The organism is Cupriavidus sp. F041 (assembly GCF_057814235.1).
Genome location: NZ_JBVASY010000001.1, coordinates 3,062,806 through 3,119,020 on the forward strand (window position 1 = coordinate 3,062,806; position 56,215 = coordinate 3,119,020).

Sequence of the window (56,215 nt, forward strand, 5' to 3'; positions counted from 1 at the left end):
CATCAGCGCCCCGAAAGACGACGCGAGGATCACCTTGCGCTCTTCCCTTGTCATGCCTTGCTTGCGCGCGGCGGCTCTGTCACTGGTCAGGCTGATTGTCATGGCCGTATTTCTCCTTGGGGGCGTCCCAGCTTGTGCGTGTGTGTGCTCCACACTGTCAGCATGCTGAGTAATTTCAATCAGTGTACTGAGCAGAATTTGGGAGTGTTATGGGGGTTAACCCTTTTGACTCCGGCTAGACATTCCACAACCTCGTTGCTATATTAAAAATGCTCAGCATACTGAGTAATTAAGCAGGCAAGCCTTCGCAAGGACAACGGCACGCGCCTTCCCGCCCCCGTCTCAAGGCCTGCATCGAAGCACGCCCCCACCACATCAGGAGTCGCCACAGCATGACGAGAATACGGAAGATTGCCCTGGAGGAACACTTCATGGCCCCCGGTTTCCAGGCCTATTCGAAGGGATATCTCCAGCATATCGATGCGGTGGTGATGGCCGATCTCGCGAAGCGCCTCGCCGATTTCGACGACATCCGCATCGGCGAGATGGACCGTGCCGGCATCGATTTCACCGTGCTGTCGCAGACCGGTCCCGGCGTGCAGGGCGAAACGGACCGCGCCGCCGCCATCGGCCGCGCCCGCGAGAACAACGATTTCCTGGCCGCGCAAGTGGCGCGCCATCCCACCCGCTTCGCTGGCTTTGCCGCGCTGCCGATGCACGATCCCGTGACGGCGGCGGATGAACTGGAGCGCGCGGTGAAGCAACTCGGCTTCAAGGGGGCGCTGGTCAACGGCCATACCCAGGGCAAGTACTACGACGACCCCGCATACGACGCGTTCTGGGAGCGCATGCAGGAGCTGGACGTGCCGATGTACCTGCATCCGACCGACGCCTATGCGATGCCGCATGTGTACGCCGGGCATCCCGAGATCAGCGGCGCGGCCTGGGGCTGGGGCGTGGAAACGGCCAGCCATGCGCTGCGCCTGCTGTTCAGCGGCGTGTTCGACCGCTTCCCCCGGCTCAAGATCATCCTTGGCCATATGGGCGAAGGGCTGCCGTTCCAGCGCTGGCGTTTCGACAGCCGTTTCGCTGTGTACTCGCACGGCATCAGGCTGGCGAAGAAGCCTTCCGAGTACATCGGCAGCAATATCGTGATCACTACCTCCGGCGTGTGCTCGCCCGCCGCGCTGAACGGCGCCATTGCCGAGATGGGCGCAGAGGCCGTGCTGTTCTCGGTCGACTATCCCTACGAATCCACCGCGATCGCCGCGGACTTTATCGAGCAGGCACCGATGGACGACGCGACCCGAAGCCTCGTCTGCCATGGCAACGCCGAACGCATTCTCAAGCTTTGAACCCCGAAATAACGGAGCGCCCCGTGCAAAAGACTTTCCGTATCGGCCAGATCGTGCCGAGCTCGAACACCACCATGGAAACCGAAATCCCCGCGATGCTGCTGGCGCGCCAGCAGGTGCGGCCCGAGCGGTTCACCTTCCACTCCAGCCGCATGCGCATGAAGAAGGTGGTCAAGGAGGAACTGGCGGCCATGGACGCCGAATCCGACCGCTGCGCGCTGGAACTCAGCGACGCCCGCGTCGACGTGCTGGGCTACGCCTGCCTGGTAGCGATCATGGCGATGGGCCACGGCTACCACCGCGTCTCAGAGAAGCGCCTGCAGGCCCACACCGCCGCGAACGGCGCGGATGCGCCGGTGATCACCAGCGCCGGTGCGCTGATCGACGCGCTGAAGGTGATCGGCGCCAGGCGCATCGCGGTGGTCGCGCCCTATATGAAGCCGCTGACGGAACTGGTGGTGGACTACATCCGCAACGAAGGCTACGAAGTGGTGGACTGGCGCGCGCTGGAAATCCCCGACAACCTCGAAGTGGGCCGTCATGATCCCGCCAGGCTGCCCGGCATCGTCGCGCAGATGAACACCAAAGACGTCGACGCCATCGTGCTGTCGGCCTGCGTGCAGATGCCTTCGTTGCCGGCCGTGGCCAAGGTGGAAGCGATGACCGGCAAGCCCGTGATCACCGCGGCCATCGCCACCACCTACGCCATCCTCAAGCAGCTCGACCTGGAGCCGGTCGTGCCCGGCGCCGGCGCGTTGCTGTCCGGCGCTTACTGAGTGCCCCCGGCCAAGGAGCGATGACATGAGTACCTTTGTTTGCGGCGGCAACGTCCACGCCAACGGCATCCGGCAGCACTACCTGCGCTATGGCGGCAACGCCGGTGCGCGTGCCACGCGCGATCCGGTGATCCTGGTGCCGGGCATCACCAGCCCCGCCATCACCTGGGGCTTCGTCGGCGAGTGCTTGGGCGAGCAGTTCGACACCTATGTGCTGGACGTGCGCGGGCGCGGCCTGTCCAGCGCGTCGGATACGCTGGACTACAGCCTGGATGCGCAGGCCGCCGATGTGCTGGCCTTCGCGCAGGCCCTGGGCCTGCAACGCTACAGCGTGGTCGGACATTCGATGGGCGCGCGCATCGGCATCCGTGCCGCGCGCAGCCGGCCGTCGGGGCTGGCGCGGCTGGTCATGGTCGATCCGCCGGTCTCCGGCCCGGGCCGCCGCGCCTACCCCGCGCAACTCGCCTGGTATGTGGATTCCATGGCGGTGGCGCGGCACGGCGTGGATATCGAGACCATGCGGCGCTTCTGTCCCACCTGGACCGACGAGCAACTGGCCCTGCGTGCCGAATGGCTGCACACCTGCGACGAACGCGCCGTGCTGGCCAGCTTCCAGGGCTTCCATACCGACGGCGTGCATGCCGATCTGCCGCATGTCGCGGTACCGGCCTTGCTGATGGTGGCTGGCCGCGGGGATGTGGTGCGTCCCGAGGATATCGATGAGATCCGTGGTCTGTTGCCGCAGACCGAAGTCAGCCACGTGCCGGGCGCCGGCCACATGATCCCCTGGGATGACGAGGCGGGCTTCTATCGCGCGCTGGGCGGCTTCCTCGGCGCTGACGTTGTCCCACGCCCACGGCAACAGGCCGCGGCCTGAGCCGCCGATCACCAGGAGAGAACATGCCAGTCAGCGATCACGCCCTGATCCAGGCCTGGAAACAGGTCCTCACGCTGTCCCGCCTCGCGCCCGGGCAGACCGTCACCATCCTTACCAGCGCCGCCACCCATCCGCAGACCCTGTCGTGCGCGCTGGTCGCCACGCAGGCGATGGGCGCCATCGTCAACCGCCTGGACCTGCCGCCCGTCAATGGCGACAAGGCGCTGAGCCGCGACCCGCTGGCTTATCTCGGTACCACGGCGCTCACCGGCAACCGCGCCGCCATCGCCGCGCTCAAGGAGAGCGACCTGGTGCTGGACCTGATGACCTTGCTGTTCTCGCCCGAACAGCACGACATCCTGAAAACCGGCACCAGGATCCTGCTGGCGGTGGAGCCGCCGGAAGTACTGGTGCGCATGGTGCCGACCGAGGCCGACCGCGAGCGCGTGACAAGCGCCAACGCGCGGCTGTCGCGGGCGAAGGAAATGCATGTGACATCCGATGCGGGCACCGACCTGCGTTGCCCGCTCGGCGAGTTTCCCGCCATCAGCGAATACGGTTTCGTCGACGAGCCCGGACGCTGGGACCACTGGCCCAGCGGCTTCGTCCTGACGTGGCCGGACGAAGGCGGCGCCAGCGGGCGCATCGTGCTGGACCGCGGCGATATCCTGCTGCCGCAGAAGGGCTACGTGGCGGACCGCGTCGAGCTGACGGTGGAACGCGGCTATGCCACGCGCATCGAAGGCGGGCTGGATGCCGAGCTGCTGAACGACTACATGGCCTCCTTCAACGACCCGGAAGCCTATGCCATCTCGCATATCGGCTGGGGCCTGCAGCCGCGCGCACGCTGGTCGACGCTGGGCCTGTACGACCGCGAAGCCTCCATCGGCATGGACGCGCGCGCCTACGAGGGCAATTTCCTGTTCTCGCTCGGCCCCAACAATGAAGCGGGTGGCAGCCGCACCACCGCCTGCCATATCGATATCCCGCTGCGCAACTGCACGGTGCGCCTGGATGGCGAGGACGTGGTCAGGCAAGGCAAGGTACTGGACGGCTGGAGCAGCAAATGACGAGACATAGCGAACTCCCCACCTACGAGCGCCAGGGCTTTGGCACGCCGCTGCCGCTGCAAGCCCCCGCGGGCCTGCTGATCGTCGATTTCGTCAACGGATTCGCCGATCCGGCGATGTTCGGCGGCGGCAATATCGCGCAGGCCATTGCCAACACCGTGCCGCTGCTGGCGGCAGCCCGCGAGCAAGGCTGGGCCGTGGCGCACAGCCGCATCGTGTTTGCCGACGACGACGGCGACCACAACATTTTCACGCTGAAGGTGCCCGGCATGCTGACGCTGAAGGAGCACGGACCGGCCAGCGCGATCGTGCCGCAGCTCGCGCCGCGCGAGGGCGAGCTGGTGGTGCGCAAGACCGTGCCGTCCGCCTTTTTCGGTACGTCGCTGGCGGCCTGGCTGACGCAGCGCGGCGTGCGCACGCTGGTGGTGGCCGGCGCGGTCACCAGCGGCTGCGTGCGCGCCAGCGTGGTCGATGCCATGTCGCACGGCTTCCGCCCGCTGGTGGTGTCGGACTGCGTGGGCGACCGCGCAATCCAGCCGCACGAGGCCAACCTGTTCGACATGGAGCAGAAATACGCCGCCGTGATGCCCCGCGAGCAGGCACTCGCGGCATTGAGGCGCCTCTGAGCGCGCTTGCGCGCCGCACCACGCACTGTATTGGCTAAAGCCCCAATTGACCGTTGCCGCCCGTTTCGCCAATCTGGCGATAAGGTCAGTGCACTGAATATGTGCGACGCGCAAGTGCACGGAAATGGCTTATCGATCAGCCGGTTGCCGAGATGACCGCGATCCACGAACCCCCAAAGCAGTCTCGGACGGCGGCTAACCCGGGCTGGAGAAATGTATGGACAAAGACCACATCGAGAAGGAAGGCGGGCAGGGCGTAGGCGCCCGCGTGGCGCGCAAGGAAGACGCGCGCCACCTGCATGGCAAGGGCCGCTTCGTGGCCGACATCGCCATGCCGGGCCTGCAGGAAGTTGCCTTCCTGCGCAGCCCCATGGCGCATGCGCGGCTGCTGGCGCTGCACAAACCTGAAGGGCTGGAGCACGCGGTGATCGGGCGCGGCGACATGCTTGGCGCGCTCGACATCGTGGCGGACTCGGCCTTTCCTTCTTACCAGCCCTCGGCGCAGCCGCCGCTGGCCAGCGGCAAGGTCCGCTTTGTCGGCGAGCCGATTGCCATGGCCTTCGCACCGACCCGCGCGGAAGCCGAGGACATTGCCGAGCGCGTCGTCGCGGACCTGGACGAACTGCCCGCGCTCACCGACGTGGACGGCGCCAGGCAGGCCAGCGGCACCACGCGTGTCCATGAGCACTGGAAGGATAACCACTTCCTCACGCTTACCGCCGACAAGAATTTCGACACACTCAGCAAGACCGCCGCGGTGGTGGTCACCCGCAAGATCGACCTGGCTCGCCAGTGCATGGTGCCGATGGAGGGCAAGGCCGTGCTGGCTTACTGGGATCACCAGTTCGACCAGCTGATCGTCTACAGCGCCACCCAGGTGCCGCACATGATCCGCACGGTGCTGAGCCACTGCCTGGGCCTGGAGCAGGAGAGGGTCCGCGTGATCTCGCCTGACGTGGGCGGCGCCTTCGGCTACAAGTGCGTGCTGCAGCAGGAGGAGCTGTGCATCGCGTGGCTGGCCATGACGTATCGCAAGCCGTTCCGCTTTATCGAGGACCGCCGCGAGCACCTGACGGCGGGTGCCAACTCGCGCGAGCACCATTACGAGGTCACGGCCTATGCCGACGCGCGCGGCCGGCTGCTGGCGCTCGACGCAAAGATCGCCATCGATGGCGGTGCCTATTCCGTGTGGCCCTTCACCATCGGCCTCGAGCCGGGCCAGGCAATCGGCAACCTGCCCGGGCCGTATGCCTTCGACGGCTACCGCTGCATCACGGAATGCGTCGCCACCAACAAGCCCGGCTTCGTGCCGTACCGTGGCGTGGCGCGCACCGGCGTGTGCTTCGCCATGGAACTGCTGATCGACGCGCTGGCGCGCGCTGTCAGGCGCGAGCCATGGGAGATCCGCTGCGAGAACCTGGTGCAACCCGGGGCCATGCCCTACGTCAACGTCACCAACAAGCATTTCGACGGCGGCGACTATCCCGCCAGCGTGCGCAAGGCAGCGGAGATGATCGGTCTGGCGCGCATCCGCGCGCGCCAGCGTGAACGGCACAGCGATGCCTCGGCGGGATCGCGCTACCTTGGCGTGGGCTTCGGCACTTACACGGAGCAATCGGCGCATGGCACCTCGGTGTTCGCCGCCTGGGGCACGCCGGTGATTCCCGGCTTCGATTCCGCCACCGTGCGCATCACGCCGGACGGCGGGCTTGAGGTGCGCGTGGGCGTGCATTCGCATGGCCAGGGCATGGAAACCACCTTTGCGCAGATCGCGCACGAGATCCTCGGCATCGACGTGGCGCGGGTCAAGGTGGTGCATGGCGACACCGGCGTGACGCCGTTCTCCACCGGCACCTACGCCTCGCGCTCGCTGGTGATGTCCGGCGGCGCGGTGTCGCGCGCCTGCAAGGCGCTGGTGCCGCGCCTGCTGAGGATCGGCGCGCATATGCTGCTGCGCCCGGAGGGCGAGGCCGCGCTGGACGGCGGGGCGGTGAAGGCGGGCGGCGCCGCCGTGCCCATCGCCGACATCGCCAACGCCTGGTATATCAACCCACAGAAGCTGCCTGCCGATGTGGATCCCGCCGGCCTGGAAACCACGATGGGCTACAAGCCCAATGTGGATACCGGCAGCTTCACGTACTCCACCCACGCCGCGCTGGTGGAAGTGGACACCGATTCCGGCCACGTCGAGATCCTCGATTACGTGGTGGTGGAAGACTGCGGCACCATGGTCAATCCCATGGTGGTGGAAGGGCAGACCTACGGCGGCGTCGCGCAGGGCATCGGCACCGCCATGTTCGAGGAAATGCGCTACGACGGCAACGGCCAGCCGCTGGCTTCCACGCTGGCCGACTACATGCTGCCCGGGCCCACCGAGATCCCCGCGATCCGCATCCACCATTTCGAGACGCCGTCCCCGCACACCGAGTTCGGCGCCAAGGGCATGGGCGAGGGTGGCGCCATCGCGCCCCCGGCCGCCATCTTCAACGCCGTCAACGATGCGCTGGGGCAGTTCGGCGTGGAGTTGCTCGAGACTCCCCTGACGCCGCGCAAGGTGCTCGAAGCACTGGCCCGCGCTGAACAAGCGCGAAGCGAGCCGCAGACCACGCAAACCAGAGAGGCGGCCTGAACCATCATGAAAGCAGCTGCATTCATCTATCGCGCCGCGCCCACGCTGGCCGCGACCTGCGCCGCGCTGGCGGACCGCACCGACAACGCCAAGGTCATGGGCGGTGGCCAGTCGCTGGGCCCCATGCTCAACCTGCGCCTGACGCGGCCCGATGCCGTCTACGATTTGTCGAAGCTGGCCGAGCTGCGCACGGTCAGCGTGGAGCAGGACCGCGTGCGCATCGGCGCCGCCGTCACCCACGCGCAGATCGAGGACGGCGAATTCCCGGCGTTGCGCGGCACCATGCTGCAGTCCGTGGCACACGGCATCGCCTACCGCGCCATCCGCAACCGCGGCACCATCGGCGGCAGCCTGGCGCATGCCGATCCCGCGGCGGACTGGGTAGTGGCGCTGACCGCCGTCGGCGCCGAGATCGAACTCGCGTCGAAGGCCGGCACGCGCCGGATACCCATGACGCAGTTCATGCTGGGCGCCTATACCACGGCGCTGACGGAGGGCGAAGTGATCGCGGCCGTCCATGTACCGCGTTACAACGAAGGCGTGCGCTGGGGTTACCACAAGCTCTGCCGCAAGACCGGAGAATTCGCCGAGGCAAGCTGCGCCGCCTACTTCGATCCGTCCGCGCGCTTCGCCCGCATCGTGCTGGGCGCGCTCGACGGCGCACCGGCGGTGCTGCACGGCCTGGCCAACGGCATTGCGGCGCGCGGCCCCGCCGCGCTCACCCCGCAGGCCGTCCTGGCAGCCGTGACGCAAGCCACGCCCGGCAAGGATGCGATTGACCGCAAGCTTTATTGCACCGCTGCGACGCGCTGCATCGAACAACTCTTTAACTGAGGGCCGCAGTGGAAACCATCGCACTGACGATCAATGGCCGTGCCGCTGCGGGTGCCTGCGCGCACCGCACGCACCTGGGAGACTTCCTGCGCGACGGGCAGGGTCTGACCGGTACCCACCTGGGTTGCGAACACGGGGTTTGCGGTGCCTGCACCGTGCTGGTCGACGACAAGCCCGTACGCTCCTGCATCACGTTCGCTAGCGCCTGCGCCGGCAGCAAGGTGGTGACCATCGAAGGCTATGACGACGATGCCGTGATGCGCGAGTTGCGCGCCGCGTTCAACAAGCACCACGCGCTGCAATGCGGCTATTGCACGCCCGGCATGCTCGCCACCGCGCGCGACATCGTGCTGCGGCTGCCGGATGCCGACGAAGCCACCATCCGCCACGAGCTTTCCGGCAACCTCTGCCGCTGCACCGGCTATATGGGCATCGTGGCTGCGATCCGCTCGGTGCTGGAGCAACGGCGGCCGCACGGCGGCGGCACCGCGCAGGCAACCACGCCGGCGCCGCGCGCGTTCGTTTGCTTCACGCCCGCAGCCGATAGCGCCGGCGAGGCGCAAGCCGTTGCCGCGGCCACGGAGGAGACCGAGCGCAGCGCCGACAAGAAAGGCTGGTCGCGCATCGATGGCGGCTTCAGTGTGCCGTTCCCGGTCGATGACGTCTGGCGCTTCATGGCCGACCTGCCCGCGGTGGCCAGTTGCCTGCCGGGTGCCGCGCTGACCGAGCAGGACGGCGACCGCGTCAAGGGCCACGTCGCGATCAAGTTCGGGCCGATGGCGGCGCGCTTCAACGGCGCGGCGCGGCTGGAACGGGACGACCAGAACCGGCGCGGCGTGCTCAAGGGCGCGGGCCAGGACTCGCTGAGCAACTCCAAGGCCGCGGGCGATATCACCTACGTGCTTCAGGCGGTATCGGCGGGCGAGACCGAAGTGCTGATCGACTTGCAGTATTCCCTGCAAGGCCCGCTGGCGCAGTTCTCCCGCTCCGGGCTGGTGCGCGATTTTGTCCGTCGCATGATGGCCGATTTCGGCAAGAACGTGACTCGCAAGATGGACCCGTCGCTGTCGGAGAGCGAGCGCAGCCAGGTCACGCAGATGAATCCGGTATCGATGATGCTGGGGGTGATGTGGGAGAGGGTGAAGCGGCTGTTTGGAGGCGGCCGGGATTAGGCCCCGGGCAGGAGAGAGGGGGCGGCCTCACCCCTTTCTCGCCCGGGGAATGCCTGCAGCCCGGCTACCCGGACCCGGTCGTGACCAGGCCGTGATGGCGGGTCTTGTCGCTCGTGCTGATGATTGTTGCTGGCACTTGCATGGCTCCTGCATTACTGGGTGACGACCACTTCCACGCGCCGGTTCGCGGCGCGTGCGGCGGCGCTGTTGTTGTCCGTCAGTGGTTCGGTGTCGCCCTTGCCGATGGCTTCGAGACGCCCTTTGGCGACGCCCTTGCCGGCCAGGTATTCACTGACCACGGCGGCGCGCTCCTCGGACAGGGCCTGGTTCGAAGCATAGCGGGCGCTCTTGATGGGCTGGTTGTCGCTGTGGCCGGTCACCTGCACCTTGCCCTGCACCTTGTTGAGCTCGGACGCCACCTTGTCCAGCGTCGGCAGCAGCGTTGCGCTGACCTTGGCCTTGCCGGCGCCGAACATAGCGTCGCCCCGGAATATCACGGTGCTGCGGCGGTCGTCGTCCTTGACCGCTACCACGCCGCGCGCAATCTCATCCTTCAGCAACTCGGCCAGGCACAGCGCCTTCGGTGGCGGCGGTGGCTTCATGTTGCCGATCGCGGCAATCTGCTGCACGAGGTCGCGTTCCCGAAGCGTCAGGTGGTACTTGTCCTTGCGTCCCTCGAAATTCTTCACCCGGACGTTGTGGCCTAGAGCGAGCAAGCTGCTCTGGTGGTCCGACGCCACCTGTACCTGTTGCTGGCCTTGGGTATCGTCGTAAAGCGTGTGGTTGCGGCCATTGCCGAACAGTTCCTTGCTCTGGTAGCCGGACAAGGCAAGCTGGTTCGGCAAGTCCCATGGCGGCAGGTTCAGCTGGTTGTTGACGCGCCCGACGATGATCGGCCGGTCCGGGTCGCCGCCCAGCTAGTCAACAATCACTTCCTGGCCGATGCGCGGGAGGTGCGTGCTGCCGAACCGGTCGCCCGAGGCGAAATCTGCGACGCGGACCCAGCAGGAACTGTTTTCGTCATTGTTCCCGTAGCGGTCCCACGGAAACTCGATTCTTATGCGGCCAAAGTTGTCGCACCAGATTTCCGTATTGGCTGGGCCGACAACCCTGGCGACGTGATAGCCGCCGATCCTGGGTTTCTCCACGAGCCCAGGCCGAAAGATCTCGCTGGTCGGCTGCGCTTCGAATTCCACTTCGCAGCGCCATTGCTGGCCGCTGCCGGCGAACTCACCTACGTCCTCGATCAGGAGGTACGTGGCGAAGATCAGGTACTCTCGGTTCGCCTTCGTACGCAGAAAGCGCTCGAGCGTGAAGGTGTGTCCTGGCGCCATCGCGCGCACGTTGCCCTTGCCGCGCACGCGGAAGGCTTGCTGCCGGATCGCTTCCATGCGGATGCGCGCCAGCATGTCGCCCCCTTGGCGGGCATCGCTGCCGGTCTTGGGCTCGGAGAAGTCTCCCGGCCAGGAATAGAGCTGCTGAGTCGAGTGGCTGGTGTCGCGCGGGTCGGCGGCCGAAACGTTCAGGTCCGCGCGTGGGTGGTTGAAGTCGTAGTCCCCGTGCGCCCATTCTCCTGGGATGAGGCGGTCGCGGACTTCGAATTCATAGAGGTGTTCTTCGTCCACGCGGTCCGAGGAGGGATACCAGCTGATCGTTTCGTAGGCGGGGCTGGGGATATTCTGAAAGGCGCCGTTGCCGTCGGTCAGCACCATGCGATGGTGGCCCTCCGAGAATTCCCAATGGAAGTTGATCCCCCATTCCGCGAGCAGGCGGCGCACGAACTGGTAGTCCGTTTCGCCGGCCTGTAGCTGATATTCGCGCTTTGGGTACTCGATGAGTGAAAGCCGGCGCTCGACTGGGAAGGCATATTTGCTCAACACCGCTTCCACGATTTCCAGCACCGTCATGTTCTGGTATCGCTTGAAGGTGCTGGTGAGCGTGGCGAGCCACAGCCACGGGCGCAGCGTCAGGCGGTAGCGGATGCGCTCGTTCTCATGGAAGGGACCGCGCACGTCGGTGACGATGCCGGTAATTTCACGCACGCCCTTGCCGAAGCCGCCCGCCATGCCAGTGCCGGAGCCGTCCAGCTCGATGCTGACGGTCAACTCCTGGCCCTGCATGGCTTCGAGGTCGAAGTCGCCCGCCGGGCCGTACAGCGCATTGCGGTCGTCGGGCGTCTTCAGGTCCAGTTCGTATTCGAACAGGGAATTGATGCCCTCGGTGCCGAACAGGTAACTTCTCAATAAGCCGGGGCAAGGCCAGGTGGTGGGGCGTGGCCGGTGACTGGAATGTCGGCGTGGAAATATCGGCGCGAGCTTGCCGCAAGCCGCAACGCGTTCCACTTGTAAACGCTGGGTGGGGATGTTAACTTTCGCCGTCGCCATTCACGCTGCCCGATCATGACCACTTGCCAAAAATTCACGCCGCCGGACATCGCGCGAGAAGGATTGACGCCAAAAGAACTTGAGGTGTTGGCATGGGTTGAGGGATTGGTCGACATGGCCAATGGCTTGCAGCAGGAGACGGAGCAACTGGAACAGGAACTCGCCGAGTTGAGAAGAGCGGAAAAGCGCGCGTAGCCTGACTGCGGCCGTGAAGAAGAAACTTGTTGCGCCGTTCATTGCCGAGGCCGAACGCACGCCGGCGGTGCTGAAGGTGCTGGCCTGGGGTGAAGGTCTGGTGGAGCTCATCCATCGTCTGGTGGAGAACGCGGGGCACATGAAGGACGAAGTCGCGGTGCTCAAGGGAGAGAAGAAGCGCCCTACGTTCAAACCAAGCCGTATGCATGAGGAGGCCGGCAAAACCAGCGAGTCCAATCGGCAGCAGCAGGGCAAACCAGCCAGACGACGCGGTTCGCCCGCCAGGAGCAAGACGGGGCAGCTGAAGATCGATTGCGAGCAAGTCATCCAGCCGGCCGAGTCGATCCCGTCTGGCTCGCGGTTCAAGGGCTACCGGGATTTCGTGGTCCAGGACCTCGTGATGGGGACACACAATACGCGCTACCGGCTCGCACGCTGGCAGACCCCGGACTGTCAAACGCTGACCGGGCAACTGCCCAAGGCCGTTGCCGGCAGCCACTTTGGCGCGACACTGGTCAGTTACGTGCTGTACCAATATCACCACTGCCACGTGACGCAGCCGCTGCTGTGCGAGCAGTTGCGGGAATGGGGTATCGAGATCTCGTCCGGGCAGATGAATGCGCTGCTGCAGGAGGACAAGGGGCGATTCCACGAGGAAAAGGAGGATCTGCTGTCGACGGGGCTGGCGCTCTCGGCGTATGTGACGGTCGACGACACCGGCACGCGGCATCAGGGCCGCAACGGCTACGTCACCCACATCGGTAACGAACATTTCGCCTGGTTCAAAAGCACAAGCACGAAGAGCCGCATCAATTTCCTCGAACTGCTCGCGGCGGGACATGGCTACCAGGTCAACGACGAGGCCCTCTCCTCCATGAAAAAGCGTGGGCTCCCACAGGCGTTCGTTGATGGGCTGCGTCAGCATGAGTGCGCGAGCTTTGCCGACCAGAGTGCGTGGCTGTCTCACCTGGACAGCCTGGGCATGGACGTTACCCGCCACCGGAACATCGCCACCGAAGGGGCGTTACTGGGCAGCCTGAGGCGACGTGGCGTCGCCCAGGATCTGGCCATCATTAGCGATGATGCGGGACAGTTCAATGTGTTGATTCACGGCTTATGCTGGGTCCACGCCGAGCGTCTCGTGCACAAGCTGCTGCCGCTCAATGACCTACATCGCGAGGATATTGCCCGTGTGCGCGGCGATATCTGGTCGCTCTATGCGGATCTGAAGGAATACAAGCAGAATCCGACGATCCAGCGCAAAGCCGAACTGCAAAAACGCTTTGACGCAGTCTTCATCCAAAAGACCCGTTACGCGACGCTGGACCGTTTGCTCAGACGCCTTCACAAGAACAAGTCCGAGCTGCTCTTGGTGCTCGAACGCCCCGAGATCCCACTGCATACCAACGGCAGTGAACGCGACATTCGCGACCACGTGAAAAAGCAGAAGATCAGTGGCGGCACGCGCAGCGAACTCGGTCGCCAATGCCGTGACACCTTCTCGAGCTTGAAGAAGACCTGTCGAAAGCTGGGAATCTCGTTCTGGGAATACCTGGCCGACCGCATCTCACACACCAATCACATTCCCCTCCTTCCCCACATCCTCGGACAGCGCATCGCTCTCTCCACCTGAGCCGCGTGCCGCCGTTTGCCCCGCTTTATTGAGAAGCTACCCGAACAGCCTGGAAAACACCAGCAGCGGCTGTCCCAACAGTTCCGGTAGGCCGGCACCGGAAACGGTGACGGTACGAGAGGAAAATGGCAATCGACTACCCATGCAATCACGCTCCGCGAAAATAGGATTGGTTGCTACCGTAGACAACCAATGAGTGGGTGTCTTGCGGGGCTATTGCTGCGCTACTTGCCAAAGGCGCAACGACCGAAGGGGGTAGTAAATTGGGTAACGTCGATAGGGGAATCGGACGGGTCCTAAGAATTCGCGGAAAATTCCGCATTAGAGTTCTTAAATTCAGATTGAGGGCGGATTGAAATTACGCTGAAATAGCCCGTCTGATAAGACGGGCATGACGAATGCGGGTTTATGGATTTTTTCGTTGCATTAACATTTATTTCACAATGCGTGGGTAACAAACAACGCTGCCGAAAGCTCGCGCAGCCAAGGCGCTGGCCCGATGGGAGGTGGAGGTTGACGGCGGCGCCCCGGCGAGCGGGGCAACTGGAGGGGAAGGAGGGAACGCGCGCGGGGGCGCGGCGGCGAGGCAGTCGCAAGTGCCGAGCTGAAGAAGGGGGCGTTCTAGTTCATCACCACGTATTCCGGGGGTGATGTGGGAGAGGGTGAGGCCGCTGTTCGGCGCGGGGCGGGATTAGGGTCGCACGAGAAGTGTCGCAAGACGCCTGCCCGAGGCTCATTCCAGATTTGCGGTCGAGGCCTCTGGATAGAGATTCGGTAGCAGAAGATTCAGCGCGTCGAGAGGAAACCCGATGCCCACCTGGCCGCGGTGAGTGGAGGATTCGCTGACCAGGAGCCCGTCCTTCAATAACTGGCTCAACAGCTTACGTCCCGTCCGCTCTCCCAGGCCTGTCATCTGGATGAAGTCCCCACGCGTGACCGGCCCGGCTACCAGGACATGATGAAGCGGCAATGCCGCTTCCTTGCGGTACTCGCGATGGGCCGCCAATTGACTGCGCACTAGCACGAGTCCTTGAATGCGTTCTCGAAGCCCGTCGATGTCAAGCATCGCGGTCATGAACGAAACCTGATCGTCGCACAGTTCAATGAAGAACCGGCACCATTCCCAGAGCATGCTCTCGCTCAGATTGCCTCGCCCATCGAGATCGCCGTGCCGCGGCATATCGGCGTTGGCGAGCAGGCCATAGTAGGTGTCGCGCTTGCGGGCGAGACCCCGGTTGACTGACCAGAGGCCACCGCTCATTCGATACAACGCGCTGTGCGTCTGCAGTCTTGCAGCGCGGCCATTCCCGTCGAGAAACGGATGGGTCCAGACGGTCCTATGGTGTCCTGCCGCGATGGTGTAGAGCAGGGCATCCAGTCCATGCAAACGGCCATACACCTGATCCATTCTGGCCAGGAACTTGGGTAGGGAGGTATGCGTGGGCGGCTGATGATGCCCGATTGTGACGTCTTCCGTCCGCATCTGACCGGGCTTGATGATGCGCCCTTCCGGGGTGGTCCGATCCTCGGCGGACAATCGGCTGTAAAGCGCCTTGTGGGCAAGGAGGAGAACGTCGCTCTTCAGGGCCGATGCCTCGTCCATCCCTGCCTGTTCCAGTTCCCGTTCAGCGTCGATGTGCGCTACGGCGATCCGCTGCCTTTTTGCGATATCGGGCTCGGCCGAGAAGTCCTTGTGCAATGCCTTCTCGATGTTCGACGGGTGAGTGCTTTGACCCTCGATCCGGTTTGAGTAGTAGGAGTTCATGGACCGGACTAGCTCGCGCAGGCGAACTCGGGCGGACGGGCTCAAGGCGCCCTGCAAGCGCTGCGCTTTTTCAACCACACCCCGGGTCTTGCTGACAAGTTGCTCAAGCTTTGCCTGGGGTAGAAGTGGTTCGAACTGGTGCGGCTTGTCGTAGACAGCCAGAACAGCTGGGGGTACGCTACTCATTATGCCGGTTTATTGTCCTGTTTCTGTCGAAAAAAACGTATTATATACAACAAGTTAGGATTATAAATAGATGTAAACATGTATTCATGTTGCCGGTTATTTTGCCGCGTCGTTTTCCGTCTCCCATGCAGCACTTTCGACACAGGCTTACAGCTTTGACGACGCCAGCCGCGCGGCGAGCCCAAGGAACACCACGCCCGCAAACCAGTTCAGCGCGCGCTGCGCGCGTGCCGAGCGCAGCAGCAGGGCGCCGAACATGGCCGAGAAGTAGGCGATGACGGAAAAGACAAGCAGGGTGGCGATGATGAACACCACGCCCAGCACCATGATCTGCAGCGCGATATGGCCACGGTCCGGCGCGACGAACTGCGGCAGGAACGCGAGGAAGAAGATCACCACCTTGGGGTTGGTCAGGTTCATCACCACGCCCCGCCGATACATCCGCCCCGCGCCGGCCTTGTCGCCGTTGCCCTGGCTCATCGCGCCCACCGGGGCGCGGAACGCCTGCCAGGCAAGATAGGCCAGGTACAGCGCGCCAGCGATCTTGAGCACCATGAACGCGACCTTGGACGCGGCGAACAGCGCGGCCAGGCCAAAGGCGACCGCGGCCGTATGCACCAGCAGCCCGGTGCACAGGCCAAGCACCACGACCATGCCGGCGCGGGGCCCCCGCATGGCGGATTGCAGCAGCACAAAGACATTGTCCGGGCCGGGCGTCAGTCCAAGCACCACGGCGATGCCGAAGAATGGCAACAGGGTCTCGATCGGTGGCATGCGCTTAACTCCTTTGCCGCGGATATCGCGTTGTCGGGTGGGATCCCATATCGGGAAAAAGCCGTGGCCGGGGCAGCAGGACGGCCCCCCGAATACTGCCACCCTGGCAACGTCTTGCGCCAGCGCGGTGAATCCGCTGCCAGGCTACGGATGCCACGTCGCCGGACTGCCCGAGGCCGCCGCCGGCGCAGGCCGATGGCTCCCGGCCATGGCATAGGATAGCTGGTTGGCCGCGTCCACCACCGTCTGTGCCAGGGCAATCAGCCGCTCCTCGCTGAGCCGCGAAGTCGGCCCGGAAATGCAGGCGGACCCTAGCAGCCGCCAATGCAGGCCGAACACCGGCGCGGAAACGCTGGAGACTTCGGGCTCGCGCTCGCCCATCGACAAGTGATAGCCCCGCCGCCGGATCGATTCATAAGGCTCGCCCGGCTCTCCTGAGAACGCCAGGATGACGCGCCCCGGCGCCCCGCTGTCCAGCGGCAGCGCCGAGCCGATGCGTACATGGTGCCGGATGGCCTGCGGGCCCTCCACGCGCACCAGGCACATGCGCTGATGGCCCTCGCGCACATAGAACGATGCGCTCTCCCCAGTCTTGATCGTCAGCTCCCGCAGCACCGGCTCAACCACTTCGTACACGTTGAAGGTGGCCTGGTAGCACGCACCCAGCCAGCCGGCAGCACGCCCGAGCCGCCAGCTGCCGTCTTCCTTCTGCACCAGGTAGTTGTCGGACGCCAGCGTGCGCGCCAGGCGCAGCACCGTGGTCTTGTGGATGCCCGTGCGCCGGCTGAGTTCCGCCAGTGTGAGCTGTGCGTCGCTTACGCCGAAGGCTTCCAGGACGCGCAGCGCCCGCCGTACTGCGATCACGCCGCCGCCTGCGTCGTCGGCCGCCTCACTGGCAATGGGGGAATTGGAGGGGACCATGGTGTGGAATGGGGTTCGTACAGTGAAACGGTATTGTACTGTGTGCAACGACCATCCAGAATCCGTTCCAACAAATAACGAGCTGGAGACAAGCAATGCACTTGCTGCGCCGCGGCCTGACCACCGCTCTCTTTTGTGCCCTGGCCATCCCGGCCCTGGCACAGACCCAAACCTATCCTGCCAAGCCCATCCGCGTGATCGTGCCGTTCCCGGCCGGCGGCGGCACGGACATCATTGCCCGCGAGGTCACCAACAAGGTGGCGATGGCCATGGGCTGGCGCTTCGTGGTGGACAACAAGCCGGGCTCGGGCGGCAACCTCGGCGTGGACGCCGCGGCCAAGGCCAGCGGCGACGGCTACACCATCGTGCTGGGCCAGACCAGCAACCTTGCCATCAACCCCGCGCTCTACCGCAAGCTGCCGTACGACGTGGCGAAGGACCTTACGCCGGTGGGCCTGGTCGCCAGCGCACCGCTGGTGCTGGTGACCAACGTGGATTCGCCCTACAAGACGCTGGCCGATGTGATTGCTGCCAGCAAGGCGCATCCGGGCACTATCAACATCGCCTCGCCGGGCAACGGCACCGTGGCGCACCTGACCAGCGAGCTGTTCCAGAAGACGGCCGGCATCAAGCTCACCCACGTGCCGTACAAGGGCGCGGCCCAGGCCGTCAATGACCTGATTGGCGGGCAGGTGCAGCTGTACCTGTCGTCGGTGCCGACGCTGATCGGCCATATCCGCAACGGCAAGATGCGCGCGCTGGCCGTCACCTCGGGCAAGCGCATGGACGACCTGCCCAACGTGCCCACCATTGCCGAGTCCGGCTACAGCGGGTTCGAGGCCGTGACGTGGTTCGGTTTCGTGGCGCCCGCCGCCACGCCCAGGGACATCGTGGCGCGCCTGAATGCCGAGTTCAACAAGGCGCTCCAGGTGCCCGAGCTGAAGAAGAAGCTGAGCGACCAGGGCGCTGATGTACTGGGCGGCACCCCCGAGCAGTTCGGCGCGCTGCTGAAGAAGGACACCGTTCGCTGGTCAGCCGCCGTCAAGGCATCCGGCGCGCAGGTTGACTGATCTCCGGCATTCACAGCTACCCCGTCGCCGTCCCCGAATCCCCTGAACCCGAATCCCCGAATCCAAGGAGCCATGCCATGAGCCTGCCCAACATCATCAAATCCTTCGACCGCGTACCTGCCGACATCGTCGCCCAGGCCGCGAAATTCCAGCCCGCGATCCTGGCCGACGTGGCCGGCCGCCGCGGCGCGCTGCACGGCCGCATCAGGGCGTTGCGCCCGCATATGAAGCTGGCCGGCACCGCCTTCACGGTGGAAGTGCGCCCCGGCGACAACCTGATGATCCACGCCGCGCTGGCGCTGGCGCAGCCCGGTGATGTGCTGGTGATCGACGGCAAGGGCGACCAGAGCAGCGCGCTGATGGGTACCATCATGATGAATGCATGCCGCCAGCGCGGCATTGCCGGCGTGGTGATCGACGGCGCGGTGCGCGACAGCCTGGATATCGACGACATGGATTACCCGGTGTTCTCGGTGGGCACCAACCCCAACGGCCCGACCAAGGAAGTGGGCGGGCGCATCGGCCACCCGGTCTCGGTCGGCGGCGTCACGGTCCACCCCGGGGACTTCATCTGCGGCGATGCCGATGGCCTGGTCGTGGTGGAGCGGGAAAAGATCGCCTCGCTGCTGCCGCTCGCCGAGCACAAGGAAGCCGCCGAAGCGCGCCGCATCGCCCAGATAAAGGAAGGCAAGACTAACGCGCCGTGGCTGGTTGCCTCGTTGATCACCGCTGGCGTGCTGAAAGAGGGAGAGACGCTGTGAGCACCAAGCCTGCCATCCTCGTCACCGCGGCTGACCTGGCGCCACAAGCCGAGGCATTGCTCGGCGATTACGAAATCGTCTATGCCGGCAAGACCCCCCAGCCCGCCGATCTGGTGGCGCTGGCGCAGCGCCACAACCCGGTCGGCATCATCGTGCGCTACGGCGCCGTGACGCCGGAAATCATGGATGCCGCACCCGCGCTGAAGGTCATCTCCAAGCACGGCAGCGGCACCGACACCATCGACAAGCCCGCCGCCGCAGCGCGCGGCATCGAGGTAACGGCAGCGGTTGGCGCCAATGCCGCAGCCGTTGCGGAGCAGGCCCTGGCGTTGCTGCTGGGCTGCGCCAAATCCGTCGTGACGCTCAACGAACGCATGCATGCCGGCCACTGGGACAAGGCCACGCACAAGAGCTTCGAGCTGGCGGGCCGCACCATTGGCCTGATCGGCCTGGGCGCCATCGGCCGGCGCTTCGCCAGGATGTGCGATGCCATGGGCATGCGCGTGATCGGCTTCGATCCATACGCCCGCGACCTGCCGGACTATATCGAGTCCGTGGACCTGGAAACGATCTGGAAGGAGTCGGACGCAATCTCGCTGCACTGCCCGCTGACCGCCGACAACAAGGCGATGATCAACGCGCAAACGCTGGCACGCTGCAAGCCCGGCGTGATGCTGGTCAACACCGCACGCGGCGGGCTGATCGACGAACCCGCACTGCTGGCCGCGGTGCAGTCCGGACAGGTGGCCATCGCAGGGCTGGACAGCTTCGCGGTCGAGCCCATGACGGTGCCGCATATCTTCCACGGCCAGCCCGGTTTTCTGCTCAGCCCCCACATCGGCGGCGTGACCAGCGCCGCCTATGTGAACATGGGCGTGGCGGCCGCGCAGAACACGGTCGGCGTGCTGGCTCGGGCGCAAGCCCCGGTTCTGGCCAAGGCCTGAAGACCGAAGCCGGCCCCCGCCCGGGCCAGGGAAAATACAAGGCAGGAGACACCATGAAAACCAAACCGAACCGCGCATCGGCACTGCGCCGTTGCGCGCTGGGCGCGATCGCTTTCATCGCCCTATCCGCCCACGCACAAACCTGGCCCGACAAGCCCGTCAGGATCGTGGTCCCATACCCCCCAGGTGGCGCCGTCGACGCAGTCACCCGAAAAATGGCCCAATGCCTCACCGAACAAACCGGCCAGAGCTTCGTCGTCGAAAACAAGGCAGGCGCCACCGGCACCATTGGTACCGTGCAAGTCGCGCGCGCCCCAGCCGACGGCTACACGCTGCTCGCCAACGACACCACGTATTCCCTGCTGCCGCACATTTTCAAGAAACTGCCGTTCGATTACGCGAATGACCTGCAGCCGGTAGCCGCTTTCGTGTTCGCGCCGATGGCCGTGGCGGTCAAGGCCGACAGCAGGTTCAAGACCATGAGCGACCTGATCGCTGCCGCGCGCGCGGGCGACGGCAAAGTGAGCTACGGCTCAGGCGGCGCCGGCACCACGCCGCATTTCGCTAGCGAAGCCCTGGGCGTGGCCACCAGCGCGCACTTCATGCACGTGCCGTTCAAGGGCGCGGGCGAGGCCACGCTGGCGCTGCTCGGCGGCACGGTGGACTACCAGATCGCTTCCACGCCCGGCGTCATCGGGCAAGTCAAGGGCGGCAGCCTGCGCCTGCTGGCAGTGAGCGGCGACAAGCGCCTTGCTGCGCTGCCCAATGTGCCGACGTTTGCCGAGGCAGGGCTCAAGGGCTATGGTGTAGTCAACTTTACCGGCCTGTGGGCGCCCAGGGGCACGCCGCCGAAGGTGCTGGAGCGCCTTCAGAAAGAAGTGGCTGCGGCCATGGCCTCCCAGGGCATGAAGACCTTTGCCGAAGGCATTGGCGCGAATCCGGGCTACTGGGATGCGTCGACATTTTCCAGGCAGCTTGCCGAGCGCACGGCGTTCTGGGGCAAGGTGGCGGCCAATACCGCTTTTGAAAGGCAATAAGCCATGTTCCTGCTGAATGCCCCGGAAGTCCGTGAGCTGGACCTTTTTACCCGTATGCCGGCGAAATACCGCCAGCCCAGGCGCACGATCTGGGCCGATGCCAACCAGGGCGGGCGTGAGATCGATGCCTTCCTGGAAGGGCCGGTGTTCGACAGCGCCGGCAATCTCTATGCCACCGATATCCCCTACGGCCGCGTCTTTCGCATCGATCCAAAGGGCGGGTGGGAGCTGGTGGCCCAGTGGGACGGCGAGCCCAATGGCATGAAGTTTCTCAGCGCGGCCGAACTGCTGGTGACGGACTACCGCAATGGCCTGATGCTGCTCGACACGCGCAGCGGAACCGTGGCGCCTTACCTTGGCCGCCGCAATACCGAGAGCTTCAAAGGGGTCAACGACCTCACCATCGATTCGCAAGGGAACATCTATTTCACGGACCAGGGGCAGACCGGGCTGCACGATCCTACCGGCCGCGTCTATCGCCTGAGCGCCGCGGGCAGGCTGGAGCTGCTGCTGTCCAACGTGCCCAGCCCCAACGGCATCGTGCTGTCCCCGGATGAGAAGTTCCTGTTCGTGGCGGTGACCCGGGGCAATTGCGTCTGGCGCATGCCGATCCTTGCCGATGGCAGCGTATCCAAGACCGGCCAGTTCTTTACGTCATATGGCCCGAGCGGCCCGGACGGGCTGGCCATGGATGCCTCCGGCCGGTTGCTGGTGGCGAACCCGGGGCTGGGCTACGTCTGGGTGCTGAACCACCGCGCCGAGCCGGTGCAGGTGCTGCGTGGCCCCGCCGGGCATTCCCTGACCAATCTCGCCTTTGGCGGCGCGGCCGGCAAGACGCTGTTCGTGACGGACTCCACGGCGGGAAGCATCCTGTGCATCGAAATGGATGTGGCCGGGCTGCCGATCGTCCCACGCAAGCATTCAACGGGAGACCCGGCATGACGCAACGCTGGAAGCACAGCCCAGAGGGCAGCCACTGGGGCGAGTTCGGAGACGACGACCAGCGCGGCCGGATGAACCTGGTGGACAGGGCCAAAGTACTGCAGGGCATCGCCGAAGTGAAGGAGGGGATGACGTTCTGCTTGTCGCTGCCGCTGGACGTGCCGGGCGGCTCGGCGATGAATCCGCGCCGGCAGCCGCCGCGCCGCTTCGCGGTCCTGCGCGACGGCAAGAGCGCGGGGCAGCAGGGCTTCTGCTGGTCGTACGCGTCCGAGGATCCGAACATCACCGATGTGGTCAACGATGACGTGGTGCTGATGAGCCTGCAGTACTCGACGCAGTGGGACAGCCTCGCACACGTTGGCAGTCACTTCGACGCTGATGGCGACGGCGAGCCGGAGGCGGTCTTCTACAACGGCTTCAAGGCGGGAGAGCATATCCGGCCCGGCCATGAAGTCAGCGGCGCCGAGCCCTGGGCGCGCTACCAGGATCCGGTGGCGCAAGCGCTCAGCATCGCGGTGCTGGCGGAGCACGGGGCGCAAGGCCGCGGCGTGATGCTGGACCTCGAACACCATATCGGCCGCAAGCGCCATGCCGTCGGGTACGACGAGCTGATGCGCATCCTCGAGACCGACAACGTCCAGGTGGAAACCGGCGACATGGTCTGCATCCACACCGGTTTTGCCGACACGCTGCTGGCGATGAACGGCAACCCGGATGTCAAGCACCTGCATGACAGCGGCACCGGCCTCGACGGTTACGACAGCAAGCTGCTGAACTGGATCGTCGACACCAGGCTGGCGTGCCTGCTGGCCGACAACCCGGCGGTGGAACTGGTGATGCCGAAGCCGTTGAGCCCGTCGCCGATCCGCGGGCCGCGCCTGCCGCTGCACGCGCATTGCCTGTTCAAGAACGGCATTCATCTTGGCGAGCTGTGGTATCTGACGCCGCTGGCACGCTGGCTCCGCGCGCACGGGCGCAGCCGCTTCCTGCTGACCGCGCCGCCGCTGCGCCTGCCCGGCGCGGTTGGCTCGCCGGCGACGCCGATTGCCACGGTCTAGCCGGCCGCTTTACCGAATTCAACGCATTGCAAATCGACGGGGTCGAAGACATGCACAAGAAGTTTGTCGCCAAGTGGCTGATAGTGGCCCTGCCCCTGTTCGGGGCTACGGTCACCGCCAATGCCAACGCCGCTGGCTATCCGGACCATCCCATTCGCCTGGTGGTGCCTTACCCGGCCGGCGGTGCGGCGGACACCGTGGCGCGGATCCTGGCCGCCCCGCTTGGCGCCAAGCTTGGGCAGACGGTGGTGGTCGACAATCGTCCGGGCGCCAGCGGCGTCATTGGCGCAGGTGCGGTAGCGAAGGCGGCGGCCGACGGCTACACGCTGCTGCTCGACGCTACTGCCCACTCGGTCAACCCCAGCCTGCAGCCCCGGCTACCGTACGACACCAGCAAGGACTTCGTCCCGGTTTCGCTCGTCGTGCTGGTGCCGAATCTTCTCGTCGTGCCGCCGAACTCGCCGTTCAACAATCCCCAGGACCTGATTGCCGCCGCCAAGGCAAAACCTGGCAAGCTGAGCTATGCGTCCGCCGGCCCGGGAACCGCCCAGCATCTCGCGGCGGCCTTGTTCAGCCAGCAGTCCGGGCTGAACCTGCTGCACGTGCCGTACAAGGGCGGCGCGCCGGCGCTGAGCGACCTGATGGGCGGTCAGGTGGACCTGATGTTCAGCAACATGGCGGCCTCGTACCCGCTCGTCAAAGGCCAGAAGCTGAAGGTGCTTGCCACCACGGGGGCCAAGCGCGCTCCCGCGCTGCCCGATACGCCCACGGTGGCGGAGTCCGGGCTGGCGGGCTACCAGGTCTACGAATGGAACGGGATCTTCGCACCCGCCGGCACGCCGCCGGCGATCGTGGACCGGCTTAGCACCCTGGTGCGGCAAATCCTCCAGTCGCCAGAGGTGAGGCAACGCTTGCTTGCCATCGGCGCCGAGCCGGCCGGCTCCACCCCGGCGGAGTTCAAGCGTTTCGTCGATGGCGAAACAGTGAAATGGGCGCGGGTCATCAAGGACGGGAGCATCAAGCCTGAATAGGCGCCGGAAAGTGTAGGGCGCGGCCCGACAGCCTCCCGGACCCATTTGCCTTACCCTCGGCATGTGCCGCGACGCATTCGCGTACGGCGCCTTGTCGGCAAGAGAGTCCGGATCGATCGGCCCCCGCCCCTACATCTGCTGCTTGTCCGTGCCCTCGGCAGGCCCCTGCGCCACCTGCGCCGTGCCAATGCAAAAAGCCCGTGCGGCGAGAACCGTACGGGCTTTGGAATCTGGTTGCGGGGGCAGGACTTGAACCTGCGACCTTCGGGTTATGAGCCCGACGAGCTGCCAACTGCTCCACCCCGCGGGCCGAAATATACGCGGGTTGGCGGGCAATGGATAGTCCTGATTGGAATTATTTGCCAGCATCGTCTATCGATCACGTTAGTGCGAGGCCGGCCACGCACGCATTGACGGCGCGCGAACGGGGCCACGGGCGCGAGAATGTGCGAGCTCGCGTGAGATCGATGGCGCACCTTGATTGAATTTGAGCGGCAGAATTCGCCCGCCAGCTTCATGCCACGATCGCCGAAGCCGGCCCCGGGACAGCCAGCTCCGCCAGAGCCCGAAACGCCTGCTTTCAGCCCACGCTGCCTTCCTTCGGCTCCGGCACGAGACTGAACTGCGCGGACAGGTCGTTATCGTCACCCAGCGGGCCATCGGTCCGCACAAGCCCCTTCGCGGTGAGCTTGGTCAGTGTCCGGACGGCCTGGATCGGGCTGACGCCCGTGGCCTTTGCGATCTGATATGCATCCATCGGGGTGCCCGTTTTCTTCAGGGCGTCGATTACTGCCTGGCGGGTGTCGTGGTTGTTGTTCATTTCCGGGTGTAGGTTGAGTCTGCTCAGACTAGACGAGGTGGCCCGCCTGCGCAACCCCGCATTCTCGCGAATAGATCAGTCCAAAAAGTTGCGCCATCGCCATCGCACGTCAGAATAGAGGGTCTGACGGCAAGCATCGCAAGAATAATGAAGCAGACACTCCTTCTGATTGATGGCCTGAACATCCTGCGCCGGGTTTACGAAGCCAACCCATCGGAAGACATTCCGGCCAAGGTCGAAGGGGCTGTGATCTCGGCCCTGGCCTCGTTCCGCCGCGCCTTGGCCGAATGCAGGCCCACGCATGCGCTGGCGGCATTCGATGCCGGCGGCAAGACCTGGCGGCACGCGCTGTATCCGCAATATCGCCAGCACCGCAAGCCCATGGACCCGGAGCTGGCCGACGTCATTCCCGATTTCCGCCTGACGCTGACGGAGGTGCTCGGGCTCCAGACTGCCTCGGCCGACGGTTACGAGGCGGACGACATCATCGCCACCGTCTTCTACCGCTGGACCGCGAGCAAGGAGGGGCAGGCGATTCCGGTGAGCACGGACAAGGACGTGCTCCAGCTGATCGCCGACGGCGCGATCGTACGCAACCATTTCGCGACGGCGAAGAACGGCGAGCCGTCCTGGTTTGACGAAAGCTACGTCATGGACAAGTTCGGTGTCGGCAGCCACCAGCTGGCGGATTACCTCGCCATGCTGGGAGACAGCACGGACGGCATTCCCGGCGTCGAAAAGATCGGGGCGAAGACCGCCGTGAAGCTCCTGCAGCGCTATGGCGACCTGGAGACCGTGCTGGCCAACGCGTCCGGGGAGAAAGGCGTGATCGGCAAGAACCTGGCGGAGCAGGCACACCTGGCGAGGCTCTCCCGCCAGTTGCTGTCGCTCAAGACCGATGTCCAGCTTGGGCTGACGTGGAACATGCTGCGCGTGGGCGACACGGCGGGGGACCCGTCCTGATGCCCGGTTGCCGCCGGCGCGTGACTCTGCAAAGTGGCTGATAGAGAGCCTTTAATATCCAGCTGGTGCTCCCGTGGTGCAGACTAGCGCATACCGCGGGAGGCCAAAGTTTGCGGCCACTCGACACATTTGACGTCCTTATATGAACACCGCCCGGGATGCCAAGGTTCGTTGAAAGGCTTTGGCTTGTAGTATCGGTTGCTGTCTTATATCCGGTCTTTGTGCAGGACCGTGCCTGCGGACCTTGATGGAATCAGCCGGGAACGACTCCATCTCCCACAACGGGCTGTAAGCCTCTCGTGGACGTCATCGAGTTTGCGTTCCCGCGGTCCGACCTAGTTTGCCATCACACCTTATCTCATTACCCTGCGCAACCCTGAAGGTATTCGTTTGTGCCCCAGCCTGCGTGGGGGTGCTTGTTATGCCGGACGTTTGCTGACATAGCCGGGGTCATAGACCCGGCTATGAGCAAGCAACGCCCAAGCGGTGCGCGCCATCTTGTTGGCCAGCGCGACGATGGCTACATTAGTTGGGCGCCTGGCCAGCAGCGCCTCGACCCAGCGCGGTCGCTGCTTCGATCGAGTCACCACGATGCGTGCACCATGGATCAGCAGTTTGCGTAAATAGGGGTCACCACGTTTGCTGATATGACCAAGGTGAACCTTGCCGCCGGTGCCACTCTGGGTAGGTACCAGGCCCAGGCTGGCCGCGAAGGCTCTGCCTGAGCGGTAAGCCTGGGGAGATCCCATGGTGGCAACCAAGGCCGTGGCGGTGATCGGGCCAACTCCCGGAATCGCTTCCACGCATTGAGCTGCAGGCTCGGTCTTCAGCCATGCAGCAATCTCCCGCTCGGCCATCAGGATTTCAGCATCTAGCTGCCTGAGTCGTTCTAACTGACGAGATATCAGTCGCCACAAGGGCGCCGGAATGGTTTGCTCGATTTCGCTCAGTCGGGTGCGGATCTGCGCCATGCCGGCCTTGCGGCCAACGACGAAGTGCAGACCGTATTCGCCTAGCAGGCCGCGAATCTGATTGACCTGCCGCGTGCGGCTGTCGACTAGTTCCGAGCGAATTCGGTGCAGTCCCAGTAGAGCTTGCTGTGCCTCAGTCTTTACGGGTATCGCTCGCATCCCAGGTTGCTGCGCGGCTGTCCAGATCGCGCGCGCGTCGGCAGCATCGGTCTTATTGGTCCGCACGAACGGTCGCACATACTTTGGGTGAACCAGGATGGCTTTATGGCCCAGGCTGATAATCTTTCTTGCCCACCAGTGTGCGCCGCCACATGCTTCCAGTACCACTTTGCCGGAGCTCCGATTGCTCAGAAAGAGAATCAGTTGGGTGTTACTCAGGCGCCGGCTGTGAGTTTCTCCCGTCTCTGGATCAACCCAGTAGAGTTGGAACACGGACTTTGCAAGATCCAGCCCATATGTCGTAGCATTCATTTGGGCTCTCCTTACCTCAAGTGATGGTTCGGATCTTCACTTTGGCACATTGATGCCGTCGGTCAAGCGAGAGCCCCTGATCATGGAACTCCGCCAGTGTTACTGGAGGGCGGTGTTCATTCCATCTCCCCTGCCTTTAGGCTGCCTAAAGGCAGGGGATTCCCACACTTGGCGATGCACGTCCGCATCGGAGAATGTTCAGCGCAGCATTGGTATCACGGTCATGCACGACACCACAGCTACTACAGGTCCACTCTCTTATTCGCAGTCCTGCGATACCTTTCGGCCGCGTCGTGCTGTCTTTCGAACCGCACGCCGAACAGGACTGGGTAGAACCACTTTCGTTCACTTCCTCAAACGTGGCCCCGTGCGCAATCGCTTTGTAGCGGAGCTTGTCCCGGAAGGACGACCAGGATGCGTCGTAGACGCTCTTCGCCATCCTGGTTTTGGCGAGTTTCGAAGCCGACACGTTGCCGACTGCGATGTAATCGAAGCGCCGGACGAGATCGAGCGCGAGCTTGTGCTGGAAGTCGGCGCGGGCATTCGCCACCTTGGCATGCAGCTTGGCGATATGCCGCTTGTGCTTTCGCGCACGCTGCGCCTTGGCCAGTCTTTCGGCGGCATGCCGGCCAAACCGGTCATTGGAAAGCTTCTCGCCGGTCGAGAGCGTGGCGAAGTCCTTCAAACCAAGGTCGATGCCGACGCCAACTTGAATCGGGCGTGCCGGCACATCAGCCACCTCTATCACGATGTTGAGAAACCAGTTCCCGCGCGAATCCTGCGCAAAGTTTGTGCCGTCCTTGATCTTGCCTTCGGGCAACAGGCGGCTGTTGAACACGCGAAAGGTACTTCCGGCAAAGCGAAACGCCTCGCCCTCTCGTTTCAGATCGCGGCCCTTCAGGGGCACCCATCCGAGACACTTCCTGCCGCGGTATCGCAGGTAAGGACGGTGATGCTGGCTGCGCGATTTCGCGTACTGCTCGCACGTCGCGTTGACCGTGCCGGAATGGATGCCGAGCTCCTTGCTGCTACCGGTGGTCAGCACGTTCAGATCGAACCCGCTCGGCCACTTCTTACCCCATTTGAGCGCGTGCTTCTGCGTGTCATTGCAGAAGTTCCAGACGTAGTTCACCGCTCGGCTCTGCTTGTTGAGCAGGCCGTTGAGCGACTTCACCCGGTAGCGGTAGACGAGAATCATGCCGCACATTCTAACGTGGGAATGCCGCCTGCCGACGGCGCTCCTTTCACTCCCCGCCATGAATGGCGAGGTTTCTCGGAGCAAATCTGATGAAACCCTGGCGTGCTGGGCAACGTCAGCCTGTCGATGTTACTGGCGATGGCGCTGATGATCCTGCGGCTTTGGGAATTGTCCGCGCTGGCGCTGCCACTGCTGGCGATTCTCGCGGTGCAGGCGGCTGCCCGGTGCTATCGGATTTGCGGTCGAACAGCAACACCTTCAACGTCATGCACAGCGTAGCCAGCACGGCAAACAGCCAGCCGCTCCACACCGCGCCCGTCATGCCCACGGCGGTAATGAACCCGCCCGCCACCGCCGCGCCGGACACCACGCCCAGGTTGGCGGCCGAAATATAGAGGCTGGTGGCGAACTCTGGCGCTTCCGGCGCCGCGGAGGCGAGCCACATCTGGCTGACGATCAGGCCACTGGTATGCGCCGCGCCCCACAGAAGGCAGACCGCGATCATCGACAAGAAGCTGGCGCTGCCACAAGCGTAGAGCACGAGGTAGGCGCCGCCCAGCACCACCGGGTGCAGCAGCGCGGTCCGCGCCAGGCTCTTGCCCAGCAGCCTGCCGGCGAGCAGATTGCCCGCTACGCCGCCGATGCCGAAGACCACCAGCAGCACGCTGATTGTTTCGCCGCCCATGCCGGCCTCGCGCGCGAGGTACTCGGCCGCGTAGCTGTAGACCGAGAACATGGTGGCGAAGATGAGCACGGTGGCCAGCAGGTTGAGCCAGACGGGCAGCTTGCCCAGGATCGCCGACGGCCGGATGGTGGGCACGCCCTGCGCCGGGGCTGGCCGCTTTGCCTCATCCGGCAGCACGGCCAGCAGGCCGATGCCTGCCGCGGCGTTCACGGCGGCGCAAAACAGGAAAGACGCCTCGTAGGAAAAATGCGCCGCGATCCACGCCGTGATGGGCACGCCCAGCACCAGGCCCATGCTGGTGCCGACGAAGGCCATGGCCGTGGCATGCGTAGCCCGCTCCCGCGGGTACAGCGACACGGCTGCCGCGAACGCCAGCGAAAAAAACACCGGATGCAGCAGCGCGGGGACGATGCGCAGCGCCATCAGCGTGGCGAAGTCCGGTGCCCGGGCCGACAGCACGCTGCACGCGGCGAACACGAACAGCGCGCCCGCCAGCACCTTGCGCCGCGCATGGCGCGACAGCCACAGCACCATGAACGGCCCGCACACGGCCACCACCAGTGCGAACAAGCCGACCAGCCAGCCTGCCCGGGCCACCGTGATGCCGTAGCGTTCGACAACCGCCGGCAGGATGCCAACCACGCCAAACTCGATGGCGTAGAGGCCGAACTGGCCTAGCGCGATAAAGAACAGGGAGCGGCCGGCGTTCATGGCTGCATTTCCATTCCGGCCGCATAGACGGCATCGCGCAGGTCGGTCACGAAGCGGCCGGACATGCCTTCATACAAGGTGTTGGTGAACGCAACCACGCTCAAGGCCCTGGCGCGGTCGACGAACCAGGAATGACCGTAGGCGCCGCCCCAGCGCCAGGTTCCCGTGGATTCCGGCGAGCCCGCCATAACCGGATCGCGCAGGACCGAAAAGCCCAGGCCGAAGCCGGTGCCCGGCGCATCGGGCGGCCCCCATTCGCCGGTCTGGTTGCGGCCCATCTCCTCCACCCACGCGGCGGGGAGCAGGGGGCCGCCGCCCTGGCGCAGCGCTTCCAGTAACAGGAGCAGGTCGCCCGCGCTGCCCACCATGCCGGCGCCACCGGAGGGAAACGCGCCGGCGTCCAGGGCGCGCGCGGGGGCGAAGCGGATGCCTGCCGTGCCTTCAAGGACGGGGACCACATCCTGCTCGCGCATTCGGCGCGGCACCGGCGCGTGGTTGACGTAGGCGGTGGCCAGGCGGTCCGCATCGACGGCGGCAAAGGCGGTGTCGCGCATACCCAGCGGCCCCGTGACCAACGCCCGCACAGCGTCGCCCAGCGGTGCTTCGGAAACATGCTCGATCACGGCGCCGAGCACGTCCGTTGCCAGCGAATAGCCCCAGGCGGTGCCGGGCTTGTAGAGCAACGGCACGCTGGCAATGCGGCGCAGGTTCTCCGCCAGCGTGATACCCGGCTGGTCCATGCCGTCCGATACGCCGGCGCGGGCATAGGGCCCGTTGCCGTCGGCCTCGAAAAAGCGGTAGCCCAGCCCGGCGGTGTGGCTCATCAGCTGCCGTACCGTGATGGATGCGGGGCTGCCGTCGGCCAGGCATGGCGTGAACGCCGGCAGCCAGCGTGCCACTGCGTCGTCGAGTCCGAGCCGGCCTTGCGCCACCAGCACCATGGCGGCGGCCGAGATGATGGGCTTGGACACTGAAGCCAGGCGGAACAACGCATCGGCGCGCATCGGCAACGCCGCCTCGCGGTCGGCCAGGCCGGCGGCGCGGCTGTGGATCAGTTCGCCGTCACGGGCGACTAGCACCACGGCGCCGACCAGCCGTTGCTCGGCCAGGGCCTGGTCGATCGCCGCGTCGACGCGCGCGCGCAGGTGGGCAGGCGGTACGCCGTCGGACAGGGTGGAGGGGCGGGAGGTCATGCGCGTTTTCCTTCGTTGCGGGTTGCAAGGGATTGCAAGTACAAGCGAACGATAAGAAACATTCGAATCGGGAAAAAGTAGGCTAGAGTTCCTGGTTATCCGGACAGGGTTGTCCGTAATAAGCATGCCGGGAAAAATCCATGGACAGCCTGAGTGGCTTCACAGTGTTTGTGCAGGTGGCCGAGACGCGCAGCTTCGTGGCGGCTGGGCGCCTGATGGGCATATCGGCATCGGCCGTGGGCAAGAGCGTAGCGCGGCTGGAGGAAAAGCTTGGCGCGCGGCTGTTTCACCGCAGCACGCGCAGCATCACCCTGACGGCGGAGGGCGCGCTGTTCCTGGAGCGCAGCCGGCGCATCCTGGCGGAAATCGAGGCGGCCGAACAAGAGCTGTCCCGCGCGGCCGAGGCGCCGCGCGGGCGCCTGCGTGTCAGCCTGCCGCTGGTCAGCTCGCTGGTGCTGCCGGTGCTGGGCGACTTTATGCGGCGGTACCCGGAGATCGAGCTGGACCTGGACTTTACCGACCGGATGGTGGACGTGATCGAGGAAGGCTTCGATGCGGTCGTGCGCACTGGCGAGCCGACCGACTCACGGTTGTCGGCGCGGCGCCTCGGCGATTTCCGGATCCTGCTGGTAGCCGCCCCAGCCTACCTCGCACAGCGCGGCTTGCCCCGGCATCCCGCCGACCTGGCCGGGCATGCCTGCTTGCATTACCGCTTTCCTAGCAGCGGCAAGCTGGAAGCCTGGCCGCTGCGCCGCGACGCGTCGGACCCGGAGCCGCACCTGCCCACTTCCATGATCTGCAACAACATCGAGACGCGCGTGAGCTTTGCCCTGCAAGGCCTGGGCATCGCCTGCCTGCCGGACTTCGCGATCCGCGACGCGCTGGCCGACGGAAGGCTGCTCCCCGTACTCGGCGACTATGTGGAGCGCAGCGGCACCTTTCGCGTGCTGTGGCCGGCCAGCCGGCACCCGTCGCCCAAGCTGCGGGCGTTGATCGATTTCCTGGGCGAGCGGGTATTTCCGGGTGGCGGCACTGGACGCTGAGGGCCGTAGCTGGGCGTCGTCGCGCCGTTGCGCTGTCATTGAAACGTGCCAAACAAACGCGTAACCCAGCCAGCGCCGTAGAGCCCAAGGCCGAACATCCCGTGCGTGACGAGGCTATGAAGGCGCGCGGCGGCGGGACGCGGAGTGCGGCTGGCGGCGATGCCGGCGCCCATGCCCGGCTGCATCACAAGGAAGGGCGCCGCCACACTGCCGATGCCGACGATCAGCGCGGGGCCCAGCGTCGGATGACGGGCCCAGTCGAGGCCCCAGAGCGCGAGCAGCGTGGCCGCGAACGCGATGCCGGTCAGATAGTGGGCGATCCAGCCGATCAGGCGCTCGCCCCGGACGGGCGGCGAAGCGGCAATGGGATGGTGGCGAAAGCGCCCGCGTGTCAGGTGGGCAAGCCAGCGGCCCACCAGGCCGTAGTCCAGCGGAGGAATGCCGAGCATCCGCTTGCGGGCGATTGCCCAGATGTCCATCACCACTGTCGCACCCGCCCCGATCAGAGCAGCGCCCACCAGATAATCCATTGCCTCAGACATTGACTGCCTCCTTGGGTGCGCCTGACGCGGACGGCGCTCTGGCGCTGACCATCCAGCAGGCAGCGGTGTAGCGCACTTCGTCGCCGTGCACATAGGGATCAAAGGCGGCGCGGACGGTTTCGATGACTTGCGTGCGCGTGCGCTCGTCCGCATCTTCCAGGATCAGGCCGACGGGGCCGAGCCGGGTGAAGTAGCCGGTCAACGCCTTCTCCGGCAGGGTGCACCCGATATCGATCGGCTGGATGTCGATCCCGGTCCAGCCGCTCTCTTCCAGGATGGAAGCGACCCGATGCCGGTCTGCGAAGGCGAACTGTCCCGGCGCGCCAGGCTGGCGGGCAGGAAGGTTCGGCAGCAGCGGCGCCGCGGCGCGTTCGGCCGTCGTCATGAACGGGTTTTCCGCGGCACTGCGCCAGGCGAGGCACTGGAGTCCGGCGTCGTCGCTCGCGGCGCGCCGCAGGTTCGTGAAGGCCAGGACCGGGTTGTCGAAGAACATGACGCCGAGGCGCGAAATGATCATGTCGAAGCCGGCGGGCGCGAAGGCGTGGGTCTGCGCGTCGGCGCGGATGAAGCTCGCCGTCGTGTCTTCCTGTCTGGCGCGTGCGCGGGCGGCGGCGATCATCGGCTCGGAAATGTCGATGCCGGTGCAGTAGCCCTCGGCGCCGAGCTGCCGCGCAACGGCGAGCGTCGTGCTGCCCGTGCCGCAGCCGACGTCAAGCACCCGGCGCGCGGATCCGGCGCGCGCCACTTCGGCCAGCAGGTCTTCGAACGGCTTGAACATCTGGTCGAGCAACGCTTGCGACTCGACCCAGGCGCGTCCGGCGCGGCCGTTCCAGAGCGCCGTCTGCTCGTTTTCGGTCTGGTGCGTGACATCCATGATCGTCTTCCTTTGCTTGCCCTCAAGGAGCGGAAGCTAAACTATGCTAGTTCAAGTCGACTTGAGGTCAAGAGGGTGGGACAACTAGACATAGCCGAGGTGGCACAGCAATCCGGCGTTCCCGCGTCGACGCTGCGGTTCTATGAGGAAAAGGGACTGATCGCGTCCACCGGCAGGCGAGGGCTGCGCCGCCTGTTCGATGCCGGCGTGCTGGAACGGCTGGCGCTGATCGCGCTGGGGCGTGCCGCCGGCTTCTCGCTCGATGAAATTGCGCTGATGTTCGCGCCGGAGGGGCGGCCGCGCATCGACCGGCGGATGCTCGCAGCCAAGGCGGAGGAGCTGGACAAGACGATCCGCAGACTGAGCGCGATGCGCGATGGCCTGCGGCATACCGCTGCCTGCCCCGCACCGAGCCACATGGAATGCCCCACGTTCCGCCGCATCCTGCGGGCCGCCGCATCTGGCGTTGTGGGATCGCCAGGGAAGAAGGCTCCGCAGCCACCGCGGAACTAGCTCCAGGGTGGCGGCTAGCGACGACATCCCATGCGTCGCCTTGCCGCATTCCCACGCTGTCAGGCCGCTGGGTAGACTTGCGCGCCTTGGACGTTACTTGTACGAGTGGCGCGCCACCAGCTTCCGCGCCACTGGTTGATCCAGCGCCGCGCGGTCCGGCGTGCAACGGACGGATGGGCCGCCAGCAATTCGGCCAGCGTGACGCCTGTCTGGGAGGCCTGGATGGTCTGCAGTACTTCCGTGGCAGCGGACATTGGGGTGGCGCAGTTTGGTCGATTAGTGGCGCGCCGTTATGGTGCCGTTCGGGAAGCTGCGCCATTTTTCCGTACTGGGGATGCCGCAGTTCACGAAATACAACCACTTTTTCGTCACAAACATGCGCGATTCGATAAACCGCGCCACTTTTCAAACAGTAATTCTGGAGTGGCACCTTGCGGCTGGGTCAGGCCTGTCGACCCAACCCAGCCGAACTCGTCCATTACCCCAGCCGCGCCAGCTCCTTTAGCCGTTTACGGTGAGCCGCAACCTTGGCGCGGTTACCGCAGATCGCCATGCTGCACCATCTGCGGCCGTGGCCACGCGTGTGATCGGCAAACATCAGCGTGCACTGAGGACCCTCGCACGCTTTCACATGCGTAAAGTCTTCTTCACAAACGAGCTTCGCGATTGCCTCGGCTATCGGCATCAGCAACGACTCCGGCGAGCGCCAACGTCGAGTCGCACGTAGTCCGAAGGCCATTGACGCCCCTGGCGCGTTGGCAACGATCTCGCCATACCCTTCGTCCCGTTCTAGCAGGCGGTTTAGCGGTTCGAGCTCACGCAAGTCCTCGCCGACCAGCGGTCGTCCCTTCGTACGCTGGACAAATCCCCTGAGCCATTCCCGCAGACTTCGCGCCTGTGCAGCGACGCCATCGAGTTCACCTGGCATCGCCTCCGACCTTAGCGCCTCGAGGGTGCTGTGCGGCACCAGACCTGCCTGTTCCAGCCAGGACAGAAGACCTTCCCCATCACCGATCCAGTCGACTTGTTCACCCGTCGGCGTAGCAACCGAGTTCAGAAAATCAAGGCCCAGCGCATCGGCCACGAATATTGCGGGAAGGCGTTGGAAGTCCATCTCAAGTGACCTTGTGTGCAGTGTTGATGATGTTCATGGTAACCGCTCAAAAGCGTCTTGACAAGTTACAATCCAATAAACTAACCTTCTTGAAATTGTTAGAGAGGTTACATGGATCGGCGGTGTCGCGTGTGCCTTCCAAGCGACTGGACGATTTAATGGCCGAGAAATGCCTCGTGGACACCTGAAAGCGGTGTTCGTGCATAGCGTCTCGGCGGCCGGATCGCGTTGGAGGAGGGTGATTGGCGGTCGTGCGGCGCGAGGCGTCAATGGAATCGCCGCACGGTTGCCGCTGACATCGAGCGCTGAAGACTTCGCCGCACTGGATAGAGCGCTGGAACGAATCGGACAGCCAGTTCTGCTTGTCGGTGATGCGTATGCTGGAAAGCGGAGGCCGCTTTGGATGGTGGCAGCCGTTTCCAACTTGTTTTAGCTATTGGAAACGTTACAACTCACGAGAGAGAGCGTCATGACCCCTATGTCCTATCGCCACGCCGACGTCGACGGCTTCAAGGTGTTCTATCGAGAAGCCGGTCGTGCTGATGCCCAGAAAGTGCTGCTCCTCCACGGCTTTCCAAGCGCGAGCCACATGTTTCGGGACTTGATCCCGCAACTGTCGGACCGCTTCCATATAGTTGCGCCGGATCTACCCGGGTTCGGCCGGTCGGATATGGCGGCCCATGACACGTTCGCCTACACGTTCGACAACATTGCCAACGTGATTGGCCGGTTTACCGAAGTGATCGGGTTTGATCGCTTTGCCGTCTACGTATTCGACTACGGCGCGCCGACGGGTTTCCGGCTTGCGCTGAAACATCCTGAGCGTATCACCGCGATCATTTCCCAGAACGGCAATGCTTACGAGGAAGGACTGAGCGAAGGCTGGAACCCTATCCGGGCCTATTGGCGAGATCCTTCGCAGAGCAACCGTGAGGCACTTCGAGCCCTGTTGACTCCGGAAACGACAGTCTGGCAGTACACGCACGGGGTATCTGACACGGCTTCCGTATCGCCGGACGGCTACTCGCTCGATAACTTTTACTTGGGCCGTCCCGGTGCGCACGAGGTTCAACTCGACCTGTTTGGCGACTACAAAAGCAATGTCGCGTTGTATCCCGCGTTTCAGCAGTATTTCAGAACGCACAAGCCGCCGTTTCTAGCTGTTTGGGGGCAGAACGATCCGTTCTTCCTGCCAGCTGGCGCTACGGCATTCAAACGTGACATCCCTGGCGCGGTGGTGCGCTTCTTCGATACGGGCCACTTCGCCCTTGAGACACATGCGCCAGAAATCGCTGCGGCGATACGTGACTTTCTTGTTAGTTGAAGTGTGGGTGTTTGGTCGATATGGAACGGCCAAACACACCAATCAAATTGATTGTTCAATCAAAGGAGACGCCCCATGCGTGCAATCGTGATCGAAAAGTTCGGTGGTCTGGATGGCCTTGTGTACACAGAGTTGCCCGAACCTGAACCGCTGGCAGGCCACGTGGTAATTGAAATCAAGGCATTCGGCATCAACCACGCCGAGATGCATATGCGGCGTGGCGAATGGGCCGAAGCTGCAAAGGTAAGCGGCATCGAATGCGTCGGGGTGGTGAAGTCGTGCCCCGGCGGCGAGTTCCCTGTTGGGGCGAAGGTCGCTGCATTGATGGGAGGTCTCGGTCGAACCATCAACGGGAGCTATGCGGAATACACGCGCGCACCGGTGTCCAACGTGGCATTGATTGAGTCCAACCTGCCGTGGTCCGAACTGGCGGCCATCCCCGAAACCTATGCAACGGCATGGACCTGCCTGTTTCGCAATCTCGATATCTCGGAGGGACAGACGTTAGTCATCCGGGGTGCGACTTCATCGTTTGGACAGGCGGCGGTGAAGCTGGCGGTCAATGCCGGTGCGCGGGTCATCGCAACAACACGCACTCGCGAGCGTTTCGAGATGCTGGAGGGTCTGGGCGTGGCACGTGTCGAGCTTGAGGGATCGGACCTTTCGAAGCGAATTGCCGAGGCAAAGCAAGTTGACGCGGTACTCGACCTCGTCGGCAACAGCGCCATTCTCGATTCGCTGGCGATGCTGCGACGGGGTGGCCGTGCCTGCCTTGCGGGCTGGCTGGGCGGCCTAGCTCCGATCGCCGACTTCAACCCACTCCTACAAATGGCGAGCGGCGTGTACCTGACCTTTTTCGGTAGTTTCGTCTTCGGCACTCCGGGTTTTCCGCTCTCCGACGTACCGCTTCAGAAAATCGCAGAAGACGTTGCCGCCGGCCGTCTCAAGGCGAAGCCATCCCGGGTGTTCGGCTTCAATCAGATTCACGAGGCGCATCGGGTGATGGAAGCCAATGAAGCCGGCGGAAAGATGGTGGTCGTTCACTGAAGAGACATTGGTTTACCCAGACCGGGAAAAATGAGATGTCCACGAAGGTAGTGATCGTCACGGGCGCCAGTCAGGGCAGAAACGGCGGAGGAGCGAACGTCCGCAAGTACGGGCGGGCCTCGCCCGGCGTGGCTCGTCCTCTTGCGGCAAGACGCACGGCCGCCATGGCTGCCTGTGCCAAAACATGCTTAGGGGGAATCCCGTACCTCTGTGCAAGCCGCTGGTGGCTCGCGTCGGGCACGAACACCTCGCGCGCTGGTTCGAGTTCGAGTCAAACGGCCACCCCGATGGTGCGAGGATGCTTGGCGTCAACGCAGGGCTGGGCTATCTCATCTTCGACACGCGCGACCGGCTGGCCTACTCGGAATTGCTGGCCACGGTGCTGGTCATCGGCCTGCTCGGTTTCGCGCTCGATGCGCTGGCGCGCTGGCTGCATCGGTGGTGGGTGCCGTCGTAGGGCCATCGGCCTTTGCGGGAAGGGGGCGCCGCCCCGGTCAGGCGGCGCTCCCCCCGTTCAGCCGAGCGGGTCCGCGCTCACTCCCATGGCCGGGTCGCTCACCGTATGCTTGCCCGTTTCCACCCGTCCGGCAAAACGCCGGTAGAACGCGGGGTCGCTGTCGCATGTCACCGCGAAGTCGTACCACTGGCCGCTGTCCGCCAGGGACCAGTGCCTGGAGTCGGCGCCCTTGCCGGCGACCTTGACTGGCCACGGACCGTCCTTGCGGTAAGCCTGCGGCGTGATGGTGAAATTGCAGGCCTTGTCGCCGGTGTTCATCAGCTCCGCATAGACGTCGCCATTGGCGATGTCATAGCACACGCGGATCTCCGGCGCGGCGCCGGTGTCGGCGATCCGGCTGGTATCGCCCTTGAAGTGCCGATGGTAGCCATTCGGGCCGATGACCCAGAGGTCGTACATTCCAAGGTTGTCCTGGCGCGCGTTCCAGGTGTCGCTCAGCAATTTCCCGGCTTCCACGACGTAGCGCCGCGGCAGGCGATCGAGCTTGTAGCGGTCGTAGACGTGGAACACCGCGGCCTGCGAGCCCGTGTTGGAGAACACCAGTTCCACCACGCCCGTGGCGTTGCAGCGGGCGCTGGTGTGCAGCTCGTAGGGCAGCGCGCGCGAGGGACGCGTGCCGCTGGCCTGGATCGGCAACTGCATGTCCAGCGGCAACGGCACGGCGGGCAGCGCTTGCTGCGCGTTGCGCAACTGGTCCGCCGCGGCGCGCGTGCTGCGGCCGTCAAGCGTGGGCAGGGCTTCGTCGTTCGGTGTCTTGAAATTGAATGCGCTGGTCAGGTCGCCGCAGACGGCGCGGCGGAACGGGCTGATGTTGGGCTCCGCGACGCCAAAGCGCGCCTCCAGGAAACGCAGCACCGACGTGTGATCGAACACTTGCGAGTTGACCCAGCCACCGCGGCTCCACGGCGAAATTGCGAACAGCGGCACGCGCGGACCCGGACCGTAGACGCGGCCATCCGCCGCCGGCTGGCTGCTGCTGCCTGCCGGCGCGGGATGGCTGAAGTACTCGGCACTCATGTCGGCATCGCCGAGCGTTGACTTCCCGGCCAGCGACAGGTCGGCGTTGCGTGACGGCGCCGACGGCGAGGGCATGTGGTCGAAGTAGCCGTCGTTCTCGTCGAAGTTGACCAGCAGCACGGTTTTGCTCCACACCTCGGGCACGGCAGTGAGCGCATCCAGGACTTCCTGCAGGAACCACGCCCCCTGCACCGGGCTGGACGGCCCGGGGTGCTCGCAATAGAGCGAAGGCGCGTTCATCCAGCTCACCTGGGGCAGCTTGCCCTCGCGGATGTCCCGCTTGAACGCATCCAGGTAGCTCTCGGGGCCGATCCCCGGCAGCGTATTGGCGATGCCCTTGTAAAGCGGGTTGGCGGCATTGTCCGTGGCAGCGTCGTAGGCGTGGTACGGCAGGGCCTGGCCGGTATTGGCATAGGGTACGCCGGGTGCGCCGCCGCTGGATACCGGGAAGCCGGACGCAATGTTGGCGAGGCGGAACGGCCGGAACGCGCCCAGCATGTTGTCGCCCCATTCGTCCGGCATGTTCTGGTACGAGATCCAGTTGATGCCTGCTTCTTCCAGGCGTTCCGCATAGGTTTTCCAGGTGTAGCCCCTGTTGGCCGTGGCAGGCAGGCCGTCGATCCAGTCCCACTCGTTATTGACAAAGGCAACGCCGGCGGCGGCGCCGTTGGTGCCGGTCAGGTGGAAGGAGCGGTTGGCATCCGTGCCGGTATGCATCGAGCAGTGGTACGCATCGCAGAGCGTGAACGCGTTGGCCAGCGCGAACTGGAACGGGATCTCCTTTTCCTTGAAGTACCCCATCGAGGTGTCTGTCTTATGGGTAGGCCAGCTTGCCATGCGCCCATTGTCCCAGGCTCTCTGGCTGTCCACCCAAGCGTGCGGCGTTCCAGCGGCGCGCTGCGCGTTGTTGGCGCTGCCGTCCAGGTGATAGGGCGTGAGCACGGCGCCGTTGGTACGCTGCTGCTGCCATACCTTGCGGCCGTTGGGCAGCGGGATGGTGAACCTGTCGCCGAAGCCGCGAACGCCCTTGAGCGTGCCGAAGTAGTGGTCGAACGAGCGGTTCTCCTGCATCAGGATGACCACATGCTCGACGTCCTTGATGGTGCCGGTGGCGTTATTGGCTGGGATCGCCAGCGCCTTGCGGATGCTGGGAGGAAAGGCCGCCAGTGCTGCCGCGCCAAATCCGGCGCCGGTGACTGTCTTTAGAAAATTACGGCGTGAGTTCATCTTCTGGTTTTGTGCTCGTTGGATTCTTGGTCGTGGTTCAAGGCGCGCAACGCATATCCCGGGCGGCGGGTTTCTCGGGCTTCTCGGGCTCTGTGGTGCCCGGCGTCGAGGGGTTTGCGGCTGACGTGTCGGTGCCATCATCGCCGCATGCAGTGAGCGTCGCGGCCGCGATCAAGATGGCGGCAAGCGGTCTTGCAAGGCTTTTGGGAAACATGGGGAGCTTGATGAATGTGAAGGAAATAAGTCGGCTTGTTTGCCAGGCATGACAATCGGGAAGTCGCGAGTGTAGGAAGGGGATGTGACAGGGGCGTGAACGGATAGGCCTGCGGATCTGCCTGAATCCTGCCGGCGTACTTTGCGAAGCGGATCGCGACGCGCAGACGAAAAAAAGCCCGCGGCTAGGCGGGCTTCGTGGGAGCAGGGCGGCGCGGAAGGCTTACCGTGGCGCGCCGGCGGTCAGCATGGTGCCGAGACCGCCTGGAAACCAGGGTTAATCCAGCTTCGGCAGCATCTTGGCCGGATTGAGCAGGTTCTTCGGATCCAGCGCCCGTTTGACTTGCCACATCAGTTCCAATTCAACCGGCGACTTGTAGCGCTTCAGGTCGTCGCGCTTGGCCACGCCGATGCCGTGCTCGGCGGAGATCGAGCCGTTCTCCGCGTGGGCCAGCGTATCCACCGCCTCGGAGATCGGCGCGTACCACTGCCCGAGGAACTCCGCCGCGCTCCGGTCCTTGGGACGCAGCGGGTTGAAGTGCACGTTGCCGTCGCCCATATGGCCGTAGATCACCATGCGCGCGGCGGGCTCCAGCGCCAGCACCTTGGCCGAGGCGTCGCCGATAAACGCGGCGATGCGCGACAGCGGCACCGAGACATCGCACTTGATGCTGCCGCCGGTGCGGGTCTGCGCGTCAGAGATTTCCTCGCGGATGCGCCAGAAGCGCTGGGCGTCGGCCATGCTGGCGGCCACCGCTGCGTCCAGCACCAGTTCCTGCTCCAGTCCGGCCTCGAGGATTTCCATCAGCGTGGCGTTGAGGCTTTCGTTGCTGCCGCCGGAGGTGAGTTCGATCAGCACCATCCAGTCGTGCCGGGCGGGCAGGGGCGAAGCCACGTCGCCCAGGTATTCGAGCACCAGTTCCAGCGCGGGCGCGGAGATCAGCTCGAACGCCGTGACGGCCTGGCCGCCGATCTGCTTGGCCACGCCCAGCAGGCGCACGGCCGCTTCCGGGCCTTGCACGGCCACGAAGGCGACGGCGCTGGCGCGCGGCTGCGGCATCAGCTTGAGCACGGCGGCGGTGATGATGCCGAGCGTGCCTTCGGAGCCGATGAACAACTGCTTCAGGTCGTAGCCGGTATTGTCCTTGCGCAGGCCGCGCAGGGACGAATAGATGCGGCCATCCGGCAGCACCGCTTCGATGCCCAGCACCAGGTCGCGCATATTGCCGTAACGCAGCACGGCGGTGCCGCCCGCGTTGGTGGCGAGGTTGCCGCCGATCTGGCAGGAGCCTTCTGAGCCGATGCGCAGGGGGAACAGCCGCTGCTCCTGTTCGGCCGCGGCGCGGGCCGCGTTGAGCGTGACGCCGGCCTGCACGGTCAGGGTGTCGTTGATGGTGTCCACTGCCAGCACGCGGTTCATGCGGCCCAGGCTCAGCAGCACCGCGGTGCCGCTATCGTCGGGCACCGAGCCGCCCATCAGGGAGGTGTTGCCGCCTTGGGGCACCACCGGCACGCCATGGGCATGGCACCAGGCCATGACCTGGCTGACCTGCCCGGTGGTCGATGGCATGACCACCACCCGGGCCTTGCCGCGGTAGATGCGGCGGTAGTCCGTGACATAGGACTCGGTGTCGGCATCGCCGCTGAGGCAGGCGCCGGCGCCGACGATGGCTTGCATGGCCGCCAGCGTGGTGTCGGGGGAGGTTTGGGAGTCGGTCGGCATGTGGGCGTGCTTTGTTGTTGAAGGGGCGGCGCGGGATTCAGTAGGCGGCGGACGGGCCGGCCGCGGGCGTGGCGCAGGTGCCGATGAAGTCCGCCGCCAGCCGGCGCGCGGCGCTAGCATATACGAGTACGTCCACGCCGGTCGCCACGAAGGTGCAGCCCAGCTCCAGGTAGCGCCGTGCCAGCTTGGGGTCGGAGGTCAGCGTGCCGGCGGCCTTGCCGCTGGCGACGATGGTGCGCATGGCGCCCTCGATGGCGGCCTGCACCTCGGGGTGGCCGGGGTTGCCGCGATGGCCCATCGAGGCGGCCAGGTCGGCCGGGCCGATAAAGACGCCGTCGACGCCGTCCACGGCGCAGATGGATTCCAGGTTGCCCAGGGCCGTCACGGTTTCGGCCTGCACTAGCAGGCAGATTTCATCGTCGGCCACGGCGAGATAGTCGGTGCGCGCGCTCCATTGCGATGCCCGGCCCACGGCGCTGCCCACGCCGCGAATGCCCAGCGGCGGATAGCGCGTGGCGCTGACCAGCGCGGCGGCCTGCCCGGCGGTATCCACCATCGGCACCAGCAGGTTCTTCGCGCCGATATCCAGCAACTGCTTGATCAGCGCCACTTCGCCCGCCACGCAGCGCACCACGGGCTGCGAGCGGTAGGGCGCGATGGCCTGCAGGGCGTGCAGCGTGGCGTGGAGGTCATTGGGGGCGTGCTCGCCGTCGATCAGCAGCCAGTCGAAGCCGGCGGTGGCCGAGACTTCGGCCAGGTAGGGCGATGCCATCGAGAGCCACAGGCCGACCTGGGGCTGGCTGGCCGCCAGCGCGGCCTTGAATGCATTGTGTACGGGCATGTTGGTTCCTGTGTGTCGTGGGCCGGGTGCCGCCGCGCTCAGCCGAGCTGGCCCTGGCAGAGATATTTGGTGTGCATGTAGTCGTCCAGCCCGTGGCGCGATCCCTCGCGTCCGTAGCCGGATTCCTTGACGCCGCCGAACGGTGCGGCCTCGGATGCGATGGCGCCTTCGTTGATGCCGACGATGCCGGTTTCCAGCGCCTGCGCCACGCGCCAGATGCGGCGCACGTCGTTGGAGTAGAAGTAGGCGGCCAGGCCGAACGGCGTGTCGTTGGCGTCGCGGATCACTTCGTCTTCGCTGGTGAAACGGAAGATGGCCGCTACCGGGCCGAAGGTTTCCTCGCAGGAAAGCGCCATTTCCGGGGTGGCATGGGTCAGCACGGTGGGGGCGTAGTAATGCGGGCCGTCAGCGAGGCGCACCCGCTCGCCGCCGGTGATCACGCGCGCGCCCTTGGCGACCGCGTCTTCCACGTGGCGGGCGATCTTGTCCACGGCGCGGGCGTTGATCATGGGGCCGATCTGCGAGGCTTCCTCGGTGGCGGGGCCGACGTGCAACGCGGCCACGCGCTGGGCCAGCCGCGCCACGAAATCATCGTGCACGCCGGCCTGCACATAGACGCGGTTGGGGCAGACGCAGGTCTGGCCGCCGTTGCGGAACTTGGAGGCCATCAGGCCGTCGACGGCGGCATCGAGGTCGGCGTCGTCGAACACGATGAAGGGTGCGTTCCCGCCCAGTTCGAGGGATAGCTTTTTCAGCGTGCCGGCGGATTCGCGGGCCAGGTGCTTGCCTACCGGCGTGGAGCCGGTAAAGGTGATCTTGCGTACGCGGCCGTCTGCCAGCCAGGTGTCGACCACGGCCGGGGTGTTGGCGCGCGAGGCGGTGACGATGTTCAGGACGCCCGGGGGCAGGCCCGCTTTTTCAGCAAGGTAGACCAGGGCGAGCGCGGTCAGCGGCGTGTCTTCGGCCGGCTTGGCGACGACCGTGCAGCCGGCGGCCAGCGCCGGGGCGATCTTGCGGGCGATCATGGCGAGCGGGAAGTTCCATGGCGTGATGGCTGCCACTACGCCTACCGGTTCCTTGAGTACCAGCATCTTGCGTCCAGGGACGGATTCGGCCACGATTTCGCCGCTGATGCGGGTGGCTTCCTCGGCGAACCATTCCACATAGGAGGCGCCGTACTGGACTTCGCCGCGGCTTTCCTTGATGGGCTTGCCTTGTTCGGTGGAGATGATCCGGGCGAGGTCTTCCTGGTGTTCCAGGATCAGGGCGTGCCAGCGTTTGATGATTTGCGCTCGTTCGCGGGCTGTGCGGCGGCTCCAGGTTGGGAAGGCGGCTGCGGCTGCGTCGGCGGCCTGGGCGGCGTCCTTGGCGGTGCTGTCGGGGACGGAGGTGAAGGTGGCGCCGGTGGCGGGGTTGCTGACTTCCAGGCGCTGGCCAGTTTGGCTGGCGGTCCATTCTTGGCCGATCAGGTTTTGGGTGCGGAGGAGGGCGGGGTGGTTGAGGGAGAGCATGGCGGCGTCTTTGGCGTCTGTTGGGCTTGATTGGTGGCTGTTGACTTCAACGTCAACGGCTTAAAGTCAAAGGCAGTCTCACCACCCCCCTGCGGGGCGGCGACCTACTTTTTTGTCTTGCCAAAAAAGTAGGCAAAAAAGGCGCGCCGGATGGGGCGACCCCCCTCCTCGTCGGCAAGCAAAAAGAGCGGCCGGGACCCAAACTCGCATCGCCTTAAGGCGATACTCAAACATGGGTCCCTCTTTTCCGCTCTTTTTGCCTGCCGACGAGGCGCCCCATACGGCCTGGTACACCTTGACGGCTCGCATCGCATCGCGCTGGGGTGTGGCCCGCCCCCTGGGGCGCTCCACACGGCTACACCGACTTTTGGCCGGGCGATATCGCCTTTTCTTCGCGTTGGTTGGCTCCCCTCTCCCGCTGCGGGAGAGCAGCCGGCGGAGAGGGCGGGGCGCTAGCCATGCCGTGGTGCGGTCCAACGCCATCCGGCTTCACTTCCTAGCTGACGATCCCCAGGTGCCAGGGCACGAACTCGTTGTCTCCCAGCCCCAGTGCTTCGCTCTTGGTCGGATGGCCCGAAGCCGCCTCCAGGATGTGTTCGAAGATCCGCTGCCCCATCTGCTCTACGCTGAGTTCGCCGTCCAGCACCAGCCCGCAGTTGATGTCCATATCGCCTTCCAGCCGCGTGTACATCGGCGTATTGCTCGCTAGCTTGATGGTGGGCGCGGGCTTGGAGCCGAACATGGAGCCGCGGCCGGTGGTGAAGCAGATTAGGTTGGCGCCGCTGGCAATCTGGCCGGTGGCGGCTACCGGATCATAGCCGGGGGAGTCCATGAAGACGAAGCCTGCCTGGTCGATTGGCTCGGCGTATTCGTAGACGGCCTGCAGCGGTGTGGTGCCGCCTTTCATGGCGGAGCCCAGCGATTTCTCGAAGATGTTGGCCAGGCCGCCTTGCTGGTTGCCGTGGCCGACCACGCCGTTGAACTGGGCGTTCTGGCCGGCGGTGTAGCGTTCCCACCAGGCCAGGCGGTCCAGCAGTTTCTGGCCGACTTCGGGTGTCACGGCGCGGCGCGTGAGCATGTATTCGACGCCATGGATCTCCGGGGTTTCCGACAGGATGGCGGTGCCGCCGTGGCGTACCAGGATATCCATCGCCGCGCCCAGCGCCGGGTTGGCGCTGATGCCGGAGAAGCCGTCCGAGCCGCCGCATTCCAGGCCGATCTTCAGGTGGCTGGCGCTCACCGGCTGGCGCACCGCGGCGTTGGCGCCGGGCAGCATCTCTTCGATGGCGCGGATGCCGGCCTGGATGGTGGCCGCCGTGCCGCCGGTGTCCTGCATGACCATGGTGCGTACGTGGCTGCCGGGCATCAGGCCTTGCGATTCCACCAGCCCCGCTACCTGGTTGCGCTCGCAGCCCAGGCCGACGATCAGTACGCCGGCCAGGTTGGGATGGCGGGCGTAGCCGGCCAGCGTGCGGCGCAGCACGTCGAAGTGCTCGCTGGGCGAGGACATGCCGCACCCGCTGGTCTGGGCGAAGGCGACCACGCCATCCACATTGGGATAGGCCGCCATGCGCTCGGGCGTGAAGTGGTCGGCGATATGCCGGATCACCGTGGCCGAGCAGTTCACCGACGAGAGGATGCCGATGAAGTTGCGCGTGCCGACTCGGCCATCGGGCCGCACGAAGCCCATGAAGGTGGCGCGCTCGGCCTCGGGCACATAGTCCACCGGCCGTACGTCCTCGCAAAAGCCGGGGTCGCGGTAGAAATCCACCAGCGCGAGGTTATGCGAGTGGACGTGGTCGCCGGCCTCGATATCGCGCTCGGCCACGCCGATCACGGTGTCGAACTTGCGTACCTGCGTGCCCCTGGCAATGGCGCAGGCGGCGATCTTGTGCCCGGCGGGCACTTGCGCGCGCACGCGCAGGCCCAGTTCGGGGAGGTTCTGGCCGAGGCTGAGGGCGTCCCGCGCGATCAGGACGTTGTCGTTGGCGTGCAGGCGGATGAGGGCGGCGGCGTTCACGGGGCGGTCAACCTTGTTGCAGCAGCTCTTTGAGCTTGAGGCGCTGGATCAGTTGGGTTTCCTGGTCGTACACGGTGCTGATGTAGCGCTTGTATTCCGGACCGTCCAGGTACATGACAGGCGCGTCGATGCGGGCCGCGACCTGCTGGAACTCCTTGCTGGCCACGGCTAGCCGGAAGGCGTCGCGCAGCTTCTTTTCCACGGCGGGGTCCAGGCCGACCGGCGCGCCGATGCCGTTGGGGGCTTCCACCACCACCTTGTAGCCCAGTTCCTTGAGCGTGGGCGTGTCCTTGAAGCGCGGCGTGCGCTGGTCGCCCCAGGTTGCCAGCAGACGCAGCTTGCCGGCTTCCACGTGGGGCGCCCACGAGCTGGAATCGGCCAGCAGGTCGACCTGTCCGGCTAGCACGTCCTGCAGCGCCTGCGCGCCGCCCTTGTAGGCGATGGCATTGAAGCGGATGCCGGCAGCCTGCGCGAATTCCTCCATGCCCACGTGGGTGGCGCCGCCGATGCCGGCATGCGCGTAGGTAAGCTTGCCGGGGTGCGCCTTGGCTTCCGCCACCACATCCTTGAGCGACTTGAAGCGCGAGTTCGCCGGCACCGCGATGCCGAAGGTCTGGCCGGAAGTGCGGGCGAGGTAGGTGAGCTCGGTACGGGGATCGAGTTGCAGCATGCCGAGTTGCGAGAAGCGCGTCACCGAGATCGGGATCTGGCCGATGGTGTAGCCGTCCGGCTTGGCGCGGGCCAGCGCCTTGGTGCCGATCATGCCCGAGGCGCCGGCGCGGTTTTCCACCACGATCGATTGCTTGAGTACGCCCGACGCCACCTGGCACAGCGCGCGCATCGACTGGTCGGCGGTGCCGCCGACGGGCCACGGGCAGATAAAGGTGATGGGACGTTCCGGATACTCGCCAGCCCGTGCGAAGCCCGGCAGCAGCAGGCCTGCAGTACCGGTCGCGGCGGCCGCGGCACCGCCGATGAGCAGGCGGCGTCGCCCGGGATTGATGCCGTGGGGTGCGGTCATATGTCGTCCTCTCAGGATGTCATTATTGGAGTCATGGGCCGGTGCCAATGTTCACCGGTCAGGCTGGATTGTGGCAAAGCGCTTCATAACAATCCAATCAATAATCGGAATGGCTTCATAACCTTATAGTTAAGTAGAATTTGGGTAGAATCCCGCCATGTCCCAGATCGACCGCGCGCTGCGCTCCAATATCAAGCTACGCCACCTGCAACTGGTGGTGGCGCTGGACGAGTTCCGCCATCTCGGCCACACCGCCGACTTCCTCTCCGTGAGCCAGCCGGCCGTCTCCAAGATGCTCACCGAGGTGGAGAAGACGCTCGGCCTGACACTCTTCACGCGCTCCACGCGCGGCACGGAGCCGACGCCGGCGGGCGCCTCTCTGGTGCGCTTTGCCCGCTCGGTGCTGGCGCAATACGAGCGCACCCGCGACGAGATCGCCGCGGAGGCCAGCGGTGCGGCGGGGCGCACGCGGGTGGGGGCGATGGGCGCGGCCTTGCCGGTGCTGCTGGCGCAGGCTGTCAGCCTGCTCAAGCAGCGTTCCGCGCAAGCCACCGTGCTGGTTGAGGAGGGGGATTTGCCGCACCTGCTGCCCAAGCTGCGGATCAGCGAGCTGGACCTGATCATCGGGCGGCTGGAGCCCGGTTATGCCGCGCCGGACCTGGTCACCGAGCCGCTGTACAACGAGCCGATGGTGGCGGTGGTGCGCAGCGGCCACCCGCTGGCGCACAAGCGCGCGTCAGCCTGGGCAGACCTGGCCGGCATGCCTTGCGTGATGCCGCCGCCATGGGCGTCGCTGCGGGTCAAGCTGGAACAGGAGTTCTATCGCCACGGGCTGCAGCCGCCCACGGACCTGATCGAATCCTCCTCCTATATGGCGATCTCGACCTTCGTCACCCAGCGCGACGCGGTGGGCTTCCTGGCCCGGTCGGTAGGACTGCAGTTCGAGCGGGAGGGGCGTTTCCACATCCTGCCCATGGACGTGCCGCTGGAACTGCCGCCCGTTGGCCTGATCACGCTGCGCGAAGGGCGGCTCACGCCCAGCAGCCTGCAACTGGTGGAGTGCCTGCGCGCGGCTGCCGGGCAACTTGCCGGACAGCAGAAGCCGGCGGCCAAGAGGGCGCGCGCGCCACGGCGGGCGGGCTAGGCCGCCCGCGTCGGGACAAGTCAGCGAGGGCTGGCCAGCAGGTGTTTCGCCAGTGCGTGAAAGGCCGGAATCGTGGTCGGGTCGTTGGCGGCATTGCCGGCCACGGGGTTCGAGGCGTAGCGCACGATCACCATCTCAGCCTTCGGGTCGATATAGATGCGCTGGCCGTGGACGCCCCGGGCCATGTAGGCGCCATGCTCGTTATGGGTGACCCACCACATGTCGCGATAGCTGCCGCCCTTGAGCAGGGGATAGTCCGCCCTGGCAAAGGCAGCCTTGTCGCCGCCGCGGCGGATGTCGTCGACCACGGCCTTGGGCAGGATCTGCTGCCCGTTGAACCTGCCGCCGTTGCGCAGCATCTCGCCAAAGCGCGCCAGGTCGCGCAGGCCGGTGTTCAGGCCGCCGCCGGCAAAGGGCGTGCCGATCGAATCCACTGTGAAATACCCGTCCTGCTCGGCCCCCAGCCGGCGCCAGATGCGCTCCGACAGCAGCCCGGCCACCGAGCGTCCGGTTACGCGTGCGATCACCCAGCCCAGTGCGTCGGTGTTGACGGTCTTGTAGCCGAAGGCCGCGCCATGCTGGCCCTGCGGCTGGATCGCCTGGATGGACTCGTAATAGTTGCGCGGGCCGGTGTAGTCCCTGGGCTTGGGCAGCGGGCTGCCCGCCTGCGCGTGCAGCCAGACCTCGGCGTCCGGGTCGGCGTAATCCTCGCTGTACTTGAGGCCCGTGGTCATGTCCAGCACCTGGCGCACGGTGGCATTGCCAAAGGCGGACGAGGCGAGCTCGGGCACATAGTCCACCATGCGTTTGTCCGCATCGAGGCGGCCTTCGGCGACCAGCATGGCGCCGAGCGTACCAACGACCGACTTGGTGACCGACATCGCGGCGTGCTGGCCGTCGTCCTTCAGTGCGCCGAAGTAGCGCTCGTACACGATGCGCCCGCGATGCAGCACCACGATGCCATCGGTGTAGTTGGCCGCGAGCGAGGCTTCCCAGGTCATGGGCTGGGTGGCGCCGATCGGCATGAACCGCAGCGCGTCGATATCGGTGCGCAATGCGCGCGGCAGCGGCACCGGTGCGCCCAGTCCGCGCGAGACATTGACGGTGGGCATCAGCTCCCGGAAGTGCGACACGCTCCAGCGCAGGGCGGGGAAGCGCCAGTAGCTGCCATCGTCGAAGCGCACGGTGCGGTCGGGTGGCGGCGGCGATCCCGCCATCCAGCCAAGGCCGGCGGGATCGCTTGCCGCGGCATCCGGCGCGGGCGCGTCGGCGGCCCGTGCCATGGATAGCAGCCCGGCACCGCAAAGGGCCAGCGCGGCCACGCCGCAGCGGCGAATGCCGTTACGCATCGTCAAGGTCATTTCCGAATCTCGAATTCATGTGGAAGGGCGCCCGCGCAATATAAACCATTCGAATGGCGGCACACGGAGCATTGCCGTCTGCCGACAAACGCTGCGCGGCTCAGCGCGGGGCCGCCGTTTCCGCCTGCGCTGCCTGCCGTGCTGGATGAACTGTCTTTGGAAATGCGTTTTTATTCGTTCTCAATCTTCCCGCGCCATTTCATAGTTGTGGCGTGATGGCTATAGGCGGTTGCCGTCAACCACAAACCGTGCATCGGGGAAGGCCTGGCCGCATCGATCCCGGCGCGGATAACAGGCCGCAAGGAGAGCGTTTCATGACAGTTGCATTGGAAGACAAGATCAAGCATCCCGTGCTGGAAGCCGCACGCGGCGTGGCACGTTCCTCCGGCCTGCCGTATGCCGGCCGCGTGACGCCGCAGCAAGCGTGGGCGCTGTTCAGCGCCGGCGACGCCGTGCTGGTCGATGTCCGCACCGCCGAGGAACGCAAGTTCGTCGGCTACGTGCCGGACACCCAGCACGTGCCCTGGGCCACCGGCACCAGCCTCACGCGCAACCCACGCTTCGTGCGCGAACTGGAAGCCAAGACCGGCAAAGACACCGTCGTGCTGCTGCTGTGCCGCAGCGGCAACCGCTCCGCGCTCGCCGCGGAAGCCGCCACCAAAGCCGGGCAGGCCCACGTGTTCAACGTGCTCGAAGGCTTCGAAGGCGAAATCGACGAACGGCAACGGCGCGGCAAGAGCGGCGGCTGGCGCTTTCATGAATTGCCGTGGGTTCAGGATTAAGGGTGGCGGGCAGGATGGGCCAAAGCCGGTTGGAATGACTACGGTTTTCAGGAACCACTGGAAACGGTGCAGCGCGGCGACATGGCGAACGCCCGCCCTCTCCCCCGTCCCCTCTCCCGCAAGCGGGAGAGGGGAGCAAACCGAGAGTCGATTCAAACCTCGCAGGGTGTAGCCGTGTGGAGCGCCCGCAAGGGCGGGCCACACCCCAACGCGATGCGAAGCGAGCCGTCGAGGTGTACCAGGCCGTATGGGGCGCTTCGGGGTGTCGCCCCATACGGCGCGCCTTCTTTGCCTATTTTCTTGGCAAGACAAGAAAGTAGGTCGCCCCCCGCAGGGGGGTGAAACCGCCTTTGACTTTAAGGTTTCAGGCCTTTGACCACAAAAAAAACGGGGAGTACCAGAATGGCTGACTTCGAAATCGGCGAGATCGTACTCGCCCTGCAGCAAGTACGCCAACAATGGCGCGAAGGCCAACAACGCCTGTTGGAACCAGGCGGCCGGGACCTACCCTCCCGCGACGCCCTGTCACAAATCATCGCCACGCTAAAAGGTGTCCTGTTCCCCATGCGCCTGGGCCCCCCCGACCTCCGCCAGGAAAGCGAAAATCTCTACATCGCCCACTCCCTGGACGCGGCCCTGCACGGCCTGCTGGCCCAGACACGCCTGGAACTGCATTACGCGGCGCGCCATGGCGACCGCGACGAAGCCGCGCTGCGCGCGCGAGCGCTGACTGCAATACGTGAATTCGCCGGAGAACTCCCCCGCATCCGCAGCCTCCTCGACAGCGACGTTCTGGCCGCCTTCCACGGCGACCCCGCCGCCGGCAGCGTCGACGAAGTCCTGCTCTGCTACCCCGGCATCCTCGCGATGATCCACCACCGCATCGCCCATGCCCTCTACGGCCTTGGCCTGCCGCTGCTCGCGCGCATCGTCGCCGAACTGGCGCATGCCGAGACCGGTATCGACATCCATCCCGGCGCCCGGATCGGCGGCGGCTTCTTTATCGATCACGGCACCGGCGTGGTGATTGGCGAGACCACCATCATCGGTGAGCGAGTCCGCTTGTACCAGGCCGTCACGCTGGGCGCCAAGCGATTCCCGCGCGACGCCACCGGCAAGCTGGAGAAGGGCCTGCTGCGCCATCCCATCGTCGAGGACGATGTGGTGATCTACGCCGGCGCCACCATCCTCGGCCGCGTCACGCTGGGCCGCGGCGCGGTGATCGGCGGCAACGTCTGGGTGACGCAGGACGTAGCCCCGGGCGCGCATGTCACACAGGCCGTGTCGCGCAACGAAACCGCCAGGGCGCCATCCGCAAGCGGCGCGCAGCGCGCTATCGAGGCGAGCCTGCCATGAACGATCTCGTAAGGACCCTGGGCGCCACGGTGCGGCAGTTGCGCGAGGCGCACGCGTGGTCGCAGGAAGAGCTTGCCGAGCATGCGGGCCTGAACCGCTCGTATATCGGCGAGATCGAGCGCGGCAGCGCGATCGCCTCGATCGTCACGGTGGAGAAGCTTGCCGCCGCGCTGGGCGTGCCGATCTCATGGCTGCTGAAGACGGGCGGCACGCACGCGGCGCCACGCGACGCGGAGATTGCCGGCACGCGGACGTAGCCAGTTCCGAGTGATGCGCGCAAATCCCCGCGCATTGCCGTCTATAGCATGTTGAACGGGGCGGGCCGCCTCCCGATAATCGCTGCGGTAATAACGATTCTTGTTTTTCTCATATGGCAATCCGCCAGCAATAGGCTGGCAATCTGCTAACAGTCCAACGGAGTAGCACATGTCGGTAAACGGGAGCGTCCAGACGGCGCTCGGCGATAACGCAGCACGGCAACTAGCCAATGCCACCAAGACCATTCCCCAGCTCGCGACCATCACGCCGCGCTGGCTGACGCATTTCCTGCAATGGGTACCGGTGGAAGCCGGCATCTACCGCCTGAACAAGGTGCAGGACCCGGAGTCGGTCAAGGTGGCCTGCACCCAGCGCGACGATGAAGGCAAGCTGCCCCGCACCTTCGTCAACTACGAAGAGCAGCCGCGCGAGTATTTCCTGAACGCGGTGAGCACCGTGCTCGACGTGCACACCCGCGTGTCGGACCTGTACAGCAGCCCGCACGACCAGATCAAGGAACAGCTCCGCCTCACCATCGAGACCATCAAGGAGCACCAGGAAGGCGAGCTGATCAACAACCCTGACTACGGCCTGCTGGCCAACCTGGCCGACGAGCAGCGCATCTTCCCGCTGACCGGCGCGCCCACCCCGGACGACATGGACGAACTGCTGAGCAAGGTATGGAAGGAACCAGCTTTCTTCCTGACCCACCCGCTGGCGATTGCCGCCTTCGGCCGCGAATGCACGCGCCGTGGCGTGCCGCCGCCCACGGTGAGCCTGTTCGGTTCCCAGTTCATCACCTGGCGCGGTATTCCGCTGATCCCGTCGGACAAGGTGCCGGTGGCCGACGGCAAGAGCAAGATCCTGCTGCTGCGCGTGGGCGACAAGCGCCAGGGCGTGGTCGGCCTGTTCCAGCCGGGCGTGGCGGGCGAGCAGGGCCCGGGCCTGTCGGTGCGCTTCATGGGCATCAACGACCAGGCTATCGCTTCGTACCTGATCTCGCTGTACTGCTCGCTGGCCGTGCACGCGCCGGATGCGCTGGCGGTTCTCGATGACGTGGAGATCGGCAAGTACCATGACTATCCTGACACCTACAAGTAATCCGGTGAATCCGTCCGCCAGTTCGCCGGCAGCGCTGCCGGGCGCGCCCGCGGTGCCGCCCGGCCTGCCCGATCCGGCGGTGCTGGCGCGCCTGGCCGGGGCATTCTTCTCGGCGCTGCCGGGCACGTCGCCGGCCGCCGCGCAGTCGCTGCCGGTGGTGAACAACCCGGCCCCGCCGGGTTCGCCCGTGGCGGGGCCTGGCGGCACGGGCACCGGCGTGCCGGGGGCGTCGATTCCGCAAGGCCATGTACCTGGCGCCAACCTGCTTCCACCGGCGCCCACGCATGTGCTATCGCTGCCCAGCCGGGCACCCGCGCTGCGGCCGGCCGCAGCGGCGCAGAACGGCCTGCCCGATACGGTAGCCACGGTGGCGCCCGCGCTGGAAAGCCGCTTCGGCGGCCAGGCGCTGGGCTTGCCGCACGCTGCTGCGCCGTCGCCGCAGTCCTCGGCTGCCCCTGCCTACTACTTCCTGGAGGGCGCTGGCCGTGACCTGCACGGCGGCCCGGCAGGGCTGCGCGACATCGCCACGTCCGGCGATCCGCTCTCGCTGCATCTGCCGCAGCAAGGGCCGGGCGCCTACGGCTATGGGCGCGAGCAGGAGGAGGCGCTGCCGTGGGCATCGTCTTCAGCGCGCGCGCCGTTCGACGTCAACGCGATTCGCCGCGATTTCCCGATCCTGCAAGAGCGCGTCAACGGCAGGCAGCTGGTCTGGTTCGACAATGCCGCCACCACCCACAAGCCGCAGTCGGTGATCGACCGGATCTCGTACTTCTACGCGCACGAGAACTCCAACATCCACCGCGCCGCCCATGCGCTGGCAGGGCGTGCCACGGATGCCTACGAGGCCGCGCGCAGCAAGGTGCAGCGCTTTATCGGCGCATCCTCGCCCGACGAGATCATCTTCGTGCGCGGCACCACCGAGGCCATCAACCTGATCGCCAAGACCTGGGGCGCGCAGAACGTGGGCGAGGGCGACGAGATCATCGTCTCGCACCTGGAGCATCACGCCAATATCGTGCCGTGGCAGCAGCTTGCCGCGCAGACCGGGGCGAAGCTGCGGGTGATCCCGGTGGACGATTCGGGCCAGGTGCTGCTGGATGAATACCGCCGGCTGCTCAACGACCGCACCAGGATCGTCTCGGTGACGCAGGTGTCGAACGCGCTCGGCACCGTCGTGCCGGTCAGGGAGATCGTCGACCTGGCCCACCGCGCCGGCGCCCGCGCGCTGGTCGATGGCGCGCAGTCGGTCTCGCATATGCGGGTGGACGTGCAGGCGATCGATGCCGACTTCTTCGTGTTCTCCGGCCACAAGGTGTTCGGGCCTACCGGGATCGGCGTGGTCTACGGCAAGCGCGAGGTGCTGGAGGACATGCCGCCCTGGCAGGGTGGCGGCAACATGATTGCCGACGTGACCTTCGAGCGCACCGTGTTCCAGCCGCCGCCCAACCGCTTCGAGGCCGGCACCGGCAATATCGCCGACGCGGTAGGGCTGGGCGCCGCGCTGGACTATGTGGAGCAGGTGGGCATGGAGAACATCGCCCGCTACGAGCACGACCTGCTGGAGTACGCCACCCACCTGCTGCAGCCCATCCCGGGCGTGCGGCTGGTGGGCACGGCGCGCGACAAGGCCAGCGTGCTGTCCTTCGTGCTCAAGGGCTACGAGACCGAGGAAGTGGGCAAGGCGCTCAACGAGGAAGGCATCGCCGTGCGCTCCGGGCATCACTGCGCCCAGCCCATCCTGCGGCGTTTTGGCGTGGAGGCCACGGTGCGGCCGTCGCTGGCCTTCTATAACACCACGGACGAGGTGGACCGGCTGATTTCAGTGGTCAGGCGGCTTTCCGGGCGCCGTTAGGGCGGTATTGGGGCTGTATTGGGGCGGAAAACGCGGGGCGTGGGGCTTAAAAACCCCCCTGAACATGCATGAATCGGGACGCGCCCTGCGTTTTCTTCTAAAATCCGCTATCTTCTCACCTTGATCGGCGCGTCTTCCTGCCTTCGGACCGGAGCCCGCCTTGTTGAACGCACCCGGCAAGCTACCGCCCAGCCACTGGCATCAGGCCCACCGACGCCGGCGCTATCCAGCGCTTACCGCGCTTTATTCATGAGCAATCTCAACCAGCAAGCCATCCTCTCCGTCCACCACTGGACCGACACGCTTTTCAGCTTCACCTGCACCCGCGACCCCGGCTTCCGTTTCGAAAACGGCCAGTTCGCCATGGTCGGCCTGGAAGTGAACGGTCGTCCGCTGCTGCGTGCCTACAGCATCGCCAGCGCCAACTACGAGGAAACGCTGGAATTCTTCAGCATCAAGGTGCCCGACGGCCCCCTGACGTCCCGCCTGCAGCACCTGAAGGAAGGCGACCAGATCTTCGTCGGCAAGAAGCCCACCGGCACGCTGCTGGTCGACAACCTGCTGCCCGGCAAGACCCTGTGGCTGCTGGCCACCGGCACCGGCCTGGCCCCGTTCCTGTCGATCATCCGCGACCCGGAAGTGTATGAGCGCTATGACAAGGTCGTGCTGACCCACACTTGCCGCTTCGTCGAGGAGCTGGCCTACCGCGAGTTGATCTCGGAGCACTTGCCGCAGCATGAGCACCTGGGCGAGCTGATCAGC

51 protein-coding genes, 1 tRNA gene and 2 pseudogenes (2 of these 54 running past the window's edge) are annotated in these 56,215 nt (G+C 65.3%); 32 read left to right on the forward strand and 22 right to left on the reverse strand.

All coding sequences use genetic code 11. From position 1 onward, the window contains the following. A protein-coding gene (locus tag ACZY0R_RS14050) for an MFS transporter (protein ID WP_488858968.1) crosses the window boundary here: on the reverse strand, positions 1-102 show its start. 1,503 nt of this gene lie to the left of the window's left edge; only the first 102 of its 1,605 coding nucleotides appear in the window; the start codon lies at positions 100-102; its stop codon lies beyond the left edge, outside the window. 290 nt (positions 103-392) lie between these two features. Between ACZY0R_RS14050 and ACZY0R_RS14055 the strand changes: the two genes are divergently transcribed. The 8 genes from ACZY0R_RS14055 to ACZY0R_RS14090 all read left to right on the forward strand — a co-directional run bounded on the left by ACZY0R_RS14055 (position 393) and on the right by ACZY0R_RS14090 (position 9,339). Further along, complete coding sequence (locus ACZY0R_RS14055; RefSeq protein WP_488858969.1) at positions 393-1,355, forward strand: amidohydrolase family protein; 963 nt, start codon at positions 393-395, stop codon at positions 1,353-1,355. 23 nt (positions 1,356-1,378) lie between these two features. Next, positions 1,379-2,131: a maleate cis-trans isomerase family protein gene (locus ACZY0R_RS14060; protein ID WP_488858970.1), complete on the forward strand. Its 753-nt coding sequence runs from the start codon at positions 1,379-1,381 to the stop codon at positions 2,129-2,131. A 25-nt stretch (positions 2,132-2,156) separates the two neighbouring features. Beyond that, on the forward strand, positions 2,157-3,008 hold the full coding sequence (locus ACZY0R_RS14065; RefSeq protein WP_488858971.1) for an alpha/beta fold hydrolase: 852 nt from the start codon (positions 2,157-2,159) through the stop codon (positions 3,006-3,008). 23 nt (positions 3,009-3,031) lie between these two features. Continuing rightward, positions 3,032-4,078 (forward strand): 2,5-dihydroxypyridine 5,6-dioxygenase NicX family protein, encoded by a 1,047-nt coding sequence (locus ACZY0R_RS14070; RefSeq protein ID WP_488858972.1) that lies wholly within the window; start codon positions 3,032-3,034, stop codon positions 4,076-4,078. Next, positions 4,075-4,704 carry an N-carbamoylsarcosine amidohydrolase gene (locus ACZY0R_RS14075; RefSeq protein ID WP_488858973.1) on the forward strand — a complete coding sequence of 210 codons (630 nt, stop codon included), beginning with the start codon at positions 4,075-4,077 and terminating at the stop codon, positions 4,702-4,704. Before ACZY0R_RS14070 ends, ACZY0R_RS14075 begins: the two co-directional genes overlap by 4 nt. A gap of 217 nt (positions 4,705-4,921) precedes the next feature. Beyond that, complete coding sequence (locus ACZY0R_RS14080; RefSeq protein ID WP_488858974.1) at positions 4,922-7,333, forward strand: xanthine dehydrogenase family protein molybdopterin-binding subunit; 2,412 nt, start codon at positions 4,922-4,924, stop codon at positions 7,331-7,333. 6 nt (positions 7,334-7,339) lie between these two features. After that, entirely contained in the window at positions 7,340-8,167 is an 828-nt protein-coding gene (locus tag ACZY0R_RS14085; protein ID WP_488858975.1) for an FAD binding domain-containing protein, read from the forward strand. Between the two features lie 8 nt (positions 8,168-8,175). Continuing rightward, entirely contained in the window at positions 8,176-9,339 is a 1,164-nt protein-coding gene (locus ACZY0R_RS14090; protein ID WP_488858976.1) for a xanthine dehydrogenase family Fe-S subunit, read from the forward strand. A 152-nt stretch (positions 9,340-9,491) separates the two neighbouring features. On the opposite strand, the gene tssL is transcribed toward ACZY0R_RS14090, so the two are convergent. Together tssL and ACZY0R_RS14100 are read right to left on the reverse strand one after the other, a co-directional pair. Further along, positions 9,492-10,184, reverse strand: a complete 693-nt coding sequence (gene tssL / locus ACZY0R_RS14095; RefSeq protein WP_488858977.1) for a type VI secretion system protein TssL, long form — start codon at positions 10,182-10,184, stop codon at positions 9,492-9,494. Between the two features lie 72 nt (positions 10,185-10,256). Continuing rightward, positions 10,257-11,582: a type VI secretion system Vgr family protein gene (locus tag ACZY0R_RS14100; RefSeq protein ID WP_488858978.1), complete on the reverse strand. Its 1,326-nt coding sequence runs from the start codon at positions 11,580-11,582 to the stop codon at positions 10,257-10,259. 156 nt (positions 11,583-11,738) lie between these two features. On the opposite strand from ACZY0R_RS14100, the gene ACZY0R_RS14105 reads away from it, so the two are divergent. Beyond that, positions 11,739-11,918, forward strand: coding sequence for a hypothetical protein (locus tag ACZY0R_RS14105; RefSeq protein ID WP_488857125.1), 180 nt, complete (start codon positions 11,739-11,741; stop codon positions 11,916-11,918). 13 nt (positions 11,919-11,931) lie between these two features. Then, complete coding sequence (locus tag ACZY0R_RS14110; protein WP_488858764.1) at positions 11,932-13,551, forward strand: IS66 family transposase; 1,620 nt, start codon at positions 11,932-11,934, stop codon at positions 13,549-13,551. 733 nt (positions 13,552-14,284) lie between these two features. Here the strand turns inward: ACZY0R_RS14110 and ACZY0R_RS14115 are convergent. The 3 genes from ACZY0R_RS14115 to ACZY0R_RS14125 form a co-directional block, all read right to left on the reverse strand. Then, on the reverse strand, positions 14,285-15,502 hold the full coding sequence (locus ACZY0R_RS14115) for a Fic family protein (protein ID WP_488858979.1): 1,218 nt from the start codon (positions 15,500-15,502) through the stop codon (positions 14,285-14,287). 147 nt (positions 15,503-15,649) lie between these two features. Then, the gene (locus ACZY0R_RS14120; protein ID WP_488858980.1) at positions 15,650-16,276 is read right to left on the reverse strand and encodes a LysE family translocator; all 627 of its coding nucleotides are present in this window, start codon (positions 16,274-16,276) and stop codon (positions 15,650-15,652) included. Between the two features lie 144 nt (positions 16,277-16,420). After that, positions 16,421-17,197, reverse strand: coding sequence for an IclR family transcriptional regulator (locus ACZY0R_RS14125; RefSeq protein WP_488858981.1), 777 nt, complete (start codon positions 17,195-17,197; stop codon positions 16,421-16,423). A 95-nt stretch (positions 17,198-17,292) separates the two neighbouring features. On the opposite strand from ACZY0R_RS14125, the gene ACZY0R_RS14130 reads away from it, so the two are divergent. The 7 genes from ACZY0R_RS14130 to ACZY0R_RS14160 all read left to right on the forward strand — a co-directional run bounded on the left by ACZY0R_RS14130 (position 17,293) and on the right by ACZY0R_RS14160 (position 24,040). After that, positions 17,293-18,267 (forward strand): Bug family tripartite tricarboxylate transporter substrate binding protein, encoded by a 975-nt coding sequence (locus ACZY0R_RS14130; RefSeq protein ID WP_488858982.1) that lies wholly within the window; start codon positions 17,293-17,295, stop codon positions 18,265-18,267. Positions 18,268-18,344: 77 nt separating this feature from the next. Continuing rightward, entirely contained in the window at positions 18,345-19,028 is a 684-nt protein-coding gene (locus ACZY0R_RS14135) for an RraA family protein (protein ID WP_035872052.1), read from the forward strand. Continuing rightward, positions 19,025-19,972 carry an NAD(P)-dependent oxidoreductase gene (locus tag ACZY0R_RS14140; protein WP_488858983.1) on the forward strand — a complete coding sequence of 316 codons (948 nt, stop codon included), beginning with the start codon at positions 19,025-19,027 and terminating at the stop codon, positions 19,970-19,972. The genes ACZY0R_RS14135 and ACZY0R_RS14140 overlap by 4 nt, the downstream gene beginning before the upstream one ends. Positions 19,973-20,025: 53 nt before the next feature. Further along, on the forward strand, positions 20,026-21,009 hold the full coding sequence (locus ACZY0R_RS14145; protein ID WP_488858984.1) for a Bug family tripartite tricarboxylate transporter substrate binding protein: 984 nt from the start codon (positions 20,026-20,028) through the stop codon (positions 21,007-21,009). Positions 21,010-21,012: 3 nt separating this feature from the next. Beyond that, the gene (locus ACZY0R_RS14150; protein WP_488858985.1) at positions 21,013-21,951 is read left to right on the forward strand and encodes an SMP-30/gluconolactonase/LRE family protein; all 939 of its coding nucleotides are present in this window, start codon (positions 21,013-21,015) and stop codon (positions 21,949-21,951) included. Beyond that, positions 21,948-23,009, forward strand: coding sequence for a cyclase family protein (locus ACZY0R_RS14155; RefSeq protein ID WP_488858986.1), 1,062 nt, complete (start codon positions 21,948-21,950; stop codon positions 23,007-23,009). Before ACZY0R_RS14150 ends, ACZY0R_RS14155 begins: the two co-directional genes overlap by 4 nt. Before the next feature lie 50 nt (positions 23,010-23,059). Then, positions 23,060-24,040 carry a tripartite tricarboxylate transporter substrate binding protein gene (locus ACZY0R_RS14160; RefSeq protein ID WP_488858988.1) on the forward strand — a complete coding sequence of 327 codons (981 nt, stop codon included), beginning with the start codon at positions 23,060-23,062 and terminating at the stop codon, positions 24,038-24,040. Between the two features lie 231 nt (positions 24,041-24,271). Here ACZY0R_RS14160 and ACZY0R_RS14165 read toward each other — a convergent pair. Then, positions 24,272-24,347 (reverse strand) — tRNA-Met (locus ACZY0R_RS14165). 273 nt (positions 24,348-24,620) lie between these two features. Further along, entirely contained in the window at positions 24,621-24,860 is a 240-nt protein-coding gene (locus ACZY0R_RS14170) for a helix-turn-helix domain-containing protein (RefSeq protein ID WP_488858990.1), read from the reverse strand. Positions 24,861-25,007: 147 nt separating this feature from the next. Here ACZY0R_RS14170 and ACZY0R_RS14175 point away from each other — a divergent pair, with 147 nt between their 5' ends. Beyond that, entirely contained in the window at positions 25,008-25,823 is an 816-nt protein-coding gene (locus ACZY0R_RS14175; RefSeq protein ID WP_488858991.1) for a 5'-3' exonuclease, read from the forward strand. A gap of 419 nt (positions 25,824-26,242) precedes the next feature. On the opposite strand, the gene ACZY0R_RS14180 is transcribed toward ACZY0R_RS14175, so the two are convergent. Both ACZY0R_RS14180 and ACZY0R_RS14185 read right to left on the reverse strand, forming a co-directional pair. Beyond that, on the reverse strand, positions 26,243-27,265 hold the full coding sequence (locus tag ACZY0R_RS14180; RefSeq protein WP_488857956.1) for an IS110 family RNA-guided transposase: 1,023 nt from the start codon (positions 27,263-27,265) through the stop codon (positions 26,243-26,245). Positions 27,266-27,410: 145 nt separating this feature from the next. After that, entirely contained in the window at positions 27,411-28,463 is a 1,053-nt protein-coding gene (locus ACZY0R_RS14185) for an RNA-guided endonuclease InsQ/TnpB family protein (RefSeq protein WP_488858992.1), read from the reverse strand. 147 nt (positions 28,464-28,610) lie between these two features. Here ACZY0R_RS14185 and ACZY0R_RS14190 point away from each other — a divergent pair, with 147 nt between their 5' ends. Continuing rightward, positions 28,611-28,742, forward strand: coding sequence for a hypothetical protein (locus tag ACZY0R_RS14190; RefSeq protein WP_488859695.1), 132 nt, complete (start codon positions 28,611-28,613; stop codon positions 28,740-28,742). Here the strand turns inward: ACZY0R_RS14190 and ACZY0R_RS14195 are convergent. Both ACZY0R_RS14195 and ACZY0R_RS14200 read right to left on the reverse strand, forming a co-directional pair. Continuing rightward, positions 28,720-29,859, reverse strand: a pseudogene (locus ACZY0R_RS14195) (MFS transporter); the annotation flags it as partial. The gene ACZY0R_RS14190 and the pseudogene ACZY0R_RS14195 sit on opposite strands and share 23 nt — an antisense overlap. Further along, entirely contained in the window at positions 29,856-31,052 is a 1,197-nt protein-coding gene (locus ACZY0R_RS14200; protein WP_488858993.1) for a serine hydrolase domain-containing protein, read from the reverse strand. The pseudogene ACZY0R_RS14195 and the gene ACZY0R_RS14200, both read right to left, overlap by 4 nt. 140 nt (positions 31,053-31,192) lie before the next feature. Between ACZY0R_RS14200 and ACZY0R_RS14205 the strand changes: the two genes are divergently transcribed. Then, positions 31,193-32,095 carry a LysR family transcriptional regulator gene (locus ACZY0R_RS14205; protein ID WP_488858994.1) on the forward strand — a complete coding sequence of 301 codons (903 nt, stop codon included), beginning with the start codon at positions 31,193-31,195 and terminating at the stop codon, positions 32,093-32,095. Positions 32,096-32,130: 35 nt separating this feature from the next. On the opposite strand, the gene ACZY0R_RS14210 is transcribed toward ACZY0R_RS14205, so the two are convergent. Beyond that, positions 32,131-32,637 carry a DUF2938 domain-containing protein gene (locus tag ACZY0R_RS14210; RefSeq protein WP_488858995.1) on the reverse strand — a complete coding sequence of 169 codons (507 nt, stop codon included), beginning with the start codon at positions 32,635-32,637 and terminating at the stop codon, positions 32,131-32,133. After that, positions 32,630-33,511 carry a class I SAM-dependent methyltransferase gene (locus ACZY0R_RS14215; RefSeq protein ID WP_488858996.1) on the reverse strand — a complete coding sequence of 294 codons (882 nt, stop codon included), beginning with the start codon at positions 33,509-33,511 and terminating at the stop codon, positions 32,630-32,632. The genes ACZY0R_RS14210 and ACZY0R_RS14215 overlap by 8 nt, the downstream gene beginning before the upstream one ends. Positions 33,512-33,586: 75 nt before the next feature. Here ACZY0R_RS14215 and ACZY0R_RS14220 point away from each other — a divergent pair, with 75 nt between their 5' ends. Then, positions 33,587-34,024 carry a helix-turn-helix domain-containing protein gene (locus ACZY0R_RS14220; protein WP_488858997.1) on the forward strand — a complete coding sequence of 146 codons (438 nt, stop codon included), beginning with the start codon at positions 33,587-33,589 and terminating at the stop codon, positions 34,022-34,024. A 478-nt stretch (positions 34,025-34,502) separates the two neighbouring features. Here the strand turns inward: ACZY0R_RS14220 and ACZY0R_RS14225 are convergent, their stop codons facing one another. Continuing rightward, positions 34,503-35,138, reverse strand: a complete 636-nt coding sequence (locus tag ACZY0R_RS14225) for a CGNR zinc finger domain-containing protein (protein ID WP_488858998.1) — start codon at positions 35,136-35,138, stop codon at positions 34,503-34,505. 469 nt (positions 35,139-35,607) lie between these two features. Here ACZY0R_RS14225 and ACZY0R_RS14230 point away from each other — a divergent pair, with 469 nt between their 5' ends. The 3 genes and pseudogenes from ACZY0R_RS14230 to ACZY0R_RS14240 all read left to right on the forward strand — a co-directional run. After that, on the forward strand, positions 35,608-36,462 hold the full coding sequence (locus ACZY0R_RS14230) for an alpha/beta fold hydrolase (RefSeq protein ID WP_488858999.1): 855 nt from the start codon (positions 35,608-35,610) through the stop codon (positions 36,460-36,462). 75 nt (positions 36,463-36,537) lie between these two features. Further along, the gene (locus ACZY0R_RS14235) at positions 36,538-37,509 is read left to right on the forward strand and encodes a zinc-binding alcohol dehydrogenase family protein (RefSeq protein WP_488859000.1); all 972 of its coding nucleotides are present in this window, start codon (positions 36,538-36,540) and stop codon (positions 37,507-37,509) included. Positions 37,510-37,801: 292 nt separating this feature from the next. Beyond that, a pseudogene (locus ACZY0R_RS14240) lies at positions 37,802-37,966 on the forward strand (ABC transporter permease); the annotation flags it as partial. A gap of 57 nt (positions 37,967-38,023) precedes the next feature. Here ACZY0R_RS14240 and ACZY0R_RS14245 read toward each other — a convergent pair. Continuing rightward, positions 38,024-40,270 carry a phosphocholine-specific phospholipase C gene (locus ACZY0R_RS14245; protein WP_488859001.1) on the reverse strand — a complete coding sequence of 749 codons (2,247 nt, stop codon included), beginning with the start codon at positions 40,268-40,270 and terminating at the stop codon, positions 38,024-38,026. On the opposite strand from ACZY0R_RS14245, the gene ACZY0R_RS14250 reads away from it, so the two are divergent. Next, the gene (locus ACZY0R_RS14250; RefSeq protein ID WP_488859002.1) at positions 40,261-40,536 is read left to right on the forward strand and encodes a hypothetical protein; all 276 of its coding nucleotides are present in this window, start codon (positions 40,261-40,263) and stop codon (positions 40,534-40,536) included. The two genes, ACZY0R_RS14245 and ACZY0R_RS14250, sit on opposite strands and share 10 nt — an antisense overlap. A 224-nt stretch (positions 40,537-40,760) precedes the next feature. Here the strand turns inward: ACZY0R_RS14250 and ACZY0R_RS14255 are convergent, their stop codons facing one another. The 5 genes from ACZY0R_RS14255 to ACZY0R_RS14275 form a co-directional block, all read right to left on the reverse strand. Beyond that, positions 40,761-42,161 (reverse strand): FAD-binding oxidoreductase, encoded by a 1,401-nt coding sequence (locus ACZY0R_RS14255; RefSeq protein WP_488859697.1) that lies wholly within the window; start codon positions 42,159-42,161, stop codon positions 40,761-40,763. Positions 42,162-42,243: 82 nt separating this feature from the next. Then, positions 42,244-43,047, reverse strand: coding sequence for a 4-hydroxy-2-oxoheptanedioate aldolase (hpaI, locus tag ACZY0R_RS14260; protein ID WP_488859004.1), 804 nt, complete (start codon positions 43,045-43,047; stop codon positions 42,244-42,246). A 38-nt stretch (positions 43,048-43,085) separates the two neighbouring features. Continuing rightward, complete coding sequence (locus ACZY0R_RS14265) at positions 43,086-44,558, reverse strand: NAD-dependent succinate-semialdehyde dehydrogenase (RefSeq protein WP_045242781.1); 1,473 nt, start codon at positions 44,556-44,558, stop codon at positions 43,086-43,088. Positions 44,559-45,054: 496 nt separating this feature from the next. Further along, entirely contained in the window at positions 45,055-46,578 is a 1,524-nt protein-coding gene (locus ACZY0R_RS14270; protein WP_488859005.1) for a UxaA family hydrolase, read from the reverse strand. Positions 46,579-46,585: 7 nt separating this feature from the next. Beyond that, positions 46,586-47,599 (reverse strand): tripartite tricarboxylate transporter substrate binding protein, encoded by a 1,014-nt coding sequence (locus ACZY0R_RS14275; RefSeq protein ID WP_045242779.1) that lies wholly within the window; start codon positions 47,597-47,599, stop codon positions 46,586-46,588. A gap of 157 nt (positions 47,600-47,756) precedes the next feature. On the opposite strand from ACZY0R_RS14275, the gene ACZY0R_RS14280 reads away from it, so the two are divergent. Further along, positions 47,757-48,743: a LysR substrate-binding domain-containing protein gene (locus tag ACZY0R_RS14280; protein WP_488859006.1), complete on the forward strand. Its 987-nt coding sequence runs from the start codon at positions 47,757-47,759 to the stop codon at positions 48,741-48,743. A 20-nt stretch (positions 48,744-48,763) separates the two neighbouring features. On the opposite strand, the gene ACZY0R_RS14285 is transcribed toward ACZY0R_RS14280, so the two are convergent. Beyond that, positions 48,764-50,026, reverse strand: a complete 1,263-nt coding sequence (locus ACZY0R_RS14285) for a serine hydrolase domain-containing protein (protein WP_488859699.1) — start codon at positions 50,024-50,026, stop codon at positions 48,764-48,766. Positions 50,027-50,418: 392 nt separating this feature from the next. Here ACZY0R_RS14285 and ACZY0R_RS14290 point away from each other — a divergent pair, with 392 nt between their 5' ends. From ACZY0R_RS14290 to ACZY0R_RS14315, 6 genes are all read left to right on the forward strand, one after another. Beyond that, positions 50,419-50,886: a rhodanese-like domain-containing protein gene (locus ACZY0R_RS14290; RefSeq protein WP_488859007.1), complete on the forward strand. Its 468-nt coding sequence runs from the start codon at positions 50,419-50,421 to the stop codon at positions 50,884-50,886. A 402-nt stretch (positions 50,887-51,288) separates the two neighbouring features. Then, positions 51,289-52,242, forward strand: a complete 954-nt coding sequence (gene epsC, locus ACZY0R_RS14295) for a serine O-acetyltransferase EpsC (protein ID WP_488859008.1) — start codon at positions 51,289-51,291, stop codon at positions 52,240-52,242. Then, positions 52,239-52,499 (forward strand): helix-turn-helix domain-containing protein, encoded by a 261-nt coding sequence (locus ACZY0R_RS14300; protein ID WP_441630361.1) that lies wholly within the window; start codon positions 52,239-52,241, stop codon positions 52,497-52,499. Before epsC ends, ACZY0R_RS14300 begins: the two co-directional genes overlap by 4 nt. Positions 52,500-52,668: 169 nt before the next feature. Further along, positions 52,669-53,601, forward strand: coding sequence for a family 2A encapsulin nanocompartment shell protein (locus ACZY0R_RS14305; protein WP_488859009.1), 933 nt, complete (start codon positions 52,669-52,671; stop codon positions 53,599-53,601). Then, positions 53,576-55,453, forward strand: coding sequence for a family 2A encapsulin nanocompartment cargo protein cysteine desulfurase (locus tag ACZY0R_RS14310; protein WP_488859010.1), 1,878 nt, complete (start codon positions 53,576-53,578; stop codon positions 55,451-55,453). Before ACZY0R_RS14305 ends, ACZY0R_RS14310 begins: the two co-directional genes overlap by 26 nt. Before the next feature lie 249 nt (positions 55,454-55,702). Further along, positions 55,703-56,215, forward strand: the 5' portion of a protein-coding gene (locus tag ACZY0R_RS14315) for a ferredoxin--NADP reductase (RefSeq protein ID WP_488859011.1). Its footprint extends 258 nt past the window's final position; 513 of the gene's 771 nt are visible here — the first part of the coding sequence; its start codon is at positions 55,703-55,705; its stop codon lies off the right edge, out of view.

Excerpts from the sequence above, each read along its gene's own strand:
- ACZY0R_RS14055 (WP_488858969.1), top strand. The coding sequence starts at position 393 with ATGACGAGAATACGGAAGATTGCCCTGGAGGAACACTTCATGGCCCCC.
- ACZY0R_RS14065 (WP_488858971.1), top strand. The coding sequence starts at position 2,157 with ATGAGTACCTTTGTTTGCGGCGGCAACGTCCACGCCAACGGCATCCGG.
- ACZY0R_RS14070 (WP_488858972.1), top strand. The coding sequence starts at position 3,032 with ATGCCAGTCAGCGATCACGCCCTGATCCAGGCCTGGAAACAGGTCCTC.
- ACZY0R_RS14075 (WP_488858973.1), top strand. The coding sequence starts at position 4,075 with ATGACGAGACATAGCGAACTCCCCACCTACGAGCGCCAGGGCTTTGGC.
- ACZY0R_RS14080 (WP_488858974.1), top strand. The coding sequence starts at position 4,922 with ATGGACAAAGACCACATCGAGAAGGAAGGCGGGCAGGGCGTAGGCGCC.
- ACZY0R_RS14085 (WP_488858975.1), top strand. The coding sequence starts at position 7,340 with ATGAAAGCAGCTGCATTCATCTATCGCGCCGCGCCCACGCTGGCCGCG.
- ACZY0R_RS14105 (WP_488857125.1), top strand. The coding sequence starts at position 11,739 with ATGACCACTTGCCAAAAATTCACGCCGCCGGACATCGCGCGAGAAGGA.
- ACZY0R_RS14115 (WP_488858979.1), bottom strand. The coding sequence starts at position 15,502 with ATGAGTAGCGTACCCCCAGCTGTTCTGGCTGTCTACGACAAGCCGCAC.
- ACZY0R_RS14120 (WP_488858980.1), bottom strand. The coding sequence starts at position 16,276 with ATGCCACCGATCGAGACCCTGTTGCCATTCTTCGGCATCGCCGTGGTG.
- ACZY0R_RS14125 (WP_488858981.1), bottom strand. The coding sequence starts at position 17,197 with ATGGTCCCCTCCAATTCCCCCATTGCCAGTGAGGCGGCCGACGACGCA.
- ACZY0R_RS14130 (WP_488858982.1), top strand. The coding sequence starts at position 17,293 with ATGCACTTGCTGCGCCGCGGCCTGACCACCGCTCTCTTTTGTGCCCTG.
- ACZY0R_RS14135 (WP_035872052.1), top strand. The coding sequence starts at position 18,345 with ATGAGCCTGCCCAACATCATCAAATCCTTCGACCGCGTACCTGCCGAC.
- ACZY0R_RS14145 (WP_488858984.1), top strand. The coding sequence starts at position 20,026 with ATGAAAACCAAACCGAACCGCGCATCGGCACTGCGCCGTTGCGCGCTG.
- ACZY0R_RS14150 (WP_488858985.1), top strand. The coding sequence starts at position 21,013 with ATGTTCCTGCTGAATGCCCCGGAAGTCCGTGAGCTGGACCTTTTTACC.
- ACZY0R_RS14155 (WP_488858986.1), top strand. The coding sequence starts at position 21,948 with ATGACGCAACGCTGGAAGCACAGCCCAGAGGGCAGCCACTGGGGCGAG.
- ACZY0R_RS14160 (WP_488858988.1), top strand. The coding sequence starts at position 23,060 with ATGCACAAGAAGTTTGTCGCCAAGTGGCTGATAGTGGCCCTGCCCCTG.
- ACZY0R_RS14170 (WP_488858990.1), bottom strand. The coding sequence starts at position 24,860 with ATGAACAACAACCACGACACCCGCCAGGCAGTAATCGACGCCCTGAAG.
- ACZY0R_RS14175 (WP_488858991.1), top strand. The coding sequence starts at position 25,008 with ATGAAGCAGACACTCCTTCTGATTGATGGCCTGAACATCCTGCGCCGG.
- ACZY0R_RS14180 (WP_488857956.1), bottom strand. The coding sequence starts at position 27,265 with ATGAATGCTACGACATATGGGCTGGATCTTGCAAAGTCCGTGTTCCAA.
- ACZY0R_RS14185 (WP_488858992.1), bottom strand. The coding sequence starts at position 28,463 with ATGATTCTCGTCTACCGCTACCGGGTGAAGTCGCTCAACGGCCTGCTC.
- ACZY0R_RS14190 (WP_488859695.1), top strand. The coding sequence starts at position 28,611 with ATGATCCTGCGGCTTTGGGAATTGTCCGCGCTGGCGCTGCCACTGCTG.
- ACZY0R_RS14200 (WP_488858993.1), bottom strand. The coding sequence starts at position 31,052 with ATGACCTCCCGCCCCTCCACCCTGTCCGACGGCGTACCGCCTGCCCAC.
- ACZY0R_RS14205 (WP_488858994.1), top strand. The coding sequence starts at position 31,193 with ATGGACAGCCTGAGTGGCTTCACAGTGTTTGTGCAGGTGGCCGAGACG.
- ACZY0R_RS14210 (WP_488858995.1), bottom strand. The coding sequence starts at position 32,637 with ATGTCTGAGGCAATGGATTATCTGGTGGGCGCTGCTCTGATCGGGGCG.
- ACZY0R_RS14215 (WP_488858996.1), bottom strand. The coding sequence starts at position 33,511 with ATGGATGTCACGCACCAGACCGAAAACGAGCAGACGGCGCTCTGGAAC.
- ACZY0R_RS14225 (WP_488858998.1), bottom strand. The coding sequence starts at position 35,138 with ATGGACTTCCAACGCCTTCCCGCAATATTCGTGGCCGATGCGCTGGGC.
- ACZY0R_RS14230 (WP_488858999.1), top strand. The coding sequence starts at position 35,608 with ATGACCCCTATGTCCTATCGCCACGCCGACGTCGACGGCTTCAAGGTG.
- ACZY0R_RS14235 (WP_488859000.1), top strand. The coding sequence starts at position 36,538 with ATGCGTGCAATCGTGATCGAAAAGTTCGGTGGTCTGGATGGCCTTGTG.
- ACZY0R_RS14245 (WP_488859001.1), bottom strand. The coding sequence starts at position 40,270 with ATGAACTCACGCCGTAATTTTCTAAAGACAGTCACCGGCGCCGGATTT.
- ACZY0R_RS14255 (WP_488859697.1), bottom strand. The coding sequence starts at position 42,161 with ATGCAAGCCATCGTCGGCGCCGGCGCCTGCCTCAGCGGCGATGCCGAC.
- hpaI (WP_488859004.1), bottom strand. The coding sequence starts at position 43,047 with ATGCCCGTACACAATGCATTCAAGGCCGCGCTGGCGGCCAGCCAGCCC.
- ACZY0R_RS14265 (WP_045242781.1), bottom strand. The coding sequence starts at position 44,558 with ATGCTCTCCCTCAACCACCCCGCCCTCCTCCGCACCCAAAACCTGATC.
- ACZY0R_RS14275 (WP_045242779.1), bottom strand. The coding sequence starts at position 47,599 with ATGACCGCACCCCACGGCATCAATCCCGGGCGACGCCGCCTGCTCATC.
- ACZY0R_RS14280 (WP_488859006.1), top strand. The coding sequence starts at position 47,757 with ATGTCCCAGATCGACCGCGCGCTGCGCTCCAATATCAAGCTACGCCAC.
- ACZY0R_RS14285 (WP_488859699.1), bottom strand. The coding sequence starts at position 50,026 with ATGGCACGGGCCGCCGACGCGCCCGCGCCGGATGCCGCGGCAAGCGAT.
- ACZY0R_RS14290 (WP_488859007.1), top strand. The coding sequence starts at position 50,419 with ATGACAGTTGCATTGGAAGACAAGATCAAGCATCCCGTGCTGGAAGCC.
- epsC (WP_488859008.1), top strand. The coding sequence starts at position 51,289 with ATGGCTGACTTCGAAATCGGCGAGATCGTACTCGCCCTGCAGCAAGTA.
- ACZY0R_RS14300 (WP_441630361.1), top strand. The coding sequence starts at position 52,239 with ATGAACGATCTCGTAAGGACCCTGGGCGCCACGGTGCGGCAGTTGCGC.
- ACZY0R_RS14305 (WP_488859009.1), top strand. The coding sequence starts at position 52,669 with ATGTCGGTAAACGGGAGCGTCCAGACGGCGCTCGGCGATAACGCAGCA.
- ACZY0R_RS14310 (WP_488859010.1), top strand. The coding sequence starts at position 53,576 with ATGACTATCCTGACACCTACAAGTAATCCGGTGAATCCGTCCGCCAGT.